Source organism: Shewanella sp. 10N.286.51.B8 (genome assembly GCF_041469325.1).
GTDB lineage: Bacteria > Pseudomonadota > Gammaproteobacteria > Enterobacterales > Shewanellaceae > Shewanella.
The window spans coordinates 50,005-93,183 of the sequence record NZ_JBFRKG010000037.1; the positions used below are offsets into that span (position 1 = coordinate 50,005).

Here is a 43,179-nt window from a genome sequence, read left to right on the forward strand (position 1 = left end):
GCTAGCATGGTATTCAATACTGTTTCAGCCGATAAACCTGAAACTACAGCAGAAGCAACTGGCGCAGCTGCAGCTGTAACGTTTCCTTCCGCTGGTAGCTTAGAGCCTTCAGCGGGTAACTTAGAGCCTTCAGCGGGTAACTTAGAGTTCATAGCGCCCGCGGCGGGCAGTTTGCTGTTCATGTAAGATACGATTTCGCCAAGGGTACGACACTCAGCTAAATCTTCTGGGCTAAGCTCTGGTAAACTAGGTAACTCATCTTGTACCGTGCCTAAGATTTCAACACGCTTGATTGAATCGATACCTAAATCCGCTTCCATATCCATGCCAAGTTCTAGCATTTCAGTAGGGTAACCGGTTTTTTCAGCAACCACTTCGAGCATGGTATTCAATACGGTTTCAGCAGATAAACCTGAAGCTACTGGTGCGGCTTGAGCTACTGAAATTGCTGGTGGCGCAGAGTTCATAGCGCCCGCGGCGGGCAGTTTGCTGTTCATATAAGCTACGATTTCGCCAAGGGTACGACACTCAGCTAAATCTTCTGGGCTAAGCTCTGGTAAACCAGGTAGCTCATCTTGTACCGTGCCTAAGATTTCAACACGCTTGATTGAATCGATACCTAAATCCGCTTCCATATCCATGCCAAGTTCTAGCATTTCAGTGGGGTAGCCAGTTTTTTCAGCAACCACTTCTAACATAGTGTTCAAGACTGTTTCTGCTGATAAACCAGCAGGCATTAATTGCACTGGAGCTGCTGACGCTGAAATAGGTTCTGCAGTAACGGTTCTTGCTGGTGCTAATGGGGCTGTTACTTTTGCTGCAGGCTCTTGTGCTATCTGTGATTGTGTTACCGGAGCTTTTGCTACTGGCGCTGCAACAGGCGCAGGTACTTGAGTTGGCGTTTGAACTGTCGCTGTCGCTGTTGCTGCAACAGCCTGAGTCATTGCTGGAGCTGCTGTTGTTGCTACTGTCTGCGGCTGAACTGGCAGCGAAGTGCCTGTTAGCATAGCAAGGGCAGACTGGCTTGATTGTGCTTGCTGCTCAAGGAACAATGTATGGCTTTGTAGTGTTTGTGCTTGATGCTGGTGGAATAGCTCCATTGAGCGCTGTAAGCTCTCTGGAATAGCGAGTCCTGCCGCAACCATTTTGCTTTGCTCTGTCATCAGGTGAGTAAAGGTATCACCGTATTGTTGAGGAATAGCCAAGAACTGCTGATGTAAGTTTGCAGCTTGTTGCTGGGCATTGAAAAATGCTTCTAAGCTACCAGTTCCTGCAGCAGGTTGCGCTAGTGCATTGCCAGCTACAGGCGCAGTGGTTACTGTATTGCTAACAGCTGGTGCGTTGGCATTGGCTGAGGCCACTTCAATATATTCAGTTTTTATCACTTCTTTTTCCACAATCTTTTCTACGATTTTCTCAACTGGCTTTTCAACAATCTTCTCAACGATGGTTTCAACCACTTGTGATGTTACTTGGCCTGTCGCCAATGATTTTTCCATTTTTGCAAGGGTTGGCGCGCTAATATGGTTCGATGCATTCAGTTTGACGTTCATGCCTTTAGGTTTAGCAGGCGCTGCAATGTCAGCTTGGTATGGATCAATTTCAGTCAAGGGTGCGCCCAATACACAAAGTTGCATAGCAGCAATGCGAAGCTGGGTATCACTATTACCTTTAGGATTCGGGTTTATGCTGACAACAGAAACTGACTCAGCTTTATCGCCCAAGGTGGCTTGTACCAGTTTTTGCAGAATGTTCTTAGGACCAAATTCAACAAATACCCGTGCACCCGCGTCATACATATTATTTAGCTGATCAGTAAAGCGCACTGATTGCAGCATATGTTGCTTGAATGCCGCTTTAATTGATTTAGCATCTGTTGGGTGTTGCTCACCGCTAGCATTTGAGAACAAGGCCACTTTACTTGCGCTAAATTTGGCTTTATCGATCGCTTTAGTAAATGGCTTTTGTGCATGACCCACAAGCGGAGTATGGAAGGCGCCAGATACTGGCAGTGCAATTGCTTTAAAGCCTAATGCGCTAATGGCTTTAGCCGCAGCTGCGCAACTTTCAGTAGGACCTGCAATAACAAGCTGAGTCGCTGAGTTGTAGTTAGCCACTTTTACGCCATCAAAATCACTGATGCAGCTTTCTAATTTTGCGATATTTTCAGCATTGGCCGCGTCAGCATCATTTGCTGGCAAGATAATGGCGTACATGGTGCCTTTATCAAGTGCATTACCGTCTTTATCAACAGCAGATGCTGCCATTGACTCGCCGCGTGCAAAAGATAATTGGTAGTAGTCATCATTAGAGATAACACCCGCTGCACATAATGCAGAAAGCTCACCAAAGCTGTGACCCGCAAACATGTCAGCAGCAAATCCTGCTTGAGTGAATAACTGGTATTGACTCATGCTGACGACACCAATGGCGCTTTGGGCGTTATCAGTGCTCGTCAGTAACGCTGCTTGAGCCTCTTTATCTGCTTTTTCAAATGCAGGGATTGGAAATAAGACTTGTGAAAGCGGCGTTTTGTTAAAGCTAGCGAAGACTTTATCAGCCTTGTTAAGCTGCTGACGCATTTCTGGGAAATGACAAGCGACTTCAATACCCATGTTTAAGTATTGAGAACCTTGACCTGCAAATAACGCAGCGACTTTTGGACTATTAGCAGACTTGCTAGCTTTAGCAGCAGTTATCAATGCTGCAGAGCGGTAGCTAGTGCCAGACGGCAATTGCCAAGCATCACTGTTTTGGCTTTCAAGCTGTTTTAATGCCAATTGTAATTGAGCCGTTAGCTCTGCTAAATTCGCAGCAACTAAGCCTAAACGTGGCGCGTTTACATCTAATGTTCTAACGGCATATTGCTTAGCAATGCGGGTAAGTTCAGCTTGAGCAATACTGGTGTTGTCAGTATCAGTTAGCTTAGCGATGGCAGCGATTAACGTGCTAACTTCAGTTTGAAGTGCCGCTTTATTATCGGCGCTAATTAACACACTTTGAGGTACTTGGCGTTGACGGTATTTCGCATCACGAGCATGTTCTGCTGTGTATTCTTCAAGCACCATATGGAAGTTAGTACCGCCGAAACCAAATGAGCTAATACCAGCACGACGCGGGGTGCCATCAGGGCGCGGCATCCAAGGACGGGTTTCGGTATTTAAGAAAAACGGCGAATCTTCAACATTTAGTTTGGGATTAGGCTTAGACACGTTTATGGTTGGTGGCAGCACTTTATGATGCAGGGCTAGGGCTGCTTTAATGACTCCTGCCGTGCCAGCTGTTGACTTAGTGTGACCCACTTGAGACTTAACTGAACCTAAAGCAATGTGTTGTTTAGTGTCATTAAACTCGCCAAAAACGGACTTAAGACCGTTAAATTCAGCTACGTCACCTGCAGCAGTACCTGTACCATGTGCTTCAATTAAACCAACAGTGTGAGGCTCAAAACCGGCATCATCATAAGCTCGTTTTAATGCTTTTGCTTGGCCTTCTGGGCGTGGCGCATAAATTGATTTAAATTTACCATCTGATGACGCGCCCACACCTTTAATAACAGAGTAGATTCTATCGCCATCACGTTCAGCATCTTCAAGACGCTTCAGCGCCACCATGCCGATACCTTCACCGATCATCATACCTTTTGAATCGATATCAAATGGTTGAATGGTTTCGTTAGTGGTAAATGCAGGCGTTTTAGAGAAACTCATATACATAGAAGGTGAGTTATCAGTACACACACCACCGGTGATCATCATTTCACTGCGGCCTTCAACCAGCTCTGTTAATGCCATACGCATAGCGGCTAGTGAGCCTGCACATGCTGCATCAACCACACAGTTCATGCCACCTAAATCAAAGCGGTTAGCAATACGACCAGCGATAACATTACCTAAAGACCCCGGGAATGAGTTTTCTTCCCAGTGAACATATTGGTCTTGGAATTTCTTGATCAGCATATCGCTGTCTGCATCACTTAAGCCGCTACTTTTAAATACCTTTTTAAGTACAGGATATTGTAGGCGCGCAGTTAGGCTAGCATTGATTTTTTGACCGCCGCCCACGCCGAGCGTAATACCGATTTTATCGGTGTCATATTCAGGTGTTACACCCGCATCGGCAAGCACCTCTTTGGCGATAACCAATGATAATAATTGTGAGGTGTCAGTGAGCTCTAGGATATTTGGCGGTAGGCCAAACTCCATAGGGTTAAAGTCAACGTCAGGGATAAAACCACCGCGCTTACAGTAACTTTTATCTGGGGTTGTTTTGTCTGCATCGAAGTAATCTTCAGGGCGCCAGTGCGACTTAGGTACTTCAGTAATGGCATCAATTTTTTCACTGATTAAGTCCCAAAACTTATTCAAGTAACGCGAATTAGCAAAGATACTTGCCATGCCGACAATGGCGATAGGCATATCTTTAAGACGCTTATTGAGTCGTTTGTCTTCAACTAACTCTTGTGGGGTCGGTTCTTGGCTCATTTTGAGTCTCCGTTGTTCAGTCTATCCATAGCTGAATTATTTGTAGAGTGTGCTGCTTCCGAAGCATGCATGGTTTTAGCGCCCGGGAAGCGAGCTAAAAAAGTGTGGTAATTTTTTACGAGTAATTTTCTTAAATGAAACGGGCCGTGCTTTAACACATAAGCGATATAGCGATTAGTCGCTTGGGTATGGCTGTCTTGATAGATGTCGAGATAAACCCAGTCAGTTGCGAAATCAACACCCAGTAAAATCGAGTAACTTTCTTTATCCGTTAATTGTGGTGGAATCGTCAGTGACACCACTTGCACCACATTGTCTTGAGTGGCTTCAGGTAAGGATAAGGTTTTGGCTAAGGTTTCTGGGTTCAAAGTATAAGTGGCGACATCAGTGCCTTGAACAATAGGTAACTGGTTGAAATAGCGCTCGGGCACATAGGGGCTTTCGAATTCATCAAGCTTTGATACCCCGTAGCGTTTTAAGCAGCGGGCAAGCCCTGAGCGAGAGACATCCTTATTAATAAACTGCTGGGTTACCTTAAGCAGTCTGTCCAACGGCATTTTTAATTGGTAGCGCAAACCGATCACCACATACTCTTCCATTGGCGACAATGTGGTTTTGAGGTGATGTGGCGTGGTGGGGGTATCGCTGACAGAATCACGCTTACGCCACTTTCTCACGGTGGCCTCTGAAATATTGAGGATTTTAGCTAATTGGCTCACGCTAAAGTCAGACGTTTGAATGAACTGACGCATTTCAGGGGTGGTGGTGGCATTACGGTGACGCACCACTGGCGTGCTAGTGTCTGTCGTCACTGATTTCTTTATCGCAGCTTTTGCGCTTGGCTCTGCTGTCATTTATATAATGCTACTGTCATTAAGGCTTAACCTTGGTCTGTATTTTTGCAATACAATCTGTTGGGACTAGTAAAGATGAACAATAGTTAATCTTCATAATCATCGTTTTAGCACAATCGAGCAAGCAGAGTACCTGAGGTTTCGGGTCGATACAATCACCCGAGACTGATTATTCACAGATCAGACCATAACTAGCGAGCAGTTGTAAGCTCAAATGAGTATTTGTTATGAAATTTAATTGGTGAGTTAAAGCCTGATCTAGGTCAACTTTTAATCATAGTTACAGTTCTATACTGAATTTAAATAGCGCTAGGCACTTGCTTTAAATGACATGAATTATCTCACTTGATTTGCAAGGCGGACAGGCTCTTAAAAGGTGAACAGCAAGGTTTCACTGACTAATCAGTTAATCCTGTCGGCATACTTTTACTGAGGTTGAGTTATTACAGCTAAACATGTGAAGCTAACAGTGCTTAAAGCGAAATGGATTGATTAACTATGTGATAAAGGGAGGCCACAATGGCTGATTTCACCACTGAGCAAATCCGTAATTTGGCTGTAATGGGTCACACCAACGCAGGCAAATCTTCTTTACTCGAAGCATTACTGTTTAGCGCCAATGCAATAACCTTAAAAGGCAGGGTCGACAAGGGCACAAATCATGCCGATTTCACTGCCCAAGAAAAAGCCCACCACCACAGCCTAGAACCTTCCTTTCTTAATTTTGACTTCCAAAACCACCATTTAAACGTTATTGATACTCCAGGTTTACCTGATTTTATTGGCAGAGCATTATTGCCTCTTTCTGCCGTTGAATCGGTATTATTGGTGGTCAATGCCAGCACTGGGATTGAATCGGTAACCAAAAGAGCCTTTGAAGCAGCCCGAGCGCAGGGCAAAGCAGTGATCATTGCCATTAACCACTTAGATGGCAACGAAGCTTTAGTTGCTGAATTGCTGACTAATATCCAGCAGCAATTTGGTCATCGCTGCTTACCCGTTAATCTCCCCAATGAAATGGCTAATGATGTGGTGGATTGTTATCTGCATTGCGATCTAAAAGCGAAAACCTTATTCAGCGATGTGGAAACTGCCCGTGATGAACTCATTGATACCGTGCTTGAAGAAGATGATCGGTTAATGGAGCTGTATTTAGAGCAAGGTGATTCATTAACCCCAGAGCAATTGCATGCGCCGCTAGAAGCCGCATTGCGAATGGGTCATTTAGTACCAGTATGTTTTACCAGTGCAGAACAAGACATTGGTATTAGCTCGTTACTGGAAATGCTGACTAAGTTGATGCCAAGCCCTCTTGAAGCTAATCCGCCGCAATTTATCAAAGGCTTTACTGAAAATGCCACCCCTATTGATGTTAGCCAAAAAGCTGATGACCATGTATTAGCCCATATCTTTAGAGTGTCAATCGATCCATTTTTAGGCCGCATGGGCGTTTTTCGTTTATACCAAGGCACCATAGAAGTGGGCATGAAACTGTTTATCGGTCATAGCCGTAAACCCTTTAAAGTGACTAACATTCTTAAGTTACAAGGGGACCAGCATAGTAACGTCAATCAGGCTATGCCGGGTGATATCTGCGCCATTGCTAAAATTGATGAGTTAGAAGTTGGCGCTGTGCTGCATGACAGCCATGATGAAGATGAATTTCATTTACCTGAGTTGGTATTGCCGCAACCTATTTTTGGCTTGGCCGTGTCTGCAAAGCGCCGCGGTGATGAACAAAAAATATCGGAAGTGCTACATAAGTTAGTGGCAGAAGACCCAAGCTTACAGATTGCCCGTAATGAGGCAGAAGGACAAACTGTGCTGCAAGGCCAAGGTGATTTACATCTGCAAATTGCATTAGAAAAAGCGCAAACGCTGTTTAATGTTGATATGGACACTGACACTCCAGCCATTGCTTATCGTGAAACCATAATGGGTGAGGCGAGCTTTAGATATCGTCATAAAAAGCAATCCGGTGGCTCTGGCCAATTTGGAGAAGTAGAGCTTAAAGTTGAGCCCCTTGAGCGTGGTCAAGGTTTTGAGTTTGTCAGCAAAGTGGTCGGGGGCTCGGTACCCACTCAATATATTCCCGCGGTTGAAAAGGGAATTAAAGAAGCTATGACAGCTGGTGAGCTTGGTGGGTTTCCGATGCAAGACATCAAAGTTACTGTATTAGATGGCAAACATCACAGTGTGGACTCTAAAGAGATTGCCTTTGTGATGGCGGGTAAAAAAGCCTTTATGGAAGCCGTTAAACTTGCTCTGCCAGTGGTTTTAGAGCCTATCGTTGAAATGAATATTTGTGTTGCTCAGCAACATGTGGGCGATATCACCGCCGATATCAGTAGCGAGCGAGGTATGGTGTGCGGCACACAAGCCGATAGCTCTGGCATGGTTACAGTTGAAGTCGAAGTGCCCTTGGCTAATGTCAGTGACTATTCCACTAGACTAAAATCGATGACGGGTGGTGACGGTCAGTTCTCGATGAGCTTTAGTCGCTATGACGTACAACCTCAGCAAGCGGCAAAGACCACCGCGATGGCTTAATCGCCAAGGGTTCACTATGAGTAGTTAATCGTTGCCAACGGCAATAAACGGGTCTTAATCGCAAGCTAATAGGATTAAAACGGCAGGGGCTGTAATGTTCCAGCCGTTTTTATTTATTTGGCGTATTACACAGACTATAAATTCAGTTAGAAACAAGCGACAATGGCTTTTTGTTTTACTATTGAGTTGATTTTGAATTCTGACACCAAGATAAATCTATTTTTCTGTCCGCTTACCACGGCAGTATTGGATCAAGAAACCACCTCATTGGTGTCATCTTGGTTGCCTGCAGATGAAACCCAAAAAGTGAATCGCTATATTCAACAATCAGCCCGTGAAAAAGGCTTAATGGTTAGAGGTTACTTGCGGGCTTTGTTGTCGCGTTTTGCCGATATAAAGCCCAATGAATGGGTATTTGAATATGGCGAAAAAGGCAAACCGCGTTTAACTGATCTGCAATTTCAGCAAACGGGTTTAGGTTTCAACATCAGTCACAGTGGTGACTGGTTATTGGTGGCTATTTATCAAACTAATGCCCCAATGCAAGCGTTTGAGCTGGGGGCGGATATTGAGCGGCGCCGTGATAGCACCAATATTCATTCGATATTAAATCATTACTTTTCTGAACCTGAAGCGGCAGCTTTATTAGCTTTACCAGCAGTGGAGCATAGGGAACGTTTCTTTGATTTATGGACCTTAAAAGAGTCTTACATTAAGGCCAAAGGCTTAGGCTTAGCTTTATCGCTTAAATCATTCGCATTTGATTTTCAATCGGCTGAAAAAAGCGAGCTTAAGCTGAATAAAGGCGCTGTCATACCTTTACAATTCAATGTCTCTTTGCGGCTGATAAATGATGACAAAGAGCGCTTTGAGATTGAAAACCAATGGCATTGTAGTTTAGGTAAGCTTAATGAGAGCTATCGGTTTGCCATTAGCTTTTATAGTGGATGTGTTGCGAACGAGCCTGAATATAACGCTGAAGTAATAGATTGGGCTGAGCTTATTATTGATTCTCATTAAGTTGCCTTAAAGGCATGCCTAAATTGATCGTTAGCTAAGTCGGTTTACCTGCAGATCAAAAAAGGCACTAAAAAGTGCCTTTTAAGTTGTAATATCATTTTTGAAATTACTGTCTCGCTAAACGATGTGTCTCAGGCGGCTGCTCAAAATCACTTCTAAATGGATTAATATCTAAACCTCCACGGCGAGTATAACGGGCATAAACCGTTAATTTAGAACATTGGCAATAACGTTTTAAGTCAGTAAAAATACGCTCAACACATTGCTCGTGAAATTCATTGTGTTGACGGAATGAAATCAAATAACGCAGTAACTTCTCTCGATCGATTTTAGGACCTTGGTAGCGGATCATCACGCTACCCCAATCAGGCTGAGAGGTAATTAAACAATTCGACTTTAGCAAGTTGGATGTAAGTGTCTCAGCAACATGTTTCTCTTCAGTGCTGTCTTCAAGGTACTCAGGTTTAAATTGATAATCATCAACTTCAATATCAAGTTCATCAATACAGTTACCCGGTAACTCGACAATGCGCTGGGTATTAAAATGTTTTGGCTCGATGATTTTTACCGTGATCTCGCCATTGGCACAGCGGCTAAGATCTTGTTGTAAAGTTTGTTGTACTAGTTCAACACTGTCAAAGCGGGTTTGATTAAAGCTATTTAAATAAAGCTTAAATGACTTCGATTCAATTAAGTTATCACTTTCGATGGCAAGGTAAACTTCAATGATGGCTACCATAGGCTTGCCTTTGGCATTAAGCCAAGATAGTTCATAGCCAGTCCAAATATCAGCACCTTGAAAAGGTAACTCAGCCGTTAATGCAATGGCATCTCTATTTAGCTTACGAGGAACCCCTTGCAGCAATGATGCATCATATTCAGCTTGATATTGCGTCGCTTGACCTAAAGTTAAACCTTTAAGTGCTTCAGCATCACTATAGGGATCGTGATTGTGTGTCATCTAGTGTGTTTCCGTGTCAAAATAGGCCTTTATTATAATACCAATTTATATAATTAGGTAATCACTGTACGTGACAAATACACCAATCTATTTGGTCACAAACAATATTGGAGCATCTTAAGTGTCTTGTTCAACATCATTGGATCAATTTTCTAACCGTTATATTCAAGCTTACCAAGATACCTTAGGGGAATTACCGCGATTTTACCCAATGGGTCAAGGGTCTAGTTGTATTGAGGGCCAGTATGATCTTGAATCTGATGAAGCGGTATTTTGGCAGACTGTTAAGCGTAAAAGCACCGCAGACTTTAGTAATGTCGAACATGCTTTAGAGCTTAAGCTGCATGATGATATCAATGATTTTTACGGCCACTTCTTTTCAGCATCACTGTATTTTGATTCAAACTGGGGCGAAGGCGAATTACTGCAAGTTTGGAATCAGCAAGACTTTGAATCTTTGCAGCAAAATATCATTGGCCACTTGATGATGAAGAAAAAACTCAAACAAGCACCAACCTGGTTTATCGGTGTATTGGGTGATGGCGATAACATGCTAACGGTTGATAATGAAGATGGCAGTGTGTGGATTGAAGTGCCAGGCAATAAGCCCCATGAAAAGCTTGCTGATAGCCTAGCTGGGTTTATCGATAGCCTAACGCCAAGAGTCACACCAGCAATTGAACCTGTAGAAGAAGATCATGGCCATGTGCCACATCCGGGGATTTGGCAGCGAATGAAAATGATGTGGAATGACTTATTGAGACGAAAGTCATAGATCAACGTTATTAATTTGCGATAAACCAAAAAGCCTGACTTATAGATTAATTAAGTCAGGCTTTTTGTTGAAAAGAAGGTTAATGATGCAGCTGTTCTGATCGATGTTAGATACTTCAGAACAATAACGTTTGAAATTATTACTGATGATCCCATGAGATATTCGACACAATTCTGCATGGCTCACATCTGAAGTGAAACATATCCAATAATGGCTCATCCAATAACCACTGTTTCGATCCACAGCGTGGACAGGCTCGTTTTTTTTCAGACTGTAAACTTTCGCCACCAACGCGATAAAGATAATAGTAAGTCGGAATTTTGGTAATAAATTCAATTCTGCCGCGGATATCCCAGCCTCGTCTAAATAAATCACTTTTATGACTGGTCAGTTCTTCTAATGCTGCAAATTCAGCTTTGGTTGCCGCCGCCATTTGCAGTTCATCACAAGCTTGCCACTCTGTTTGCCAGCGAATAACTCGCTTATGGTCGCCATTAAAGCTTGCTGGAATTTGATATAGCGGAATAGGGAGAAGGTTGTCGCCACTTCTTAATGGTGAGCACATATGTACATAGCTGGTGTAAAGCACCTGCCAGCTGGGAGTGTCGATATTACTTTGCTCTGAATTGATATCTTGACCGATAAACTTTTCACGTGGCGCCAATAACTTTGCTTCAGTTAGCATAGTTAATGCTTGTTTGACCCATGGGCTGTTGTTACGGGCTGATAAACTGTTTTTTTCAGGTATTAATAGCCTGACTTTAAACTCACCTTCATTAAATGCGACAGCAAATTCTCGTCCTAATACTTGGCCATTGGCTCTGAGTGCTTCTAGAAAGTTATTAATGGCTTTTTCTGCCGCAGTGATAGTGGTATCGGCGAAACATTCAAATCTGAGTTCAGTGACAAACATGGTTTTCCGTTTTTAGCTGGTTAAATGTATTGAGGATGTGGTGCTTAACTTTCTAATTGTACAATTCGTTTTTCAAGTGCTGCTATCTTTAGGGCAAATTCACTTTCGACAGCGTCAAATTTAGCCTGCCATTTTTGTTCTAGCGCCGTTAATGGGTCTTGAGCCGTTTCAGTATTAGCTGGCTGTATCATGGCTGCTAAATCGGGTAAGTCTTGCCATTGCTCTTTGGGGATGGCTTTAAATTGCTGCAACCCCTGAATAAGGGTTGGCATGGCTATCCGCGTACCTAATTTACCTTTTATTAACGCTAATGTTGGCGTATGACCTGCTACAGCAATGGATTTTGCCGCCGCAAGGACTTGTTCAATTGGACTCATAATTAGTGAAAATCCTTAAATATTGGTAGTGAAATTACTCAAAAAGTGAGACTTGGTTTTAAATGATGAATAAAATCAAGTCTTTAACTTTTGGCACACTTTTAGCTTAATCAGTATTGAGAACAGTATAACTTACTCTGAAAAACAGTTTCAGTAGAAATTACATTAGAACCATTTGAAAGGGACGTATTATGAAAGCAAAATTGGGTGCAGCATTAATTATGGCTATAGCAGCGACTTCACTAACTGGTTGCGTATTGAATGTGGGCGATCACGAAGGTAAGCGTAGTGATTCATATTGGCAAAAACAACAACAAACTAATCGTAATAACTTAGCGAAACTTTCAATCGGAATGGCAAAAGATCAAGTCACCATTTTGATGGGAACGGCTGATTTCAGTGAGGCTTATGTGACCCAAGCAGATGCACAAAGTCCGAAGCAAGAGGTTCAGGTGTTTTTCTACCGTACTCAATGGAGTAAAGGTGACGGCAAAACCACAAAAAGTGAATGTACCCCAGTTGTGATAAGTGACAACAAATTAGTGGGTTGGGGTGAAACTGCTTACCAAAACATTTAATTTCTTAATAAAACGTCCAGTTGGTCTATTAATTCAGACCACTGGCCGTCTTGATGTAAGGCCTCTTCAATAAAGTGTCTTTGCGATTCTGACCAAAATCCAGCCTGTGCAATGGTGCTATTTTTAGCCAGTTTATGTTGTTCGATAAACTGGTTAATATCTTCCTTAGATGAACTTAATCCTAATTGCTGAAATAAGTGTTCAAATGTTGTCGTTGTCGTATCCATGAGCTTTCACCATGTATGAATGATATTGCTTTACTAAGATTAGGTGACCCTATTTAAATTGCAATATGTTTCAAAGTTGTTAAGTTGAGACTATCAACTGGATTAGTTAAGAGTGACATCATGGAAAACAACACTTTGCCCCCGAAAACTCAAGCTGCGCCGTCTTTGGATGAACAAACTAACGATCAACCTAGAGCGGTTTATTTGACTGCGGAAGATCTAAGAGTTGCAGCATCGATTATTTATAATGCCTATCATGATGATCCATTTTTTATTGAAGCTTTAGCCACTGCTAATAAAGCCAATTACGAACAAAAACTGCGGGCTGCAATCAGAGAAGAACTCACAGAGTTATGGCAGCAAGAGCAACCATTAATTGGTTGGTTTGAAGGCAAACGTCTCATCGGTGTCGCCTGTGTGATCACCCATCAAGTGCCTCTTGGTGAAAGTCGTTACTGGCACTGGCGTTTAAAAATGGTACTCGGCACTGGTTGGAGTTCAACCCAAGCATTTATTAAAAAAGAGCATACCATCTTAGAAAGTTTACCGAGTAAACAATACGGTATTTTACAATTTATCGCTTTGAGCCCTAATGAGCAAAGAAAAGGTAATGGGGCAAAATTAATTCAAGCGGTGTTGAGTTGGTGCGATGAGCAGTTAGAGCTCGATGGGATCGGAGTATTTGTTAACAACGATAAACATGCAGCGCTTTTTATTGGTGAAGGTTTTGGCCAGCTGTCTGATCAAACCATTGGCTCTGTTGATGGTGAGATATTAATTTATCAAAGTAAATCGGAGCAATAAATGGCTGATAAACAGTATCAAGACTTTAAGTCGTTTTATCCTTTTTATTTATCACAACATCAAAATGCCACATGTCGGCGCTTACATTACCTTGGCTCTGGACTGATAGTGTTATTGCTGTTGGTGACTCTAGTTAGCCAGCAATGGTGGCAACTATTATTTATCCCTGTCATCGGTTATGGATTTGCATGGATTGGTCACTTTGTATTTGAAAAAAACAAACCTGCTACTTTTGAATACCCGCTATACAGTTTGCTCGCTGACTGGGTAATGTTTGCGCAAATGTTAAAAAAGCTATTCCTCTCAAAGTCATAAACAGGCAAGTTTCACTTTGGCGTGTAAGACTTATCTCACATACCCTGTAAGTTATCTAACTTTAGTCTGTATGCATTCTCTAGCTGAATTTGTTTTTTACCAATTAAAACATAGCCTTAAGTTTTTAGGTCTGTTTTGGTGACGAGAATTTATTGGTTTGTGAGTAAATGGGGTGTTTTCTCGCCAATGAATTTAGCTAAAATATTACACAAGGTCGCAACATAAATAAAACAGGGTGTTTTGTTTAATATTGCACTTATAATGAATAGTCATATTGTAAAGCCAACAACCTTTGGTCGTTAATGTCTCAGGATGAGATGACAATTAAAGGAAGGGGGCTGGTTATTCATTGAGATATTTATATGAGAAAACCTCTTATTAGCTATCTCAAAATATGAATTCAGGACGAAGTCAGGACACGCTCAAGGAAAGGGCATAAGCTCAGTTATGGATAACTGAAACTAGGATGAACCCTCTCAGGATGATGACGGATTGCAGGATGCAGCATACCAGGATGGTAATCTAGGAGTAAAACTGTCAGTCAAAGGGATAGACTGTTCAATGGATTGAAAGCTCAAGTATTCAGCAACTGGCAAGAATACAAGGAAATTGAGTAACAGGGAATAAAGGGAGCAGGGAGCAAATAATCGCATGGATGGAGCAGGGAAGCACAATTTAGCCGGATAAGCTAACAGAGCGTAAAATAGGCGCAATCTTAATTTATTAGGATTGCGCTTTTTACATTTCAGAAATACAAATGTTAAATATGTGAATTTTTTTGCAGTGGTTAATTTCCCTAATAGCCAGAGTGTTTGTGCGATATATCTCACAAGGGGTGTAAGCCTTATCGCATTTGAAACGCGCCTTAAATTAGGTTTATTTTAAAGTTGTTGTTTTTATTGATTTTAATTTGACGCCTGCTGGTTTAGTGTTGTTACTACTTTGTAATTACGCTGTAATGTGAATACTTATGACTTACCTGTTGAACCATATGAACTATAATAGATACCAAGAAAGCAAATATGCACAGGAAGTGCTTAAGTTGTATCAATAGGATTATAAGTAAAGTGTTTTCTGCTCTACAGTGACTTTCAAATCAAGGTAAAATGTACGCTATGGACAGTGGCATGATTAAAAGGTTAGTGACAAGGAGTTAACTAATACCCCATCACTGCAGTTTATGGATATAAGCGACTTTATTAGATTGAAGGACATCAATTAAGGGATTTACGCCATAAGGGATTTATGGTGATTGCATTGGATGCAATAACTTGATTAAAGGATGTCATGGAAGAACCCCAAGGATGAATTAAGGACACGCTTAAGGATTTGAGCAGGCTCGGTCAATGGATAATCGAGTAAGATGGAAAGTACTTAAGTGTACAAGGAATATCAAGGATTGAATAAGGATAGCGCTCGGAGCAAGTTAGACGCATGGATGGTGCAGGGAGCACAACAATAGCTGGATGGCTTAACAAAAGCACAAGAGACCGCGGCAATGATTTGTCGCGGTCTTTCTTTTGGCTAGCGTTTAATAAATAACGATTTTCCAGTAAAAAATGGTTTATGCAGTATGGCTTACCTATTGAGTCGTTAAGCCAATAAATTACTTACACTTTCCGGAGTTGCAGCTAGATGCGCCGCCACAACCACCAAACTTACCTTTTGCCATCGGCGCATCCATCCATTCTGGCTCTGGGAAAATAGGCCAATTTATTTTTTCTATTTTTTTACCATGCATTTGGATATGCGCGCGATATTGGTTCATGCCATCGGTGCTAAATTCAAACAAAAATTTAGCACGCCAACAAAGGCCAGTAGTACCACCCAGGCTAGGTCTTGCTGACTCCATTGCGATAGCAAGGAGTTGTACTTTTTGCTTGCCGCAGGCGCTTTCAGCATACTTACGGCTAATTTCTGCCATTTGTCGTAATTGCCAAAAGAATGCGCCCACAACCACGACTGCTACGATTAAAATAAAATCTGACATCATTGGCTTAGTGCCTTAAATAAACCGCCAATAGCCGCTGATAGTTTCTCACTTCGTTCGGTATTTCTTAGTTCAAGCAACAGCGGCTGGCGTAAACTCGGTATAGACACGATATCAGCAAATACTTGGTTAAAGAAGATTTGTGGCTGATTTGCTAAGACTTCTAGATAAAGTTTGCGAGTTTGGTCATCTTTTAATGCAATCCAGTTTCTGGCAGCAATGGTGATCAATAAGCTTTCATCAAGTTGTTGGTAATTAACCAATTGCTTAATGGCTTTTTGAGTTAACTCAGCTTGTGAAGCAAGGGCTCTAAGATAGATATGCTTATGCTCAACCGGCGCTTGAGATAACTTATCAAACAAGGTTTGTGCAAGCACTGCATCAATGGTCACATGTTCTAAGCATTGGCAAATAGCTGCTTGAACTTCAACTGGGGCAAATTCAAAAGCGGCATTAATTTCTGCAGCGTGGTTATGTTGATCTAGGCGCACACAGATGTCGGCAATGCCTTGAAGCCCTAATTGCTGCCACGAGTCATCCACTTTCTTTGGACTTGCTATCAGCGCAGCAAAGTAGCTAGCGGCAAATTGATATTGCGCTGATGGTTGCTGGCTTAATTGACGTTTTACTAAGGCATTAAATAGCGCTAGCTTTTCCTGGCTAGGCTTGAAGCTAAAAGGGTGATTAGCATAGCGCTCTTGTTCTTCATCACTTAATGCTTTGGTTGGATCTTGCCCTAGAGCTTCGAGGATCATTTTGATGAATTGACTGCGCTGCGCTGGAGACAACAAGCCTTGCTCATCCAGTGGCAGCTTTAAAAACCAAATAAAAGGTGGCTGTGCTTCGCGCCAAAACACGATGGCAAATTGTGCATGACCTTGAGTTGGAAAAGGGTAAGGGGTTTTTAATGCTTCAATTTGATTAAACAACATCATATCGATGTTTTCGACTCTGCGGCCTAAATCATAAACCTGAAATTGAGTATTAGCGGTGTCTAAAAATTCACTTAGGGTTTCGAGTTGTGTCATGGTGTTTTTATATAGCGATTAACTTGTGCGTATTATAGGGTTAACTGCCTCCTGATGATATAATTAGTCGCACAAACAATCGTGTTATTTCAAACTTGTGTGAGCGATAAATCACAGTTATGCCGTATATTAAAACAGAGCAATACTTAATTCAGATAGAACAAAACCTTAAAGATGCAAACCTTTGGTCATCGACTAAACCTTCTGCTCAAGCGCTTGCGAGCAGTTCTCCTTTTGCCTGCGATACCATGGGGTTTGAGCAATGGTTGCAGTTTATTTTTATCCCTAAGATGCAACAGCTTATTTGTATGAAGCAGGCTTTACCTACTCAAATAGCCTTAGCCCCTATGGCGGCACATGTGTGGAGTCAGCGTGATGATCTTAATCCTTTGATACGTTTATTGGCTGAGTTAGACACCTTTTTAAGTGAGCAATAACATGATAGATGATGAATATTTCGATGACCAAGAAGATGCAGCGAGCCTTCAAGCTGAAACGCTAGCAGCGGAGGGGCTTGAAGATGAAACACCGCCTGAGTTAGAAATTCTTTTTGAAGATGAGCATCTGGTGGTTATTCATAAGCCGGCTGGTTTGTTGGTGCACCGCAGTTACCTTGCAAGAAAGGAGCGCTTTTTTGCGATGCAACTGACTCGAGACCTAGTGGGCTGCCATGTGTTTCCGGTGCACAGATTAGATAGACCCACATCAGGAGTGTTAGTTTTTGCCAAAAGCAGTGAAGTCGCCAGAGCGCTTTGTGAGCAGTTTGAACATCATCAAGTGACGAAAGAATATATCGCTTTGGTTCGAGGCAATATGCATGAGGCAGGCCGTTTAGATTACGCTTTAAAAGTAGAACTAGATGATGTTGCCGACAAAAAGGCCAATAAAGATAAGCCCGCACAAGAAGCGGTAACTGATTATAAGCCGTTAATGAATGCAGAGATCCCATACAGTTCTGGGCGTTATCCCAGTAGCCGCTTTTGCTTAATTAACCTTACACCGCAAACGGGCCGTAAACATCAACTGAGACGACATATGGCGCATTTACGTCATCCTATTATTGGTGATACCACCCATGGTGATGGTAAGCAGAATAAGTTTTTTAGATCGCACTTTGAGATAAATCGTTTATGGCTTATCGCTAAGTCAATTCGTTTTACTCATCCTGTGACCTTAGAGAAAATGCATATAGAAACAGAATTGGAGCAAGAATGGCTGAGGATATTTGAGCAGTTTGGCTGGGATGATGCGCTTGATTGCTCAGCACCTATGGATATTGCTTAGTAGGCTATAAAAAATTCTTACGTAAAAACTATCACGTAATAATAAGTTACGTAAGAATCTTAAAGATAAATCCAAGTACTTGGTAAGTGCGCTTATTAAGTACTTTGTTTTAAAGGGGTTTTATTGTGTTTTAACAATAATGCCTTCAACTTCTCGAACTCATCAATTTTTGCAAGTGGCTCGCTAGTATCTTGTTGTTCACATCTAAAGTAAAAGTTTCGCCTAATATGGGCGGCCTTATGCTGGAGTTTGAACAATCTATGCCGGTTGGCTTGGCGCATAACAATAACCTTAACGTTTAGATAAGTTGTTACTTTTGTTTGTATTTCATACTTGCAGCCCAGCGCTGGAATGCAGTATGGTGAAGCTATTAACTCAAATTAGTCAGCATTTAAGCTGTAATAATCAATGCAGTCAGTGAGCTTGGGGAAAAGTATATCATGGATAAAGTTAATATAGTGTTCGGAACAGTGTATGGAAGTGCACAATTTGTTGCTGAAACATTAACCGATAAGATCGCACAATTGGATTTTAATACCCAATTGTTTCAGCCAACTGAGCTATTGGGCTATGTTCCAGCTGAAGATGAATTACTGATCATAGTGACCTCTACCACTGGTCACGGTGACTTACCTGAAGATATTGTGCCATGGTTTAATGAGTTGCGCTCAGTAGCGCCTTATTTGCCTAAGCTTAACTACAGCGTTATTGCCTTAGGTGACTCAAGCTATGAAACATTCTGCGGCGGAGGAAAACAATTTGATGAACTGCTTACTGAACTTGGTGCAACCAGTATTACGCCGCGCCTTGAAATTGATGCCTGTGAAACCATGGAACCAGAAACAGAAGCCACACAATGGATAACAACTTGGCAAACCGCAGTAACCCAGTCGCAAGACAGTTAAGGTTATTAAGCCAGCGGTGGTTTAAATTTGCTCAGCGTCTTAGTCAGGCGCTGTTAATTCCCATCGCCATTTTACCCGCTGCAGGTGTCATGCTCGGGCTTTCTGCCAATCCCCTTCCTTTTATATCTACCGAACTCGCCATCGTGCTTTCGAATGTGGGTAATCTAATTTTTACCATGATGCCGCTATTATTTGCGATAGCTATTGCCATTGGCTTTTGTCAAGACCAAGGTATTGCCGCCTTTGTCGCAGTTTTTGGCTTTGGCGTTTATATTTCAAGCCTTGGAGCAATGACAACCCTTTATCACTTACCCTCGAGGCCCATTTGGGGGATGGAGACAATGGATACCGGAATTGCTGGTGGTGTGCTCATTGGCGCGCTGACTTGTTTGGTGGTGCGATTGAGTGAAAATGTAAAACTGCCAGCAGTGTTCTCATTTTTTGAAGGCCATCGAAGCGCTGCGTTAATCATTATTCCATTTTCCATGCTGATGGCGTTTATCTTGGCCCATATTTGGCCCACACTGGCCTATGAAATCGATTCTTTATCCTTATGGGCTGTATATCAAGAGCCTGCTGTCGCCTTTGGTGTTTATGGCGCCATTGAACGATTACTTATTCCATTGGGCCTACACCACATTTGGAACGCGCCATTTTACTTGGAAGTGGGACAATATATTGATGACGGTAAATTGGTGAGAGGTGAAATAGCTCGCTATCTTGCTGGTGATCCTGCTGCGGGTAATTTTGCTGGGGGTTACCTCATAAAAATGTGGGGACTCCCTGCTGCAGCGTTGGCTATTTGGCGTAGCGCGGATAAATCTGAACGTAATCGCGTTGCCGGGATTATGCTGTCAGCGGCAACCGCAAGTTGGTTAACTGGGATCACCGAACCCATTGAATTTGCCTTTATGTTTGTGGCGCCGATATTGTTTTTAATTCACGCCATTCTGACTGGTGTGGCCTATAGCGTTTGTGTTTTGCTTGAAGTAAAACACAGTGTGGTGTTTTCCCACGGACTGATTGATTTCAGTTTGTTGTTTGCTCAATCAAGTAATACTCAATGGATTTGGTTTTTAGGGCCATTAACGGGGTTTGTTTATTATCTTTTATTTAGGGTGAGTATTGTAGCATTTAACTTAAAAACCCCTGGGCGGTTAGAAGCTGATGGTCACGGCAATAAAGAAAGCCTACGCAGCATGATTAGTGCTCTTGGCGGGGCAGACAATATTGTTGAATTAAATGCTTGTTTAACCCGCTTACGCATTACAGTCGTGAATCCAAAACTTGTCGATAAACCCAGGTTGATGCGCTTAGGCGCGAAAGGGGTGATCAAAGTGGGGCATGGAGTACAGGTTGTATTTGGGACTAAGGCGGAAAGTTTGCGCAAATTACTGCAAAAGTACCTAGACACCCGTAAATGATTATTAAAACCTCATAAATATAGCAACTCTTTTAACTATTTAATAATTAGGTTGCTATAAAAAAATCAATTATTGATATATCTGGTTATTTAATTACATCTCCCATAAAAGCTATGTTAAAAGTAAAATATAGTTTTTAGCCAGCTGCATTTTATTTGAATGTAAACGTCATCGATTTAATTCTTGTGAGCCAATAGTTTATGAAGTCTAAAAGTAACCCAGTTAACAATACAGCAAGCCTAGAGCGAAAAATTTTGATCACTGATTGTGAAGATGCAAAAGGCCTTATCGCTAAAATTACCGGGGTGTGTTTTGCCCATAAGCTAAATATTATTAAAAACACCGAATTTGTTGACCATGAACAAGGACGCTTTTTTATGCGTACTGTGCTTGAAGGGCAAATTAACGATCAGCAGTTATTGGCAGACTTAACTGAGGTGCTGCCTCTACAAAATCACATGAAGTTGGTGGATGCAGGCCGAAAACGTATTGTCATTTTGGTCACCAAAGAAGCCCATTGTTTAGGTGATATTTTAATGAAGTCCTATTATGGCGGCTTAGATGTTGAAATCGCCGCAGTGGTAGGTAATTACGATGTGTTGCAAGGCTTAACTGAAAAGTTTGATATTCCATTTCATCATGTTAGTCATGAAGGTTTAGACCGAGCCCAGCACGAGCAAGCGATGCTTGAGGTTATAAAAAACTATAATGCTGATTACATTGTATTGGCAAAATATATGCGAATTTTAACTCCTGAGTTTGTCGCTGAGTTTCCCAATACCATTATCAATATTCATCACTCATTTTTACCGGCATTTATTGGCGCCTCACCTTATCGTCAAGCGTGGGAGCGTGGGGTAAAAATCATTGGTGCGACAGCCCACTTTGTCAATAATTGCTTAGATGAAGGGCCTATTATCAAACAAGATGTGATTAATGTTGATCATAGTTTCAGCGCAGAAGAACTCGCTCATAATGGCCGCGATGTTGAAAAAAGCGTGCTGAGTAAAGCCCTGCAGCTTGTCCTTGATGAACAAGTAGTAGTCTATGGTAACAAAACCGTGGTTTTTTAGACTTTTAATGAAGTAACAAAAAGGTCTGTCAGAGTTATCTGGCAGACCTTTTTTATATCCAATAAGGGGCTCATTTAGCTGTAAGCGTTAATAAAGCGGGTTATTGCTTATTTGCTGATAAAGTAGCAATGCCGCCACCGTTATAAGTTTGAGTGTAGCCTGCAGCGGCTAACTCATCGTTGGCAATACCGCTTCTGCGGCCGCTGCGGCAATACAATACGATGGCTGTATCTTTGGCAATATTTTGTTTATTTAGCTCTTTAAGGGCGATATTAAAGGGAATATTAATCGCGCCCTCAAGGTGACCTGCGGCAAACTCTTCAGCGGTTCTTACATCCAATATCATCGCACCCTTGTTAATTTTTTCCCACGCAATAACGGGATTCATATCTTGGGCAACGCTGATTTTACTCACTGTTAATACCATTAAGCACATGGCAAGTAGGGTGAGGGCTTTAACAGCTTGAATAGTAAATTTATTACAATCTAATGGCTGCACTGTGGCTCCTTATTGATATATTTTTGCAATGCTATTGGGTTGCTTTTTCAGCTTCGGTTTTTAGACCGAGTTTTTTCATCACCATAGCGGCGGGACAAAAACCAGTAAAAGCACTTTGAAATAGATTAGCACCAACAAATGCTGTCAGCCAAATAAAATGGTGACTGACGGTAGCGGTAAGCACTAAAGATAACAGCACCATAAAGCCGGCAAAAGCCATAATTGATCTTTCAATAGACATAAGTAACTCCTTAAACGTTAGATTAGTTGTGGATCCCTTGGCGGTTTTTCATTACTGCGTAATACAGCACTGGGATAACGACCAAGGTTAAAATGGTTGAAATAAATATCCCGAAAATAAGGCTGATTGCTAGCCCACTAAAAATCGGATCATCAATGATAAATAGTGCGCCAATCATGGCGGCAAAGGCCGTTAACATAATCGGTTTGGCGCGCACTGCAGCGGCATTGATCACGGCTTGTTCAAACGGCACACCTTCGGTTGCCTGTTGATGGATAAAATCAACCAGCAAAATTGAGTTTCGCACTATGATACCGGCCAGCGCGATCATGCCTATCATTGATGGGGCGGTGAATTGCGCCCCGAGTATTGCGTGTCCTGGCATGACCCCAATAATGGTTAATGGAATGGGCGCCATAATAATCAGCGGCACGGTATAAGACTTAAATTGTGCGACCACTAATAAGTAAATCGCAATCATACCCACCGCATACGCAATGCCCATATCGCGGAAGGTTTCATAAGTGATTTTCCACTCGCCATCCCATAGTACGGCAACTTCATCTAAGCCGTCGGGTTGATTGGCAAAGTATTGGCTCATTGGGTATGCAGCTTCACCACTTTCTTGCTCATGGTTTATTTGAGCTACCATATCAAACATGCCATACAAAGGGCTGCCTGTCGGGCCTGCCATATCGGCAATGACCATGATCATGGGCACCATATTTTTATGGATAATAGTGGTATCAATGCTGGTTTGTTTAATTGAAGCCACATCAGCAAGGGTGACCATTGCTCCTGAGGCTGAAGGGATTTTTAATAACATCACCTGATGCATATCCACCTTGGCGGCTTCATCAAGCTGCAGCCTGATTGGTGTTGGCAGGTGCAAGTTGCTTTGATAAAGGTAACTGGCATCTTTGCCATCAATTGCCGCTTGAATAGTATTAACAATACTTGAGTAAGCCACCCCAGCAATTGCAGTGCGATTACGATCAATACTTACTTGCCATTTACTTTGCTGTGCGGGTAAATAAATATCCACATCTACAACGTGTTCAGTTTGCTGAAAACGGCTCATTAAATCGTTAGCCGCTTGTTCGCGCAGCGCTGTGGTTGGTGCGTAAACTTCAGCCACAATCGGTGACCATACTGGTGGCCCTGGAGGCACTTCAACAATTTTGATATTGGCATTGTAAGCGACACCAATGGCTTGTAAAGGCTCTCTCACTGACATAGCAATATCATGACTGTTTCTATCACGTTCTGACTTTTCAACCAGATTGACTTGAATATCAGCCACTTCTTGGCTTTCACGTAAAAAGTAATGTCTCACTAGGCCGTTAAAATTCATTGGCGAGTGGGTGCCTGCGTACAACTGCAAGTGTTCAACTTCTTCAACAGTCGTCAGATAAAGTCCAAGCTCTTGTAGCAGTTTTTGATTTTGCTCAAACGGCGTGCCTTCAGGTAGATCAACAATGACCTGAAACTCCGATTTATTATCAAAAGGCAGCATTTTAAGCACAACGGCTTGCATGAAGGGTAATGACACCGCGAGTGCGATTAGTAGCACAATGCCTAACGCCATAGCTTTACGCGCCTTACTGGCGTGTTCACCATCAAGAAATGGTTTCATGATGAAAGTGAAAAAGCTCAGTAATTTAGTTGAGGCTGTTTCTGTATGGGGTTGCTCATTTAGGTCACTGCTGGTGTTACCTCGGTGAGCTTTGGCATTAAGCCATTTATTACTCAGCCATGGGGTCATCACAAAAGCAATCAATAGCGAGATAAGCATGCCCATACTGGCATTGATGGGAATAGGGCTCATGTAAGGCCCCATTAAGCCAGAAACAAACGCCATTGGCAGTAATGCCGCAATAACGGTAAAGGTGGCCAAAATTGTCGGCCCGCCCACTTCATCCACAGCCTGTGGGATTAATTCTGTGAGCGGTTTATTACTCATCGCCATATGACGGTGAATGTTTTCTACCACAACAATGGCGTCATCCACTAAGATCCCAATTGAAAATATCAGTGCAAAAAGTGAAATACGGTTAAGGGTAAAGCCCCATGCCCATGAGGCAAATAATGTCAGTGCTAAGGTAATAATAATAGCGACGCCAACAATGGCTGATTCGCGGGCGCCCATAGTTAATAGCACCAATATCACCACTGCAGCGGTAGCAAAAATTAATTTAAATATCAGTGTGCTGGCTTTTTCGCCCGCGGTAGCGCCATAGTTACGGGAAACAGCGACATTGACGTTATCAGGAATAAGTAAGTTATCGAGTTTGGCAACTTTATCTGTAATTAAATCGGCAATATCTACCGCGTTTTCACCGGCTTGCTTACCAATAGCAATGGTTACAGCAGGGAATTGACCTTGCTGATTAGCATGCCAGACCTGCTGCTTTTGAATATCGCTTTTCAAGGTGATATCAGCAACATCGGCTAAATAAACCACCTTGGCGCTGGCAGGCTCAGTGATTGAGTTATTAGCGGGTATTACTTTGATAACCAGGTTTTTAAGATCGTCAACTGAGTCTAAAAACTGTCCAGTTTGAACCTTAATCTCTTGATTATTTTGGGTTAATGAACCTGTTGTTGAGACGGAATTATTACTGTTTAGCACTTGCTCAATTTGTTCAATCGTGACCCCAAAACTGTTTAGCTTACTAGGATCTAAGCGAACATTGGCAATAAGCTCATGCCTACCTTGAGAATATATCTCACGGGTGCCTGGGATACGTTTTAGTTCAGTTTCTAGTACCGTAGCGACTTTAGTGAGTTGCTCAGGGTTCATGGTGGGATCATCTGACCATAAGGTGAGACCAAAAATAGGTACGTCATCAATACCGCGAGGTTTTATCAGCGGCTCACCAATGCCTGCGGCTTGATTGAATTTATCAAGGTTGGAATAAATTTTATTGTATAAATCGACAACAGCTTGTTCTCGAGGAATGCCCACTTTGAAGATGGCAATGATTAAGGCGCCGTCAGGCTGTGAGAATGAGTAAAGGGTATCAACACCTTTAATTTCTGAAATAATTTTTTCGGCAGGTAAGGTAACCTGATTAGCGACTTGAGTAGGAGTTGCACCAGGATAGGGGATAAACACATCAGCAAAGGTGACATCGATTTGCGGCTCTTCTTCTTTAGGGGTAATGAGCACCGCAAATAAGCCGAGTAGTAATGCCAAAATAGCCAGTAAAGGGGTGATAGCACTGGTTTGAAAGTTCTTAGCAATAGTGCCAGAAATACCTAAACGAGGTTCTGAGTTAGCCATGAACTACTCCTTACTTTGGTTAGCTGCACGCAGTAACACGTAGCGACTAGCGTTAAGGATAATTTCATCACCTTTATCAAGACCTGATAACACTTCAACGGTTTGCTGTTGCTTGTCAATTTTTCCGAGGCGAATTTGTGTTAACAAGGTGTGCTGACCCACTTTTCGGTACACGCCATCCAGATCATTGACCTGATAAAGAGCACTTAAGGGAATAATGACCACGTTGCTGGTTTTAACGGGTACCGCGATTTTAACCCATTGGCCGGTGAGTGCTTGAGGATGACTAAAGTTAATTCTTACTTGATGCTGATGACTGTTGGCATCGGCAAATTGGTAAACATTGATATCGTTGCTGATAACTTTTTCACCATTGGTTAAGGTTAATTCAAGCTGCTTAGCCGCTTGCAGGTTGGCTAAGTAACGCGAGGGAACATTAAAAGTGGCACGTAACTCTCGGGTATCAAAACCGGAAAATAATGGCTGACCATATGAAATGGTTTCACCGAGTTCAATAAAGCGTTCAGTCACTCGGCCTTCAAATGGCGCAGAAACCACAGTGTAATTTAAACTTTGTTTTGCTTTATTAAGCTGAGCTTTTGCCGCGGATACCGCTTGTCTACTGGATTTGGCATTGGCGGTTGCTTCATCCATTTGCCCTTGAGATATGGCCCCTTGAGGAAACAGCGCCGCATAACGAGTCAGTGTCGCTTGTGCTTCAAAGTTCATGGCTTCTGAACTGGCAAGCTGAGCCTCTGCCGCATTAAATTCTGCGGTCTGCTCATCACTGGTAATTTCAAGTAAAGACGCGCCCGCGGTGACCACATCATTGACATCATAATTGACCTGAATAATGCGCCCTGAGGTTTGTGCTGACACGGTAGCGGCTTTAATCGCTTCCACTTGTCCATCAATGATTATTGATGAAACAGACTCTGTTTCAGTGACTGTTAGGGTATCAAAAGCTTTATCGGTTTTTAGTTTGTCTGTATCAGCTATAGCGCTATAGCTAACAATAGCCAGCAAAGTAGGTATTACTGCACTAAATAAAGATAAGCGTTTGTGAAAGGTTGCCATGTACCACCTCAAAAATTTGTTTATGAGAAAATTCTAATGGACTTTAATGTTAAGCGCAATTCATTTATGAGAAAAATCTAATGAAAGTATAGCAGATATAAAAAAACCACCGATGGATCATCGATGGTTTTTAAATTATTAACCGTTTTAGTGATATAGAATAAGTTTTAATTACTCAATCTGTTTAATGAAGTCTGTTTAAGTCACTGTCTGCTTAAAAAGTGTAGTTGTACTGTAATGAGTAGTAGTTTGCACCTGATTCTGTATAAGCGCCAATAGAAGGAGTTAACAGGCTATCTTCGATAACATGGACTTTCTCGCCAGCAACCAGGGTGTAACCGAAATCAATGCTCGATTTTTCATTAATGTGGTAACTAAAACCTGCTGAGTACCACATACGGTCTGAATCAGGGATTGATAGCGATGATACTTCACCAACCACACCTTGGTCCTTTGCAATACCCGCTCTTACAGTCCATTTATCATTGATGTCATAAGTGGCACCAAGGCTTAAGAACCAAGAATCATCCCAGTTATAATGCTTAAGAATATAACTATCAGAGCCTTTATCACCATCTGTTAATTCGATGTTGTCGAAGTTACTCCAGCTGGTCCACTGGGCTGTATAATGGATAGCGAACTTGTCAGTTAGCTGATGAAAACCAGCAAGCTGGGCAATATCGGCCAGAGGGATATCTATTTCATCAAAATTTTCGGCTACCATAAGTGGTATATTGCCTAGGTTAATATCTTGACCAAATGTAATGTCACCTGAAGCCTTCATGTTCGGGCTTTTGCGATAGCTTAAGCCGATTCTGTTGTTTTCATTGATCTCATAAGCAAGACCGAAAATAGCGCCAAATCCCCAACCATCTGCATCAATATTGACAAGGTCTAGATCTGCAGGTAAATCGCCAATAGGCGTAGAGAATGTGTAATTACCTTGCCTAGTCAGTGTTCCCATACCTTTTATGGCATCAATACCCAGACCTAAACTCAAAGAATCGTTAATACGATATGACACACTGGCATTGAAGTTAATGGTAGTCACTTCAGTGTTACCCAATAAATCGATTGGAGTATTAAAGTCGTGACCTGAATTTAGCGGGGCTAAATCAGTGCCTGTACCATAGTTACTAAATGCAGCAACACCAAAAGCCCATTTGTCATTAATTGGGTTGATGTAATAAAAACTTGGGATAGGCTTACCTTCAGCGGCATTATCCATAGCACCTAAATATTGACCATCACCAGAACCATCACCAATCATGGCATCAGTCACTTCAACATTCACATCAGCATAAGTACCAACAACCGAAATTGCTGTCTTATCAAATAATGCCATTGCCGCTGGGTTGCGAGCCAATACTGAAGCGTTATCTGCGATGATGGCATCCCCCGCCATTGCGCGGCCTAAACCGGTTGCAGACTGGCTGTTGAGTTGAAAACCCGCTGCGAATGTTTGAGTACTTGCTAAAGCTACAGCTGCTGCCAGTAGTGTCTTGTTGAATTTAGTCATAATTATTGCTCATCTTTATTGTCGCATATGCATGAATACTGCATGTGTTCATATCACTGCCACTTATATTTGAGCGCATCTTAGGTAACACAAGTAAGCTATACAACTCCGACCAGTGACTTTTAGTGTTGCATTTTTGTTAATAATTTGAGCTATTAAATATAATTGTGAGAAGGTCTTACAAACCTTTGTGGGAGTTAACGCTGTAATTTCAGTGGTTTGAGTTTGGTTTTATAATGATAACTTTGTTAGGTTGCTGTAATTAAGGATTGTGACTAGGGCTGCTTTTTAGCTAACACCTGTACGCTGAGTTTAGAATCTTTACTCTAGAAATGAGCCAGCCGACTAATTGTTGTTAACGAAAAAGTCGGCAGGTGTTTACTAAGGGTTAACCTTGTAAAGCACTAAAGTGACTGGCGAAAGACCTTGAATGAGGCCACCGTCTCTGTGCTTGCAGGAAATAGCTTACTGACTAAGATACCTGCCAATGAGGCGAGCAAAAATCCAGGGACTATTTCGTACAAGTCAAAAATACCACCAGAGAGTTGTTTCCAGACCACCACGGTCACCGCACCGACAACAATTGTTGCTACAGCGCCGTTACGACTATATTGCTGCCAAAATAGTGATAGTAATACCACAGGGCCAAATGCTGCGCCAAAGCCTGCCCATGCGTAGCTCACTAACCCTAGGACACTGCTTTCAGGATTAAGTGCAATGACTGCGGCCACAATAGCAATGGCGATAACCCCCAAACGGCCCACGAGCATTAACTCTTTATTACTCGCATCGGGTTTAATCCATTTGCGATAAAAGTCTTCAGTTATTACGCTTGAACAAACCAAAAGCTGTGAATCAATGGTGCTCATGATCGCGGATAAAATTGCTGCAATTAACAAGCCGCCAACCCATGGATTAAACGCAGCATGGGCAAGGTGAATAAATACAGTTTCAGGGTTATCTAGGGGAGTGTCGGCAAAATACAAGGTACCAGCGATACCCGTTGCCAATGCACCAATCAGAGAAATACCCATCCAGCTCATAGCAATGCGACGAGATAACTTAATGTCTTTAGCGCTGCCAATGGCCATAAAGCGAGATAGAATATGTGGCTGGCCAAAATAGCCTAAACCCCAAGCCAGTAATGACACTAAGCCGATGACTGTGGTGTTTTCACTGACAAACGACAGCATGGCAGGGTCAAGTTGCTGCAGGTTTTCTTGAGTCTCAGGTTGGCTGAAGATGGCTACAGGTACAATAAGTAAGGCCACTAACATTAAACAGCCTTGGAAAAAGTCAGTCCAACTGACGGCAAAGAAACCGCCTACAAAAGTGTAAGAAACGATGATTACTGAACCTATAATGAGTGCTAAGGTGTAATCAAGGCCAAATACTTTTTCAAATAATATTGCGCCGCCAACCATACCTGATGAGGTATAAAAGGTGAAAAAGACTAAGATGGTGACCGCAGCAACCATTTTTAATACGCCTTGGTTATCATGAAAGCGATTTTCAAAAAAGTCAGGTAATGTCAGCGAGTTGTCAGCCAGTTCAGTGTAAATACGTAAACGTTTGGCGACAAAAAGCCAGTTGAGCCAGGCACCAAATATCAGTCCAAAACCAATCCAAGCTTCACCTAAGCCGCCTAAATACACTGCACCAGGTAAGCCAAGTAATAACCAACCTGACATATCTGATGCACCAACACTTAAGGCGGTGACAGCAGGGCCCATTTTTCGGCCACCCAGAATATAGTCGTCAACGGTATCTGTTTTACGATAAGCCCAGTAGCCAATCCCCATCATTAACGCGAGGTAGCCGATAAAAGTGATTAGAGTGGGGGTTTCTATGGTCATGATACTTCCGTATTTTTATTATTGTGGCGCATATGCTAGCAGATGTATGAGCCAGTGCACAATTTGGGAAGTAAATTTGATGTGATAACAAGCACTCAATAAGTTTACATTGACTGCTTATTATCTAATTGATAGGAGATGGTTACAGGTTGTGACTATAACTAGATAAAGGTTTGCTCTATTTCAGATTTAACAAACTGTAAATCAGTATCTTGCTCTGCAACTAACATCATGAATGCCCCAGCTGTTTGAAAGCCCAAGCCCTGATAGTGTTGATCTGCAAAAGCTTCTTCGGTGACCATTCTATTTTCAGCCGGGACAATAAAGAGGGTGACTTTACCGTCTTTACCTTCCATCACTAAGTGCAAGCTTTTAACTCCTTGAAAGTCACAATAGGAGGTATAAAACACTTTTCCGGGCTGTTGAATGAATTTGGCGTTTTCTAAACCGCCAATACCAGCCAGTTTAAAATTAACATCTTCAAAGCCAACATTTTGATCAACCAGCATTGATTTGGGTTCATGGTATACATGAGCGAGCGCATGCTCAGCTAAGTCAACGGGGGCAAATTTTAACATGCTAAAACTTAAACCGATGACTAATGCCACGGAGGCAGCCATAGCCATTAAATAACGAGTATGCTTTTTTTGCTCCTGATGTTTATTCAGTTGCTGACGTAATAATAATTTATCTGCTAAATCATTAGGCACATCAATATTAAGCGCATGGGTAAGCTTACTGTCTAATGTTTTTAATTCACTGACTAACTTTGCATCAGACTCAGACGCAGCAATTTGTGCCAAGAAATCTTCATCTTGGCTGTTGGGGTCGTCATAGGCATGGCGACGAAATTGTAGATCATCCATTTGATTGACCTCTAACTTCAGGAGACTCTAAAGCGTCTTTTAATTGATTACGGGCACGAAATAATCGCGTCATGACGGTGTTTCTATTAAGTTCAAGCAACTCTGCAATTTCTTCACCACTAAAACCGCCAATGAGTTGCAGCAGTAATGGCTCTCGATATTCAATCTCTAATAAGCCGATCTGTTTACGTAGCCAATATTGCTCTGTTTGCTCTTCGGTAGTGGAAGACTTTTGGTCTTCAAGCAACTCTTGCTCTACATCACTGTAGTCAAACTGCTTACGTTCAAATCGACGGGCATTCTCTCGGCGCAAGATAGTGATCAGCCATGCTTTAGCGGCTTTGTCATCTTTTAAAGAGTCAAGCGCACGCCATGCACGTAAAAAGGTTTCTTGAGTGACGTCTTCAGCAACATGTTTATCGCCGATAAGCCAATAGGCATATCGGAAGATATCTGCGTGAAGTGCCCGGACGAGGCTGTCGTATCGTCGTTGTTTAGTTAACATGTCAGATATGACCGTGGGTTCGGACTTTTTATTTCGCAAGCTATCAAACATTTTTATCTTTTTGTTAAAAATATTATGTTCGATAGCTTAAAAGGTTACTGATGAATAGCAAGTATAATTATGCTTGCTATTCAATCAGTTTATTCGTTAAGGGTTTAACGAACTCAGTGCAGATGGGGAGTTTACTGCAGAATTATGACTGTAACTCTCAATGGCTTTTAATAAAGCCGCTTTATCAACAAATGTTGAAGATTGGCTGTATTTAGCCTGCTGTAATTGATGAGTTGCTTGAGCTAGCGCAGTTGATAACTGGCTAATATCAGCCAAGTTCATTGGTTTGTTTAGTAATGTAGAAAAATGCTGCTGCAGTAATGTAATGACTTGAGATACATCATTTTTATCACAGGCACTGCTAATGTCTTTGATGCTCACTCGAGCAGAGGAGGACTGAACATCAACATTTTCAGAGGTAACTGTTAGCGACTTTTGCTTACGGGCGTTTAACCACAGGGCGATTGTGATAAGCCATAATGCGGCAAATAGCAGTGTTAACCAAGGCCAAAAACCAGGATTATTGCTGGGCTGTGTAACCTCAGGTGTAATTGGCGTTGGTGCTTGTTCTGGATTAGCCGCAATGGTCACTGTTCTTGCTGGAATGGTGGTAAATTGCTGCTGACGTAGCTGCGAGTTCCACCACGGAATTGTAATTTCAGGAAGGGTAAATGTTCCAGCTTTGGTTGGCACGATAGCAGTGGTAAGGCTGTACTGAGCCACTACATGGTTTTCTCTAAGTACAGTTTGTCTAACTGGTTTTTCTGGATATGATTTCAGCGCACTTGGCATAGCTAATTCAATGTCAGGCAGGCTATTACTGTCAGCATTAGATGCGATGATATTAATGGTGCGGGTGATTGGGCTACCCACTTCAAATTCACTGCTGTCTTCAGACCACACTTCTTTAGCGATTAATAAATCACTGACGAGCCAATCACCTTGATAGCTGTCAGGTATGGGTTTAATTATGATTTCAGTATCTTCAGCAGCAGCTTGCATCGGACGGCTTTCATTAAAGCCAAACATGCCGCCACGTCGTGGTGCTTCAACTAAAATATCACCTGAAAAACTCGCACCTTTAATGGCGAGTTTACCTGGAGTATCGGCAATCATGGCATAGGTTCGCTCAATTACGCGAAAACGGCGGCCATTAACCACTTCAACACTGTCTTGATCTTCGCCAAGCTGCTTGATCTCAGCACCTGATATTTCTGGGGCGCTAATGACACCACGCTGTAATTCAGCAGCTAAAAATAGCTTAACTTTATAGGTAATTAATTGGCCCACATAAGCTTCTTGAGTGCTAACTTCGCCTTCCACAAACAAATTGCGCATTTGCTGAGGCTTGGAGCCAGCATCTAAAACCGTTAACTCGATGGGATTAGATTGAATACCTTCCATAGTAAAGGCAGGAATAGTCACAGTGCCGCTATTTTTAGCCGATAATAATACTTGCCAGCGGGTTTCTTTACTGGAGTTGAAGTTAACGATTTGCGTGCTTCGTCCTACGCTAGTGCGGCCGACAACAAAGTCTTTTAGCAATATTGAGGTGTCTAATGAGCCTGCATTAACATCATCATCTGCGGTGACGTTTAATACAAAATACTCACCTTGCATGACGGGGTTACGGTCCACCGTTGCTTGAATGTTAGTGACCGCGAGTGCTTGCCCTGTAAAAAGAATAGCGACTAGGGCTAAAATGATTCTGTTTACCACTGTTGTTTATCCTTAGGAAGTTGGCCGTTTTGACGACGCTTTTGATATTCCAATAGCATTTTGTTTCTAATTAATACTTGTGGATCTTCACTGACTGCGCGAAGTGCTCTTTCTAAATCTGCTGGCAGCGGCTCTTCAGATAAAGCCGATGAGGCCACTGGTGTGCCAGACTCAGATTCTGGCTGTTGTTCTGATGTTTCAGCAGCTTGAGCTTGTTGTTGAGTCTTGTCTTGTTGCTCAGCAGTTTCAGGCTCAGCTTGAGCTTGGTTATCTTGACTGTTAGCTTGCATTTCAGCTTCATTATTATCGGCTTGTTGCTCATTTTGTTGAGATGAAGCTGATGAACTTTCGTCAGCCTCATTGGGGCTGTCATCTTGTTGAGAGTCACTAGATTGCTGATCCTGCTGAGAATCATTCGCAGATTGCTCTTCTTGTGACGGGTCATTTTGAGACTGCTGCTGTTGAGATTGCTCAGAGCTAGACTCATCACTTTGAGATTGATCTTGCTGTGATTGATCTCCTTGAGATTGATCATTTGATGACTGCTCATCATTTGACTTCTGGTCAGATGATTGGTTGTCATCACTTTGCTGATCCTGCTCCGACTGTTGCTCTTGTTGCTGCTTCATTTGCTCAGCCAAAGCGAGGTTTTTCTCTGCCTGAGGAAAATCTGCTTGTTGAGTTAATGCTTGCTTATAACGCTTTATCGCCTCATCAATTTTATTGAGCTGCAGTAAACTATTGGCTTGATTATATAAACCATTGGCAGAGTCATCTTGCTCAAAACCGCTTAAGGCATTTTCATAGTCACCAGCCTTATATTGGGCGCTAGCTTGCCATTGAGGCTGGTCAAATTGCTCGGCAGCTTTAGAATAGTCTTCTGCTGATTGAGCCTGATTAAATTGCTCTGAGGCTTGTTGATCGGCGGTTTGCCATAAATCATCCCAGCTATTAGCTGAAGCAGGAGTTGGCTGCATCAATAAGCCTAGCGTGAGGACACTCACCATAGGCAGTACTGTAAACCTAAAACTCAGCAGTACTGGAATAATCAACAGGAGGGCAATATAAGGGCCTAAATCTTGCCAAGCTTCACCTTCAAGTTCGGTGGCTTTTGCATTACCATCATTAGCAAGCCATGCTTCGAGTTGGCCCAGTGCAGCGCCGTCTGCCCGTGCTGGTAACATTAAACCGCCAGTGGGAGTAACCAATTTATCAAGCAATGAAAAGTCAGTTTTATCAACCACGATCTCACCGGCATTATCGCGCATGAGCTGACCATCTGGCAGCTGTATTGCTGCGCCTTGTTGGCTACCAAATGCCATCACCGATACTCGATATCGACTGCCATCCAGCGCTTTTGCTGCCTGCGCATATTGGGCTGCATTAACACCATCGGTCATCACAATAATATCACCGCTGATATGCCCGCCTTGACCTAATAACTGTTGGCCAAGGGTAAGGGCGGCGGCTAAATCTGAGCCTCTAACGGGCATAATGTCCGGGCTTAAGGTTGGGAGCAGATTTAATAGGGTAGAGCTATCACGGGTTAACGGACTAATAGTAAATGCATCTCCCGCAAAAGCGATTAACCCAGTTTCACCTTCTTTTAAATTGGTTAAAAAATCGGTGGCTCGATATTTGGCCTGGGATAGTCGATTAGGTTTTTGATCGGTTGCATACATGGATAAAGACATATCCATTACCAGTACACGCCCTTGCTCGCTAGCGAACACAGGTAGGCTTTGTTTATTCACGGCAGGGCCCGATATGGCCACAACCGCAATAAACCAACACAGCATTAATAACCATTTGGGTTGTTTTTTGATGTGTGCAGACTCACTGATCAGGGTGCTAGCAAGGTGAGGGGCAATATAGTGTTGCCATGCAGAGTTATTTTTACTCTGGCGCCACAAAAATAGTCCAATAATGGTTAATGGAATTAAGGCCAATAGCCATTCAAGGCGGATAAAATGCAAACTCATTATTTATCCTCCTTGTAAAAGGCTGAAGTCAGATTTTTAGGTAAATTCATTTGACTACGTAGACTAATACTTAAACTGATTAATAACGCTAACAACAATGGCCAGTAAAATAACTCGCTTTGGGGGCGGTAGGTTAATTGGTCGCGACTGACAGGCTCTAATTCATCAATTTTTTGATAAATTTCTTCTAGCTCTTCGCTATTACGGGCTCTAAAGTAATGACCATTGGTCATTTCTGCAAGCTGTTGTAATTGCGCTTCATCAAGATCTGCTGACGGGTTTACTTTTTCAGTACCGAAAATACTGCGTCTTTCCAGTATTTCAGCGCCAACACCGACGGTATAAATAGTGACATTGCGTTCTGCAGCGATGCGAGCTGCCACTTCAGGTTCTATGTTACCTGCGTTATTTGAACCATCGGTGAGTAAAATGAGCACTCGGTTACTGTCGTTAACGTTATCAAAGCGTCTCACCGCCAATGCAATTGATTCACCAATGGCGGTTTGTTTGCCCACTAGGCCAATTTGACTATCGGCGAGGAACTTTGCCACCGAGCGTCTATCTTGGGTCAGTGGCGCTTGTAAATAGGCGTGATCGGCAAATAAAATTAACCCAAGGCGATCACCATTACGGCGTTCGATAAAGTCGCCAATCACATGTTTAATAAGGGTCAATCTATCAACCGTTTTGCCTTCAACAACCATGTCTTCAATTTGCATACTGCCGGATAAATCGACTGCCAGCATTAAGTCGCGCCCTTCAGATGGCAGCTCTATAGGCTCGCCTAACCATTGGGGCCTGACAAGTGCGCACAATAAACATGCCCACATTAACCAATACAATTTACGGGATGGTTTGTCAGCATGGCTTGATATGACCTGATCAGCATTAGCGATGCCAGGAAGTTGCAGGTGACCGCCATTATTTTTTGAAACGCGCTTTGGTTTTAACAGCCAAGGTAATGGCAATAAAAGCAATAACCACGGCCATGCTATAGAGAACATGATGCCTCCTGTGGACTATTTGCTTGAGTATTTGCGCTGTTAGCGTTGCTTTTGATGGCATTAAGGGGCGCAAAGCGAGCTTTTTTAGTTAACCAAGACTTGGCTAACTTAAATAACTGCTGCTTTTCAGCTGCATTTAAGCCACAAGCTTGATAACGCTTGGCTAATAACAAGCCAATTTGGCCTTGCTCTGCTTGCGGTAACCTTAGCTCAAGCCATTTGAACCATTGGTCGCCATCAAGTTGTGCAAAATCCTGTCTGGGTAAATAACTCAAGGCAGTTCGTTTTAGTAAGCTATTAATCTGGCTTGGGTATTGACTGTCATTTATATCAAGTTGCTGTACTTGCGCTAATGCGGCCTTTCTCGGGGCGTGATATTTGGCACGTTTTCGCAGCTTGATGAAAGTGATGACACCAGCCGCGATAATGATAATCGCCACTAGCCAATAACCGGGGGCAATGGGCAATTGTGATATTGGCTGCGGCAGCACGATATCTTCCATTTGCATTAATGCGGGATTGATTTGAGGAGCATTCATCTAACGTAATAGTTCCAATTGATCGCTAAGACTCTTACCTGCATCGATAAAGCGGGTTTGAACTTTGAGCATTTTCATTAATTCAATAAACTGCTGTTGACGAGCTAACTGTTCATTTAACCACACATCGTAGCTATGGCGAGTTAAGGTAAGTTGTTGCTTACCATCACGTACAGGCAGTGAAAATCGCTTTGGTAACGCTAAAGTGCCTTGTCGTAATGGATCTGTAATAATAAAGGCACCCACATCACAATGGCGTTTAAGCTCGGTGAGTGCCGCTAAACATTCTTGGCTAAAGTGCTGGCCATCAGTAATTATCCATACCAGTGAGCCGGGTTTAGCGATGCGTTGCAATCGCTGGCAAGCCCGTAAAATATGCTGGGGATCTTGGGGTAATTCATCAAAGTGATTTAACTGGTTTTGATGCACTTTGATTAATGCTGATGTGAGCTGCAAAATACCTTGTCGGCGACTGCGGGGTTTTAACTCCACATGTTCGGTTTCACTGGCAATCAATGCCCCCAAACGGTCACCGTGGTTAATGGCGTTCCAGCCAAGTGTTGCTGCGACATGGGCGGCTTGCAGAGACTGTAAAAGCAAACTCGAGCCAAAAAATAAGCTATGACTTAGATCGACCAGCAAGATAATAGGGCGTTCACGTTCTTCAATAAATAATTTGGTGTGGGCCTTGCCAGTTCTGGCCGTAACGCGCCAGTCTATGGTGCGCACATCATCACCATTTTGATAATGTCGCACTTCGGCAAATTCCATTCCACGCCCTTTTATGAGGCTGCTTCTATGGCCTGCAAGGCTGGCTTTTGCGCGGCTACGTTTCTCAGGCATCGCACGGGCAATACTCTGGCAACTTATTAGCTCTTGCTCATTAAGGTTGACGCCATTACTAAATAGCGGCAACTCTTTTTCAATTGACATAGCGGTTACTGACATAGTGGCTATAACTCAACATTAAGGTACAGCCACTTGGCTTAAAATATGATTTATGACGTGATCTGCACTAATCCCTTCTGCCTGTGCCTGATAACTCAACAGTAGACGGTGGCGTAAAACATTAGGCGCCACAGCTTGAATATCTTCAGGTGAGACAAAATCGCGTTGATGTAACCAGGCTCTGGCTCGCGCGCAGCGCTCTAATGAAATTGAAGCGCGGGGACTCACGCCGTATTCAAGCCACTTGGCTAGTTCTGGGCTATAACGCTCTGGCTGACGAGTGGCCATAATAATTTCTACGATATAGCTTTCAAGGGGCTCAGCTAAGTACAGTTCCATCGCTTGTTCACGGGCAGAAAATACATCTGCTTGTACCACAGGCTCGATGGTCGGTAACTGATGAGTCAGTGCTTCGTTACGAGACTGACGCAAAATCTGACGCTCGGTATCGGCACTTGGGTAATCTAAATTTAAGTGCATTAAGAAGCGATCTAATTGCGCTTCAGGTAGCGGGTAAGTCCCTTCGTTTTCAAGTGGGTTTTGGGTTGCCATCACTAAAAAGAGTTTTGGCAGCGGGTAACTGTGTTTACCTACGGTCACTTGTCCTTCAGCCATGGCTTCAAGTAATGCGGATTGTACCTTCGCTGGAGCGCGGTTAATTTCATCGGCAAGGATTAAGTTATGGAAAATCGGCCCCGCTTCAAATTCAAAGGTACCCGTTTGAGCGCGATAGATATCGGTGCCGGTCAAATCCGCTGGTAATAAATCAGGCGTGAACTGGATGCGATGAAAGTCGCCTTCAACGCCATCACATAATGCTTTTACTGCACGGGTTTTGGCTAAACCTGGAGGGCCTTCAACCAGTAAATGACCATCGGCAATAAGTGCGATGAGCATATTTTCAGTTAAAACCGGTTGTCCCAAAATGACATTATCTAAATAAGCGCGTAAAGAATGAAATCGACTCAAAGGCATGATGATACTCAAATTTGTTGTCTAAAAAACGTTATCTAATTCACTCTATGTTAATGAATTTTATTGGCCTTTGGCTAGTAGCATTAACAGAATTTCATTTTTATTTATTCGTGGTGTTCATTAGCTGCAACTAAAGGTGCGTTAGCTAGCTTTAATCGATACTTAAATATATTAATAAAGCTAATGCTCTAAAGTTTAACCTTCTGTATTTAATATATAAATCTCAATTGGGTTGTTAATTTTGTTGGAAATTGTCAGGTTATTTTCATACGGGTGTTTTAAACTTGCTAATTAAAAGTTAGAATCAGATCACACTTTTATGGTCAGACCAGATAACGCTGACAAAATGGATTTTCACTGAAAAGCCTATAAAGGCTAAACAATTAAAAGAGGGTGAACAATGAGTGATAGACAACAAGTAACCAATGCCCGCGGCGAGCGCATTGCAATTGTAGCGGGTTTACGAACGCCTTTTGCCAAACAAGCCACCGCATTTCATGGCGTTTCAGCTTTAGATATGGGCAAAATGGTGGTTAATGAATTGCTTTCTCGCTCAGAGTTAGACCCAAAAACCATTGAGCAATTAGTTTATGGTCAAGTTGTGCAAATGCCTGCTGCGCCAAATATTGCTCGTGAAATCGTATTAGGCACTGGCATGGATGTATCAACGGATGCTTACAGTGTTACTCGTGCTTGTGCGACAAGTTTTCAATCGGCAGTGAATGTGGCTGAGTCAATCATGACTGGTAATGTTGAAATTGGTATTGCTGGCGGCGCAGATTCATCTTCTGTTTTACCGATTGGCGTGTCAAAAAAGCTGGCTCATGCGCTAGTGGACTTAAATAAGGCCCGTACCTTTAAACAAAAATTTGCCATTGCACGTCGTTTGGGTTTAAAAGACTTAATGCCGGTACCGCCAGCGGTTGCAGAATATTCTACCGGTTTGTCAATGGGGCAAACGGCTGAGCAAATGGCTAAGACCTATTCAATTAGCCGCGCCGATCAAGATGCACTGGCTCATCGCTCACATACTCTGGCAACAGAAACTTGGAACTCAGGTAATTTACGCGATGAAGTGATGACGGCTCATGTGCCTCCTTATAAGCAGTTTATTGATCGTGATAACAACATTCGTGAAAACTCAGTTTTAGAGTCTTACGCGAAATTACGTCCAGCTTTTGATCGCAAACATGGTTCAGTTACCGCAGCCAACAGTACGCCGCTAACTGATGGCGCATCAGCAATTATCTTAATGAGTGAAGGCCGTGCCAAAGCATTAGGTTATCAGCCTATTGGTTACATTAAGAGCTATGCCTTTACTGCCATTGATGTTTGGCAAGATATGTTAATGGGGCCATCTTATGCTACGCCGCTAGCACTAAAGCGTGCTGGTATGCAGTTAGAAGATTTAACCTTAATTGAAATGCATGAAGCATTTGCAGCGCAAACCTTAGCCAACATGCAAATGTTTGGCTCTAAAAAGTTTGCTGCAGAAAAGTTAGGCCAAAATCGTGCGATTGGTGAAATCGATATGAGTAAATTTAACGTACTAGGTGGTTCATTAGCTTACGGGCATCCATTTGCGGCTACGGGTACGCGTTTGATCACTCAAGTATGTCGTGAACTTAAACGCCGTGGTGGTGGAACCGGTTTAGCCACAGCCTGCGCAGCAGGTGGTCTTGGCGCTGCAATGATAGTAGAAGTGGAGTAATTCTGATGGAAAAGACATTTAATTTACAACGCCGTGAAGACGGTATTGCGGTTTTGACTATGGATGTTCCTGGTGAAACCATGAACACCTTAAAAGCAGAATTTGGCCCAGAAATTAGTGACATTCTTACCGAGATAAAAACTGACGCTAGCATTAAAGGTTTAGTGATTATTTCAGGAAAATCTGACTCTTTTGTTGCTGGCGCTGACATCACCATGTTAGATGCCTGTACCAGTGTTGCTGCTGCCAAAGAACTATCACAACAAGGGCATGTGGTATTTAATGAATTAGAAAACCTCACTATACCGGTTGTTGCTGCTATTAACGGTGCCTGCTTAGGTGGTGGATTAGAGCTAGCGCTAGCGTGTCATTTGCGTGTGTGCAGCGACAGTAAGAAAACTATTATGGGTGTGCCTGAAGTTCAACTTGGGTTATTACCAGGTGGCGGGGGAACCCAACGTTTACCAAGAAAAGTCGGTATTACTACAGCGCTCGATATGATGCTAACAGGTAAGCAGCTGCGTCCGAAACAAGCACTGAAAATAGCCTTGGTTGATGACGTTGTTCCAGAGTCTATTTTGCTTGAGACTGCAGTTGCCATGGCAAAAAAAGGCAAGTCTGCTGCTAAAGTGGTTAAAAAGTCTGCTTTAAACAAGTTGCTTGAATCAACCAGTACGACTCGTGACATTATTTTTGATCAAGCCGCTAAACAAGTGATGAAGAAAACCCAGGGTAATTATCCAGCTCCTGCTAAAATCATTGATTGTGTTAAGCAGGGTATGAATAAAGGCATGATCAAAGGCTTAGAAGTTGAAGCAAGTCATTTTGCTGAACTTATTATGTCACCAGAGTCAGAAGCGCTTCGTAGTATATTCCTTGCAACCACAGAAATGAAAAAAGAAACCGGTGCAGAAGGGGGCAAACCTCGCAAAGTGAACAAGGCACTGGTTATTGGTGGTGGCTTAATGGGTGGCGGAATAGCCTCTGTGACGACAACCAAAGCTAAAATTCCTGCTCGTGTTAAAGATATCAATGAAACCGGCTTAAGTAATGCGTTGGCTTATGCTTATAAGTTGTTAGCCAAAGGCGTTAAGCGCCGTCATATGACTCCGGCAGTTAGAGATAATCTAATGGCGTTAATGACGACAACCACTGAATATAGCGGCGTAAAAGATGCTGATATCGTAGTAGAAGCAGTATTTGAAGATTTAGCATTAAAACATCAAATGGTGAAAGATGTAGAACGTGAATGTCATGAAAATACTATCTTTGCATCTAACACATCTTCATTACCAATCAGCCAAATTGCCGAAGCGGCCAGTCGACCTGAAAATGTGATTGGTCTGCATTATTTCTCGCCAGTTGAGAAAATGCCGTTAGTGGAAGTGATTGCGCACAAGAAAACCTCTCCAGAAACCATTGCTACGACAGTGGCCTTTGCTCGTAAGCAAGGTAAGACACCGATTGTTGTTCAAGACGGAGCCGGTTTTTATGTAAATCGTATTTTAGCCTTATACATGAATGAAGCTGCGCAAGTGCTTCTTGAAGGGCAAAAAATTGAATTTTTAGATAAAGCGTTAGTTAAGTTTGGTTTCCCTGTAGGACCTATTACTTTGCTAGACGAGGTAGGTATTGATGTTGGTGCTAAGATCGCGCCGATCTTAACTAAAGAACTGGGTGAGCGCTTTGAAGCTCCAAGTGCATTTGATAAGTTACTTGCAGATGACCGTAAAGGCCGTAAAAACGGCAAAGGTTTTTACCAATACGGCAACAAGAAAAACAAAGCTAAGCTAGTGGATGAAAGTGTATATCAAGTACTAGGCATTAATAATCAGTTAAGTGGTAGTGAAAGCGATATTGCTATGCGTTGTGTTGTGCAGATGCTAAACGAAGCTGTTCGTTGTTTAGATGAAGGCATTATTGCCAATGCAAGAGACGGTGATATCGGTGCTATTTTTGGAATTGGTTTTCCGCCATTCTTAGGCGGTCCTTTCCGTTATATGGATACCATGGGGATCAATAATCTAGTGTCAAAATTACGTCAGTATCAGCAATTACATGGCGAAAGATTTGCCCCTTGTGAAAGATTAGTCAAAATGGCTGATGAGGGAGCGAGTTTTTATTAGTCTAAACTAAGACTTTAAGGATTACACATTTAACAAAGCGGCAACATGGTGCCGCTTTTTCATTCTAAAGTGGCAGGGATTTGCCTGTTTTATGTACACTGCGGAATGTTTTGACTGTGGCTCAATTAAAAATCCCCATAGCTTTGAGTATTTGGCTTGGTTATAATGCGACCAAAGCTAGCATTGAACACAAAAACTTAATGCTACGAGCTTAAGAAATGATGTTAACTGAATGAATTGTAGAGGTTTCAGTGGTATTTCTAGTGTTTATTATTTCAATCTTATCGGCGATTTATCTTGGCAATTGTGCTTTTGCTCAAGGTATGGCAGTAAAAAGATGGTCATTTGCCGGTTTGTTGATGGGCCCTCTGGCTTACCCATTGTTCAACAGTCATAAATATTTATTAACCCGTAAACTAGCGGTTAGTAATGAACAGCAACAATACTTTTAGCAAATTCCGCGTATTAAAAAGGGAGCTAATGCTCCCTTTTTCTTTGCCTGTAAAATATCACTACAAGACTTAGTTCCACCATGCTTTAGCTGGGATGACCTCTAGATGCTCAAGGCCTTCAGGTAATTTAACTTTCTTACGTTGCGGCTGTGCAATTCCTAGTGCTTTTAATAAAGAGTTAAACATAATTTTATCTCCTTAAGCGATGCTTGAATTGGTGTATTTAATATAAGGGCTGCTGGCTAGTTGAGTACCCGTTTC

36 protein-coding genes are annotated in these 43,179 nt (G+C 42.5%); 14 read left to right on the plus strand and 22 right to left on the minus strand.

Annotated features, from left to right (window positions below):
* Positions 1-4,484: beta-ketoacyl synthase N-terminal-like domain-containing protein (locus AB4160_RS14855; RefSeq protein ID WP_372005308.1), on the minus strand; the 4,484-nt coding region annotated here is incomplete at its 3' end.
* Positions 4,481-5,338: a transcriptional regulator gene (locus AB4160_RS14860; RefSeq protein WP_241901113.1), complete on the minus strand. Its 858-nt coding sequence runs from the start codon at positions 5,336-5,338 to the stop codon at positions 4,481-4,483. The genes AB4160_RS14860 and AB4160_RS14855, both read right to left, overlap by 4 nt.
* Positions 5,339-5,857: 519 nt before the next feature.
* Between AB4160_RS14860 and fusA the strand changes: the two genes are divergently transcribed.
* The gene (gene fusA / locus AB4160_RS14865; protein WP_372005312.1) at positions 5,858-7,888 is read left to right on the plus strand and encodes an elongation factor G; all 2,031 of its coding nucleotides are present in this window, start codon (positions 5,858-5,860) and stop codon (positions 7,886-7,888) included.
* Positions 7,889-8,080: 192 nt separating this feature from the next.
* A complete protein-coding gene (locus AB4160_RS14870) occupies positions 8,081-8,908 on the plus strand; it encodes a 4'-phosphopantetheinyl transferase superfamily protein (protein WP_277869087.1) in 828 nt (275 codons plus the stop codon).
* Positions 8,909-9,014: 106 nt separating this feature from the next.
* Here the strand turns inward: AB4160_RS14870 and queF are convergent, their stop codons facing one another.
* The gene (gene queF / locus AB4160_RS14875) at positions 9,015-9,869 is read right to left on the minus strand and encodes an NADPH-dependent 7-cyano-7-deazaguanine reductase QueF (protein WP_372005315.1); all 855 of its coding nucleotides are present in this window, start codon (positions 9,867-9,869) and stop codon (positions 9,015-9,017) included.
* A 121-nt stretch (positions 9,870-9,990) separates the two neighbouring features.
* On the opposite strand from queF, the gene syd reads away from it, so the two are divergent.
* A complete protein-coding gene (gene syd / locus AB4160_RS14880; protein ID WP_102520708.1) occupies positions 9,991-10,644 on the plus strand; it encodes a SecY-interacting protein in 654 nt (217 codons plus the stop codon).
* Between the two features lie 139 nt (positions 10,645-10,783).
* Here the strand turns inward: syd and AB4160_RS14885 are convergent, their stop codons facing one another.
* Together AB4160_RS14885 and AB4160_RS14890 are read right to left on the minus strand one after the other, a co-directional pair.
* A complete protein-coding gene (locus tag AB4160_RS14885) occupies positions 10,784-11,557 on the minus strand; it encodes a Zn-ribbon-containing protein (RefSeq protein ID WP_303501539.1) in 774 nt (257 codons plus the stop codon).
* Positions 11,558-11,601: 44 nt separating this feature from the next.
* A complete protein-coding gene (locus tag AB4160_RS14890) occupies positions 11,602-11,934 on the minus strand; it encodes a hypothetical protein (protein ID WP_102437528.1) in 333 nt (110 codons plus the stop codon).
* Positions 11,935-12,125: 191 nt separating this feature from the next.
* Between AB4160_RS14890 and AB4160_RS14895 the strand changes: the two genes are divergently transcribed.
* On the plus strand, positions 12,126-12,512 hold the full coding sequence (locus AB4160_RS14895) for a DUF3192 domain-containing protein (protein WP_102520707.1): 387 nt from the start codon (positions 12,126-12,128) through the stop codon (positions 12,510-12,512).
* Here AB4160_RS14895 and AB4160_RS14900 read toward each other — a convergent pair.
* Complete coding sequence (locus AB4160_RS14900) at positions 12,509-12,739, minus strand: DUF2789 domain-containing protein (protein WP_102437524.1); 231 nt, start codon at positions 12,737-12,739, stop codon at positions 12,509-12,511. The genes AB4160_RS14895 and AB4160_RS14900 overlap by 4 nt on opposite strands.
* A 165-nt stretch (positions 12,740-12,904) precedes the next feature.
* Here AB4160_RS14900 and AB4160_RS14905 point away from each other — a divergent pair, with 165 nt between their 5' ends.
* A complete protein-coding gene (locus tag AB4160_RS14905) occupies positions 12,905-13,543 on the plus strand; it encodes a GNAT family N-acetyltransferase (protein WP_372005346.1) in 639 nt (212 codons plus the stop codon).
* Positions 13,544-13,858, plus strand: coding sequence for a DUF962 domain-containing protein (locus AB4160_RS14910; protein ID WP_102475703.1), 315 nt, complete (start codon positions 13,544-13,546; stop codon positions 13,856-13,858).
* A 1,606-nt stretch (positions 13,859-15,464) separates the two neighbouring features.
* Here the strand turns inward: AB4160_RS14910 and AB4160_RS14915 are convergent.
* Both AB4160_RS14915 and AB4160_RS14920 read right to left on the minus strand, forming a co-directional pair.
* Entirely contained in the window at positions 15,465-15,851 is a 387-nt protein-coding gene (locus AB4160_RS14915; RefSeq protein WP_102437520.1) for a DUF3301 domain-containing protein, read from the minus strand.
* On the minus strand, positions 15,848-16,876 hold the full coding sequence (locus AB4160_RS14920) for a DUF3549 family protein (protein ID WP_372005319.1): 1,029 nt from the start codon (positions 16,874-16,876) through the stop codon (positions 15,848-15,850). Before AB4160_RS14920 ends, AB4160_RS14915 begins: the two co-directional genes overlap by 4 nt.
* Before the next feature lie 119 nt (positions 16,877-16,995).
* Between AB4160_RS14920 and AB4160_RS14925 the strand changes: the two genes are divergently transcribed.
* The 5 genes from AB4160_RS14925 to purU all read left to right on the plus strand — a co-directional run bounded on the left by AB4160_RS14925 (position 16,996) and on the right by purU (position 21,562).
* Positions 16,996-17,313, plus strand: a complete 318-nt coding sequence (locus AB4160_RS14925; protein WP_102520705.1) for a YqcC family protein — start codon at positions 16,996-16,998, stop codon at positions 17,311-17,313.
* Position 17,314: 1 nt separating this feature from the next.
* Positions 17,315-18,160 (plus strand): tRNA pseudouridine(65) synthase TruC, encoded by an 846-nt coding sequence (gene truC, locus AB4160_RS14930; RefSeq protein WP_102437514.1) that lies wholly within the window; start codon positions 17,315-17,317, stop codon positions 18,158-18,160.
* A gap of 440 nt (positions 18,161-18,600) precedes the next feature.
* A complete protein-coding gene (locus AB4160_RS14935) occupies positions 18,601-19,065 on the plus strand; it encodes a flavodoxin (protein ID WP_102475701.1) in 465 nt (154 codons plus the stop codon).
* Positions 19,017-20,489, plus strand: a complete 1,473-nt coding sequence (locus tag AB4160_RS14940; protein WP_102520703.1) for a PTS transporter subunit EIIC — start codon at positions 19,017-19,019, stop codon at positions 20,487-20,489. The genes AB4160_RS14935 and AB4160_RS14940 overlap by 49 nt, the downstream gene beginning before the upstream one ends.
* 200 nt (positions 20,490-20,689) lie before the next feature.
* Positions 20,690-21,562, plus strand: coding sequence for a formyltetrahydrofolate deformylase (gene purU / locus AB4160_RS14945; RefSeq protein ID WP_102437509.1), 873 nt, complete (start codon positions 20,690-20,692; stop codon positions 21,560-21,562).
* Positions 21,563-21,662: 100 nt separating this feature from the next.
* Here purU and AB4160_RS14950 read toward each other — a convergent pair whose 3' ends face one another.
* The 14 genes from AB4160_RS14950 to AB4160_RS15015 all read right to left on the minus strand — a co-directional run bounded on the left by AB4160_RS14950 (position 21,663) and on the right by AB4160_RS15015 (position 38,629).
* Positions 21,663-21,998 carry a rhodanese-like domain-containing protein gene (locus AB4160_RS14950; RefSeq protein ID WP_241903493.1) on the minus strand — a complete coding sequence of 112 codons (336 nt, stop codon included), beginning with the start codon at positions 21,996-21,998 and terminating at the stop codon, positions 21,663-21,665.
* 94 nt (positions 21,999-22,092) lie between these two features.
* The gene (locus AB4160_RS14955) at positions 22,093-22,302 is read right to left on the minus strand and encodes a DUF2892 domain-containing protein (protein ID WP_102437507.1); all 210 of its coding nucleotides are present in this window, start codon (positions 22,300-22,302) and stop codon (positions 22,093-22,095) included.
* A gap of 22 nt (positions 22,303-22,324) precedes the next feature.
* On the minus strand, positions 22,325-25,588 hold the full coding sequence (locus AB4160_RS14960; protein ID WP_372005324.1) for an efflux RND transporter permease subunit: 3,264 nt from the start codon (positions 25,586-25,588) through the stop codon (positions 22,325-22,327).
* A 3-nt stretch (positions 25,589-25,591) separates the two neighbouring features.
* The gene (locus tag AB4160_RS14965) at positions 25,592-26,665 is read right to left on the minus strand and encodes an efflux RND transporter periplasmic adaptor subunit (RefSeq protein ID WP_102437503.1); all 1,074 of its coding nucleotides are present in this window, start codon (positions 26,663-26,665) and stop codon (positions 25,592-25,594) included.
* A gap of 214 nt (positions 26,666-26,879) precedes the next feature.
* Positions 26,880-28,184, minus strand: a complete 1,305-nt coding sequence (locus tag AB4160_RS14970; RefSeq protein ID WP_372005326.1) for an OmpP1/FadL family transporter — start codon at positions 28,182-28,184, stop codon at positions 26,880-26,882.
* A 404-nt stretch (positions 28,185-28,588) separates the two neighbouring features.
* Positions 28,589-30,040, minus strand: coding sequence for a sodium/proline symporter PutP (gene putP / locus AB4160_RS14975; RefSeq protein WP_372005329.1), 1,452 nt, complete (start codon positions 30,038-30,040; stop codon positions 28,589-28,591).
* A 161-nt stretch (positions 30,041-30,201) separates the two neighbouring features.
* The gene (locus AB4160_RS14980; RefSeq protein ID WP_102475695.1) at positions 30,202-30,906 is read right to left on the minus strand and encodes a DUF3379 domain-containing protein; all 705 of its coding nucleotides are present in this window, start codon (positions 30,904-30,906) and stop codon (positions 30,202-30,204) included.
* Positions 30,899-31,462: a sigma-70 family RNA polymerase sigma factor gene (locus tag AB4160_RS14985; protein WP_102437495.1), complete on the minus strand. Its 564-nt coding sequence runs from the start codon at positions 31,460-31,462 to the stop codon at positions 30,899-30,901. The genes AB4160_RS14980 and AB4160_RS14985 overlap by 8 nt, the downstream gene beginning before the upstream one ends.
* A gap of 96 nt (positions 31,463-31,558) precedes the next feature.
* Entirely contained in the window at positions 31,559-33,181 is a 1,623-nt protein-coding gene (locus AB4160_RS14990) for a BatD family protein (protein WP_372005332.1), read from the minus strand.
* Positions 33,175-35,163, minus strand: a complete 1,989-nt coding sequence (locus AB4160_RS14995; RefSeq protein WP_372005335.1) for a VWA domain-containing protein — start codon at positions 35,161-35,163, stop codon at positions 33,175-33,177. Before AB4160_RS14995 ends, AB4160_RS14990 begins: the two co-directional genes overlap by 7 nt.
* Positions 35,163-36,167, minus strand: a complete 1,005-nt coding sequence (locus tag AB4160_RS15000) for a VWA domain-containing protein (RefSeq protein WP_102475692.1) — start codon at positions 36,165-36,167, stop codon at positions 35,163-35,165. The genes AB4160_RS14995 and AB4160_RS15000 overlap by 1 nt, the downstream gene beginning before the upstream one ends.
* Positions 36,155-36,706 carry a DUF4381 domain-containing protein gene (locus tag AB4160_RS15005; RefSeq protein WP_372005338.1) on the minus strand — a complete coding sequence of 184 codons (552 nt, stop codon included), beginning with the start codon at positions 36,704-36,706 and terminating at the stop codon, positions 36,155-36,157. Before AB4160_RS15005 ends, AB4160_RS15000 begins: the two co-directional genes overlap by 13 nt.
* Positions 36,707-37,654, minus strand: coding sequence for a DUF58 domain-containing protein (locus AB4160_RS15010; RefSeq protein ID WP_241904013.1), 948 nt, complete (start codon positions 37,652-37,654; stop codon positions 36,707-36,709).
* 18 nt (positions 37,655-37,672) lie between these two features.
* Positions 37,673-38,629, minus strand: a complete 957-nt coding sequence (locus AB4160_RS15015; protein ID WP_102437486.1) for a MoxR family ATPase — start codon at positions 38,627-38,629, stop codon at positions 37,673-37,675.
* Between the two features lie 400 nt (positions 38,630-39,029).
* Here AB4160_RS15015 and fadI point away from each other — a divergent pair, with 400 nt between their 5' ends.
* The 3 genes from fadI to AB4160_RS15030 all read left to right on the plus strand — a co-directional run bounded on the left by fadI (position 39,030) and on the right by AB4160_RS15030 (position 42,918).
* Positions 39,030-40,340, plus strand: a complete 1,311-nt coding sequence (fadI, locus tag AB4160_RS15020) for an acetyl-CoA C-acyltransferase FadI (RefSeq protein WP_076537168.1) — start codon at positions 39,030-39,032, stop codon at positions 40,338-40,340.
* A gap of 5 nt (positions 40,341-40,345) precedes the next feature.
* On the plus strand, positions 40,346-42,466 hold the full coding sequence (gene fadJ, locus AB4160_RS15025) for a fatty acid oxidation complex subunit alpha FadJ (RefSeq protein ID WP_102530714.1): 2,121 nt from the start codon (positions 40,346-40,348) through the stop codon (positions 42,464-42,466).
* 263 nt (positions 42,467-42,729) lie between these two features.
* The gene (locus AB4160_RS15030) at positions 42,730-42,918 is read left to right on the plus strand and encodes a hypothetical protein (protein WP_241901111.1); all 189 of its coding nucleotides are present in this window, start codon (positions 42,730-42,732) and stop codon (positions 42,916-42,918) included.
* Positions 42,919-43,179 lie beyond the last annotated feature (261 nt).

Excerpts from the sequence above, each read along its gene's own strand:
- AB4160_RS14860 (WP_241901113.1), bottom strand. The coding sequence starts at position 5,338 with ATGACAGCAGAGCCAAGCGCAAAAGCTGCGATAAAGAAATCAGTGACG.
- fusA (WP_372005312.1), top strand. The coding sequence starts at position 5,858 with ATGGCTGATTTCACCACTGAGCAAATCCGTAATTTGGCTGTAATGGGT.
- queF (WP_372005315.1), bottom strand. The coding sequence starts at position 9,869 with ATGACACACAATCACGATCCCTATAGTGATGCTGAAGCACTTAAAGGT.
- AB4160_RS14885 (WP_303501539.1), bottom strand. The coding sequence starts at position 11,557 with ATGTTTGTCACTGAACTCAGATTTGAATGTTTCGCCGATACCACTATC.
- AB4160_RS14890 (WP_102437528.1), bottom strand. The coding sequence starts at position 11,934 with ATGAGTCCAATTGAACAAGTCCTTGCGGCGGCAAAATCCATTGCTGTA.
- AB4160_RS14895 (WP_102520707.1), top strand. The coding sequence starts at position 12,126 with ATGAAAGCAAAATTGGGTGCAGCATTAATTATGGCTATAGCAGCGACT.
- AB4160_RS14900 (WP_102437524.1), bottom strand. The coding sequence starts at position 12,739 with ATGGATACGACAACGACAACATTTGAACACTTATTTCAGCAATTAGGA.
- AB4160_RS14910 (WP_102475703.1), top strand. The coding sequence starts at position 13,544 with ATGGCTGATAAACAGTATCAAGACTTTAAGTCGTTTTATCCTTTTTAT.
- AB4160_RS14915 (WP_102437520.1), bottom strand. The coding sequence starts at position 15,851 with ATGATGTCAGATTTTATTTTAATCGTAGCAGTCGTGGTTGTGGGCGCA.
- AB4160_RS14920 (WP_372005319.1), bottom strand. The coding sequence starts at position 16,876 with ATGACACAACTCGAAACCCTAAGTGAATTTTTAGACACCGCTAATACT.
- AB4160_RS14925 (WP_102520705.1), top strand. The coding sequence starts at position 16,996 with ATGCCGTATATTAAAACAGAGCAATACTTAATTCAGATAGAACAAAAC.
- truC (WP_102437514.1), top strand. The coding sequence starts at position 17,315 with ATGATAGATGATGAATATTTCGATGACCAAGAAGATGCAGCGAGCCTT.
- AB4160_RS14935 (WP_102475701.1), top strand. The coding sequence starts at position 18,601 with ATGGATAAAGTTAATATAGTGTTCGGAACAGTGTATGGAAGTGCACAA.
- AB4160_RS14940 (WP_102520703.1), top strand. The coding sequence starts at position 19,017 with ATGGATAACAACTTGGCAAACCGCAGTAACCCAGTCGCAAGACAGTTA.
- purU (WP_102437509.1), top strand. The coding sequence starts at position 20,690 with ATGAAGTCTAAAAGTAACCCAGTTAACAATACAGCAAGCCTAGAGCGA.
- AB4160_RS14950 (WP_241903493.1), bottom strand. The coding sequence starts at position 21,998 with ATGTGCTTAATGGTATTAACAGTGAGTAAAATCAGCGTTGCCCAAGAT.
- AB4160_RS14955 (WP_102437507.1), bottom strand. The coding sequence starts at position 22,302 with ATGTCTATTGAAAGATCAATTATGGCTTTTGCCGGCTTTATGGTGCTG.
- AB4160_RS14960 (WP_372005324.1), bottom strand. The coding sequence starts at position 25,588 with ATGGCTAACTCAGAACCTCGTTTAGGTATTTCTGGCACTATTGCTAAG.
- AB4160_RS14965 (WP_102437503.1), bottom strand. The coding sequence starts at position 26,665 with ATGGCAACCTTTCACAAACGCTTATCTTTATTTAGTGCAGTAATACCT.
- AB4160_RS14970 (WP_372005326.1), bottom strand. The coding sequence starts at position 28,184 with ATGACTAAATTCAACAAGACACTACTGGCAGCAGCTGTAGCTTTAGCA.
- putP (WP_372005329.1), bottom strand. The coding sequence starts at position 30,040 with ATGACCATAGAAACCCCCACTCTAATCACTTTTATCGGCTACCTCGCG.
- AB4160_RS14980 (WP_102475695.1), bottom strand. The coding sequence starts at position 30,906 with ATGGATGATCTACAATTTCGTCGCCATGCCTATGACGACCCCAACAGC.
- AB4160_RS14985 (WP_102437495.1), bottom strand. The coding sequence starts at position 31,462 with ATGTTTGATAGCTTGCGAAATAAAAAGTCCGAACCCACGGTCATATCT.
- AB4160_RS14995 (WP_372005335.1), bottom strand. The coding sequence starts at position 35,163 with ATGAGTTTGCATTTTATCCGCCTTGAATGGCTATTGGCCTTAATTCCA.
- AB4160_RS15000 (WP_102475692.1), bottom strand. The coding sequence starts at position 36,167 with ATGTTCTCTATAGCATGGCCGTGGTTATTGCTTTTATTGCCATTACCT.
- AB4160_RS15005 (WP_372005338.1), bottom strand. The coding sequence starts at position 36,706 with ATGAATGCTCCTCAAATCAATCCCGCATTAATGCAAATGGAAGATATC.
- AB4160_RS15010 (WP_241904013.1), bottom strand. The coding sequence starts at position 37,654 with ATGTCAGTAACCGCTATGTCAATTGAAAAAGAGTTGCCGCTATTTAGT.
- AB4160_RS15015 (WP_102437486.1), bottom strand. The coding sequence starts at position 38,629 with ATGCCTTTGAGTCGATTTCATTCTTTACGCGCTTATTTAGATAATGTC.
- fadI (WP_076537168.1), top strand. The coding sequence starts at position 39,030 with ATGAGTGATAGACAACAAGTAACCAATGCCCGCGGCGAGCGCATTGCA.
- fadJ (WP_102530714.1), top strand. The coding sequence starts at position 40,346 with ATGGAAAAGACATTTAATTTACAACGCCGTGAAGACGGTATTGCGGTT.